The sequence below is a fragment of the Pseudomonas sp. 273 genome (assembly GCF_029201425.1).
Lineage (GTDB): Bacteria > Pseudomonadota > Gammaproteobacteria > Pseudomonadales > Pseudomonadaceae > Pseudomonas > Pseudomonas delhiensis.
In genome coordinates, this window is record NZ_CP116775.1 from 6485247 (window position 1) to 6542917 (window position 57671).

44 protein-coding genes and 4 pseudogenes (2 of these 48 cut by a window edge) are annotated in these 57671 nt (G+C 68.5%); 17 read left to right on the forward strand and 31 right to left on the reverse strand.

Features of this window, described 5'->3' with window-relative positions; genetic code table 11:
• Positions 1 to 2177: the 3' portion of a DNA helicase II gene (gene uvrD / locus PKO50_RS29730; RefSeq protein ID WP_275628022.1), read on the forward strand. It extends 4 nt beyond the left edge of the window; 2177 of the gene's 2181 nt are visible here — the last part of the coding sequence; the start codon falls outside the window, past its left edge; it ends in the stop codon at positions 2175 to 2177.
• Between the two features lie 13 nt (positions 2178 to 2190).
• Here uvrD and PKO50_RS29735 read toward each other — a convergent pair whose 3' ends face one another.
• Positions 2191 to 4083, reverse strand: coding sequence for a sulfatase-like hydrolase/transferase (locus PKO50_RS29735; protein ID WP_275628023.1), 1893 nt, complete (start codon positions 4081 to 4083; stop codon positions 2191 to 2193).
• Positions 4084 to 4101: 18 nt separating this feature from the next.
• On the opposite strand from PKO50_RS29735, the gene PKO50_RS29740 reads away from it, so the two are divergent.
• On the forward strand, positions 4102 to 4899 hold the full coding sequence (locus PKO50_RS29740) for a 2OG-Fe(II) oxygenase (RefSeq protein ID WP_109935006.1): 798 nt from the start codon (positions 4102 to 4104) through the stop codon (positions 4897 to 4899).
• Here PKO50_RS29740 and PKO50_RS29745 read toward each other — a convergent pair.
• From PKO50_RS29745 to PKO50_RS29775, 7 genes are all read right to left on the reverse strand, one after another.
• Positions 4893 to 6023, reverse strand: a complete 1131-nt coding sequence (locus PKO50_RS29745; RefSeq protein ID WP_109935007.1) for an acyltransferase — start codon at positions 6021 to 6023, stop codon at positions 4893 to 4895. The two genes, PKO50_RS29740 and PKO50_RS29745, sit on opposite strands and share 7 nt — an antisense overlap.
• A 69-nt stretch (positions 6024 to 6092) precedes the next feature.
• Entirely contained in the window at positions 6093 to 7700 is a 1608-nt protein-coding gene (locus PKO50_RS29750; protein WP_275628024.1) for a hypothetical protein, read from the reverse strand.
• Between the two features lie 103 nt (positions 7701 to 7803).
• Positions 7804 to 9471 (reverse strand): hypothetical protein, encoded by a 1668-nt coding sequence (locus tag PKO50_RS29755; RefSeq protein ID WP_275628025.1) that lies wholly within the window; start codon positions 9469 to 9471, stop codon positions 7804 to 7806.
• Complete coding sequence (locus PKO50_RS29760; protein ID WP_275628026.1) at positions 9461 to 10636, reverse strand: acyltransferase; 1176 nt, start codon at positions 10634 to 10636, stop codon at positions 9461 to 9463. Before PKO50_RS29760 ends, PKO50_RS29755 begins: the two co-directional genes overlap by 11 nt.
• Entirely contained in the window at positions 10620 to 11630 is a 1011-nt protein-coding gene (locus PKO50_RS29765; RefSeq protein WP_275628027.1) for a glycosyltransferase family A protein, read from the reverse strand. The genes PKO50_RS29760 and PKO50_RS29765 overlap by 17 nt, the downstream gene beginning before the upstream one ends.
• Positions 11627 to 12550 (reverse strand): glycosyltransferase, encoded by a 924-nt coding sequence (locus tag PKO50_RS29770; protein WP_275628028.1) that lies wholly within the window; start codon positions 12548 to 12550, stop codon positions 11627 to 11629. The genes PKO50_RS29765 and PKO50_RS29770 overlap by 4 nt, the downstream gene beginning before the upstream one ends.
• Before the next feature lie 13 nt (positions 12551 to 12563).
• The gene (locus PKO50_RS29775) at positions 12564 to 13223 is read right to left on the reverse strand and encodes a sulfotransferase family protein (protein ID WP_256595904.1); all 660 of its coding nucleotides are present in this window, start codon (positions 13221 to 13223) and stop codon (positions 12564 to 12566) included.
• A gap of 200 nt (positions 13224 to 13423) precedes the next feature.
• Here PKO50_RS29775 and PKO50_RS29780 point away from each other — a divergent pair, with 200 nt between their 5' ends.
• The 3 genes from PKO50_RS29780 (at position 13424) to PKO50_RS29790 (ending at position 16284) form a co-directional block, all read left to right on the forward strand.
• Positions 13424 to 14179 (forward strand): ABC transporter permease, encoded by a 756-nt coding sequence (locus tag PKO50_RS29780; RefSeq protein ID WP_074978273.1) that lies wholly within the window; start codon positions 13424 to 13426, stop codon positions 14177 to 14179.
• Positions 14180 to 14187: 8 nt separating this feature from the next.
• Positions 14188 to 14949, forward strand: coding sequence for an ABC transporter ATP-binding protein (locus PKO50_RS29785; protein ID WP_109935013.1), 762 nt, complete (start codon positions 14188 to 14190; stop codon positions 14947 to 14949).
• 69 nt (positions 14950 to 15018) lie between these two features.
• Entirely contained in the window at positions 15019 to 16284 is a 1266-nt protein-coding gene (locus PKO50_RS29790) for a hypothetical protein (protein WP_146219620.1), read from the forward strand.
• Positions 16285 to 16310: 26 nt separating this feature from the next.
• Here PKO50_RS29790 and PKO50_RS29795 read toward each other — a convergent pair whose 3' ends face one another.
• Positions 16311 to 18068, reverse strand: a complete 1758-nt coding sequence (locus PKO50_RS29795) for a cation:proton antiporter (protein ID WP_109935015.1) — start codon at positions 18066 to 18068, stop codon at positions 16311 to 16313.
• Positions 18069 to 18316: 248 nt separating this feature from the next.
• Here PKO50_RS29795 and PKO50_RS29800 point away from each other — a divergent pair, with 248 nt between their 5' ends.
• From PKO50_RS29800 to PKO50_RS29810, 3 genes are all read left to right on the forward strand, one after another.
• Positions 18317 to 19180: a Tim44 domain-containing protein gene (locus PKO50_RS29800; protein ID WP_089393937.1), complete on the forward strand. Its 864-nt coding sequence runs from the start codon at positions 18317 to 18319 to the stop codon at positions 19178 to 19180.
• Positions 19181 to 19716: 536 nt separating this feature from the next.
• Positions 19717 to 20118, forward strand: coding sequence for an SMI1/KNR4 family protein (locus PKO50_RS29805; RefSeq protein WP_074980597.1), 402 nt, complete (start codon positions 19717 to 19719; stop codon positions 20116 to 20118).
• Between the two features lie 104 nt (positions 20119 to 20222).
• Positions 20223 to 20435 (forward strand): YgdI/YgdR family lipoprotein, encoded by a 213-nt coding sequence (locus PKO50_RS29810; RefSeq protein ID WP_109935318.1) that lies wholly within the window; start codon positions 20223 to 20225, stop codon positions 20433 to 20435.
• Between the two features lie 7 nt (positions 20436 to 20442).
• Here PKO50_RS29810 and PKO50_RS29815 read toward each other — a convergent pair whose 3' ends face one another.
• Entirely contained in the window at positions 20443 to 21105 is a 663-nt protein-coding gene (locus tag PKO50_RS29815) for a GntR family transcriptional regulator (protein WP_109935317.1), read from the reverse strand.
• Between the two features lie 223 nt (positions 21106 to 21328).
• On the opposite strand from PKO50_RS29815, the gene PKO50_RS29820 reads away from it, so the two are divergent.
• From PKO50_RS29820 to ybaL, 5 genes and pseudogenes are all read left to right on the forward strand, one after another.
• Positions 21329 to 22723: an aspartate aminotransferase family protein gene (locus PKO50_RS29820; protein WP_109935316.1), complete on the forward strand. Its 1395-nt coding sequence runs from the start codon at positions 21329 to 21331 to the stop codon at positions 22721 to 22723.
• Between the two features lie 133 nt (positions 22724 to 22856).
• Positions 22857 to 24238: pseudogene (locus PKO50_RS29825) on the forward strand (glutamine synthetase family protein).
• A 191-nt stretch (positions 24239 to 24429) separates the two neighbouring features.
• Positions 24430 to 25187: pseudogene (locus PKO50_RS29830) on the forward strand (SDR family oxidoreductase).
• A 141-nt stretch (positions 25188 to 25328) separates the two neighbouring features.
• On the forward strand, positions 25329 to 25832 hold the full coding sequence (locus PKO50_RS29835) for an acyl-CoA thioesterase (RefSeq protein WP_089393931.1): 504 nt from the start codon (positions 25329 to 25331) through the stop codon (positions 25830 to 25832).
• A 182-nt stretch (positions 25833 to 26014) separates the two neighbouring features.
• Positions 26015 to 27709: a YbaL family putative K(+) efflux transporter gene (gene ybaL, locus PKO50_RS29840; protein ID WP_109935314.1), complete on the forward strand. Its 1695-nt coding sequence runs from the start codon at positions 26015 to 26017 to the stop codon at positions 27707 to 27709.
• Positions 27710 to 27768: 59 nt separating this feature from the next.
• Here the strand turns inward: ybaL and pdxY are convergent, their stop codons facing one another.
• On the reverse strand, positions 27769 to 28638 hold the full coding sequence (pdxY, locus tag PKO50_RS29845) for a pyridoxal kinase PdxY (protein ID WP_109935312.1): 870 nt from the start codon (positions 28636 to 28638) through the stop codon (positions 27769 to 27771).
• A gap of 124 nt (positions 28639 to 28762) precedes the next feature.
• Between pdxY and PKO50_RS29850 the strand changes: the two genes are divergently transcribed.
• Complete coding sequence (locus PKO50_RS29850; RefSeq protein WP_275628029.1) at positions 28763 to 29224, forward strand: DUF3301 domain-containing protein; 462 nt, start codon at positions 28763 to 28765, stop codon at positions 29222 to 29224.
• 1 nt (position 29225) lies between these two features.
• On the opposite strand, the gene PKO50_RS29855 is transcribed toward PKO50_RS29850, so the two are convergent.
• Positions 29226 to 30104, reverse strand: coding sequence for an alpha/beta hydrolase (locus PKO50_RS29855; RefSeq protein WP_109935310.1), 879 nt, complete (start codon positions 30102 to 30104; stop codon positions 29226 to 29228).
• A 103-nt stretch (positions 30105 to 30207) separates the two neighbouring features.
• Between PKO50_RS29855 and PKO50_RS29860 the strand changes: the two genes are divergently transcribed.
• Both PKO50_RS29860 and PKO50_RS29865 read left to right on the forward strand, forming a co-directional pair.
• Entirely contained in the window at positions 30208 to 31965 is a 1758-nt protein-coding gene (locus PKO50_RS29860; protein WP_109935309.1) for an ATP-binding protein, read from the forward strand.
• Positions 31962 to 33296, forward strand: a complete 1335-nt coding sequence (locus PKO50_RS29865; RefSeq protein ID WP_275628030.1) for a sigma-54 dependent transcriptional regulator — start codon at positions 31962 to 31964, stop codon at positions 33294 to 33296. Before PKO50_RS29860 ends, PKO50_RS29865 begins: the two co-directional genes overlap by 4 nt.
• A gap of 439 nt (positions 33297 to 33735) precedes the next feature.
• On the opposite strand, the gene PKO50_RS29870 is transcribed toward PKO50_RS29865, so the two are convergent.
• From PKO50_RS29870 to PKO50_RS29960, 19 genes and pseudogenes are all read right to left on the reverse strand, one after another.
• Positions 33736 to 35079 carry an APC family permease gene (locus PKO50_RS29870; protein WP_275628031.1) on the reverse strand — a complete coding sequence of 448 codons (1344 nt, stop codon included), beginning with the start codon at positions 35077 to 35079 and terminating at the stop codon, positions 33736 to 33738.
• A gap of 81 nt (positions 35080 to 35160) precedes the next feature.
• Positions 35161 to 35904 carry an N-formylglutamate amidohydrolase gene (locus tag PKO50_RS29875; protein ID WP_275628032.1) on the reverse strand — a complete coding sequence of 248 codons (744 nt, stop codon included), beginning with the start codon at positions 35902 to 35904 and terminating at the stop codon, positions 35161 to 35163.
• On the reverse strand, positions 35888 to 37219 hold the full coding sequence (locus PKO50_RS29880) for a glutamine synthetase family protein (RefSeq protein WP_109935305.1): 1332 nt from the start codon (positions 37217 to 37219) through the stop codon (positions 35888 to 35890). The genes PKO50_RS29875 and PKO50_RS29880 overlap by 17 nt, the downstream gene beginning before the upstream one ends.
• A 14-nt stretch (positions 37220 to 37233) precedes the next feature.
• A complete protein-coding gene (locus PKO50_RS29885; RefSeq protein WP_089393921.1) occupies positions 37234 to 37875 on the reverse strand; it encodes an isochorismatase family cysteine hydrolase in 642 nt (213 codons plus the stop codon).
• Positions 37876 to 37877: 2 nt separating this feature from the next.
• Positions 37878 to 38735 (reverse strand): MurR/RpiR family transcriptional regulator, encoded by an 858-nt coding sequence (locus tag PKO50_RS29890; RefSeq protein ID WP_109935303.1) that lies wholly within the window; start codon positions 38733 to 38735, stop codon positions 37878 to 37880.
• 536 nt (positions 38736 to 39271) lie between these two features.
• Positions 39272 to 39472: a hypothetical protein gene (locus PKO50_RS29895; RefSeq protein ID WP_275628033.1), complete on the reverse strand. Its 201-nt coding sequence runs from the start codon at positions 39470 to 39472 to the stop codon at positions 39272 to 39274.
• Positions 39473 to 39591: 119 nt separating this feature from the next.
• Positions 39592 to 40527, reverse strand: coding sequence for a LysR family transcriptional regulator (locus PKO50_RS29900; protein ID WP_275628034.1), 936 nt, complete (start codon positions 40525 to 40527; stop codon positions 39592 to 39594).
• A gap of 424 nt (positions 40528 to 40951) precedes the next feature.
• Positions 40952 to 41656: an NAD(P)H-dependent oxidoreductase gene (locus PKO50_RS29905; RefSeq protein WP_275628035.1), complete on the reverse strand. Its 705-nt coding sequence runs from the start codon at positions 41654 to 41656 to the stop codon at positions 40952 to 40954.
• Between the two features lie 191 nt (positions 41657 to 41847).
• The gene (locus tag PKO50_RS29910) at positions 41848 to 43266 is read right to left on the reverse strand and encodes an aldehyde dehydrogenase family protein (protein WP_275628036.1); all 1419 of its coding nucleotides are present in this window, start codon (positions 43264 to 43266) and stop codon (positions 41848 to 41850) included.
• Complete coding sequence (locus tag PKO50_RS29915) at positions 43259 to 44449, reverse strand: pyridoxal phosphate-dependent aminotransferase (RefSeq protein ID WP_275628037.1); 1191 nt, start codon at positions 44447 to 44449, stop codon at positions 43259 to 43261. The genes PKO50_RS29910 and PKO50_RS29915 overlap by 8 nt, the downstream gene beginning before the upstream one ends.
• Before the next feature lie 57 nt (positions 44450 to 44506).
• Positions 44507 to 46194, reverse strand: a pseudogene (locus PKO50_RS29920) (5-guanidino-2-oxopentanoate decarboxylase).
• Between the two features lie 145 nt (positions 46195 to 46339).
• Entirely contained in the window at positions 46340 to 48430 is a 2091-nt protein-coding gene (locus PKO50_RS29925) for an acetate--CoA ligase family protein (RefSeq protein ID WP_275628038.1), read from the reverse strand.
• A gap of 11 nt (positions 48431 to 48441) precedes the next feature.
• On the reverse strand, positions 48442 to 49602 hold the full coding sequence (locus PKO50_RS29930; RefSeq protein WP_275628039.1) for an acyl-CoA dehydrogenase family protein: 1161 nt from the start codon (positions 49600 to 49602) through the stop codon (positions 48442 to 48444).
• A gap of 16 nt (positions 49603 to 49618) precedes the next feature.
• Complete coding sequence (locus PKO50_RS29935; protein ID WP_275628040.1) at positions 49619 to 50407, reverse strand: enoyl-CoA hydratase-related protein; 789 nt, start codon at positions 50405 to 50407, stop codon at positions 49619 to 49621.
• 316 nt (positions 50408 to 50723) lie between these two features.
• Complete coding sequence (locus tag PKO50_RS29940) at positions 50724 to 52127, reverse strand: amino acid permease (protein ID WP_275628041.1); 1404 nt, start codon at positions 52125 to 52127, stop codon at positions 50724 to 50726.
• 405 nt (positions 52128 to 52532) lie between these two features.
• On the reverse strand, positions 52533 to 54734 hold the full coding sequence (locus PKO50_RS29945) for an ATP-binding protein (protein ID WP_275628042.1): 2202 nt from the start codon (positions 54732 to 54734) through the stop codon (positions 52533 to 52535).
• Positions 54731 to 55498 carry a transporter substrate-binding domain-containing protein gene (locus tag PKO50_RS29950; RefSeq protein ID WP_275628043.1) on the reverse strand — a complete coding sequence of 256 codons (768 nt, stop codon included), beginning with the start codon at positions 55496 to 55498 and terminating at the stop codon, positions 54731 to 54733. Before PKO50_RS29950 ends, PKO50_RS29945 begins: the two co-directional genes overlap by 4 nt.
• Positions 55499 to 55500: 2 nt before the next feature.
• A complete protein-coding gene (locus PKO50_RS29955; protein WP_275628044.1) occupies positions 55501 to 56241 on the reverse strand; it encodes a response regulator in 741 nt (246 codons plus the stop codon).
• Positions 56242 to 56351: 110 nt separating this feature from the next.
• Positions 56352 to 56999, reverse strand: a complete 648-nt coding sequence (locus PKO50_RS29960) for a TetR family transcriptional regulator C-terminal domain-containing protein (RefSeq protein ID WP_089393906.1) — start codon at positions 56997 to 56999, stop codon at positions 56352 to 56354.
• Positions 57000 to 57156: 157 nt separating this feature from the next.
• Here PKO50_RS29960 and PKO50_RS29965 point away from each other — a divergent pair.
• A pseudogene (locus tag PKO50_RS29965) lies at positions 57157 to 57671 on the forward strand (polyamine ABC transporter substrate-binding protein); it runs 588 nt beyond the window's last position.

A 57671-nucleotide genomic window follows, 5' to 3' on the forward strand; every position in this document is an offset into this window, starting at 1 on the left:
ACGACGACCTCTCCCTCCTGCTCAACTCCCTCAACGACCCGCAGCGCCAGGCCGTGGCCGCGCCGCTGGGGCACCAGCGCGTGCTCGCCGGTGCCGGCTCGGGCAAGACCCGCGTGCTGGTGCACCGCATCGCCTGGCTGATCCAGGTGGAGCACGCCTCGCCCCACAGCATCCTGGCGGTGACCTTCACCAACAAGGCGGCGGCGGAGATGCGCGCGCGCATCGAGCAGTTGCTGGGCATCAACCCGGCGGGCATGTGGGTCGGCACCTTCCACGGCCTGGCCCACCGCCTGCTGCGCGCCCACTGGCGCGAGGCCGGGCTGCCCGAGGGCTTCCAGATCCTCGACAGCGACGACCAGCTGCGCCTGGTCAAGCGCGTGGTCCGCGAGCTGGGCCTGGACGAGCAGCGCTGGCCGCCGCGCCAGGCGCAGTGGTTCATCAACGCGCAGAAGGACGAGGGCAACCGCCCGCAGAACATCCAGGCCAGCGGCGACCTCTACCTGGCCACCATGGTCAGCGTCTACCAGGCCTACGAAGAGGCCTGCGCCCGCGCCGGCGTGGTCGACTTCGCCGAACTGCTGCTGCGCTCGCTGGACCTGTGGCGCAACGACCCCGGCCTGCTGGCGCACTACCAGCGGCGCTTCCGGCACATCCTGGTGGACGAGTTCCAGGACACCAACGCCGTGCAGTACGCCTGGCTGCGCCTGCTCGCCCGCGGCGGCGAGAGCCTGATGGTGGTGGGCGACGACGACCAGTCGATCTACGGCTGGCGCGGCGCCAAGATCGAGAACATCCAGCAGTTCGCCGACGACTTCACCGGCACCGAGGACATCCGCCTGGAGCAGAACTACCGCTCCACCGGCACCATCCTCAAGGCCGCCAACGCCCTGATCGCCAACAACCACGGGCGCCTGGGCAAGGAACTGTGGACCGACGGGGTGGATGGCGAGCCCATCACCCTCTACGCCGGCTTCAACGAGCACGACGAGGCCCGCTACATCGTCGAGACCATCGAGGACGCCCTGCGCAAGGACGGCCTGAAGCGCAGCGAGATCGCCATCCTCTACCGCTCAAACGCGCAATCCCGCGTACTGGAGGAAGCCCTGCTGCGGGAGAAGATCCCCTACCGCATCTACGGCGGCCAGCGCTTCTTCGAACGCGCCGAGATCAAGAACGCCCTGGCCTACCTGCGGCTGATCCGCCTGCGCGACGACGACGCCGCGCTGGAGCGGGTGGTCAACATCCCGCCGCGCGGCGTCGGCGAGAAGACCGTCGAGGCCATCCGCAACGCCGCGCGCCTGAACGGCACCTCCATGTGGCGCGCGATCAACGACGTGATCGCCGCCAAGGCCGTGACCGGCCGCGCCGCCAGCGCGCTCAACGGCTTCCTCGAGACCGTCGACCTGCTGGCCCAGCGGGTCGAGGGCATGCCGCTGCACCAGATGACCCAGACGGTCATCGAGCAGTCCGGGCTGATCAGCTACCACAAGGAAGAGAAGGGCGAGAAAGGCCAGGCCCGGGTGGAGAACCTGGAAGAACTGGTCAGCGCCGCCCGCGCCTTCGAGACCCCCGAGGACGAGGACATCCCGCCGCTGGTGGCCTTCCTCGACCACACCGCGCTGGAGGCCGGCGACACCCAGGCCGACGCCTTCGAGGACAGCGTGCAGCTGATGACCCTGCACAGCGCCAAGGGCCTGGAGTTCCCCCTGGTGTTCCTGGCCGGCATGGAAGAAGGCCTGTTCCCCCACAAGATGAGCCTGGAAGAGCCCGGCCGCCTGGAAGAGGAACGCCGCCTGGCCTACGTCGGCATCACCCGCGCCATGCAGCGCCTGGTGCTGACCTACGCCGAGACCCGCCGCCTGTACGGCAGCGAGACCTACAACAAGGTCTCGCGCTTCGTCCGCGAAATCCCGCCGAGCCTGATCCAGGAAGTGCGCCTGTCCAACTCGGTGAGCCGGCCGCTGTCCGGCAACCAGCGCAGCGGCAGCCTGTTCAGCGGCGCCGGCGTCCCCGAAACCCCCTTCGCCCTGGGCCAGACGGTACGCCACCCGCTGTTCGGCGAAGGCGTGATCCTCAACTTCGAAGGCTCCGGCGCCCAGGCCCGGGTGCAGGTGAACTTCGACAGCGAAGGCAGCAAGTGGCTGATGCTCGGCTATGCCAAGCTGGAGGCGGTGTAGGCCTCCAGCGCTCTCAGCGTTTGGGGCAGAGCGTCGACTGCATGTCCGCCAGGCTGTAGCCCTCCTGTTGCGGCAACAGGAACTTGCCGACCAGTAGCGGCCGGCCGATGCGCCCGGCGAAGCGCGCCCCGCCCTTGCCGTCGCTGCCGACATAGGTCGGATTGGCCAGTGGCGCGGCGCTGCCGGGCCGGCTGAGCAACTGTTCGCTGTGCATCACCGCCTTGCCGTTGAGGTACAGGGTGAAGCGGCTGGCGCCCGGGCCCGGGAAGGGGAATCCGGAGGGCGGGTTGATGGTGAAGCTGGCCACCAGCGTGTTGCACGAGCGCTCCAGCGCCAGCGGCTCGCTGTCGACCTGCACCTGCCCATGGCGCATGTGCAGGCGCCCCTGCTCCAGCCACAGACGCCACACACCGTCCTGCTCGACCAGCACCTGGCGCTCGTCGCCCGGCGCCTTGCCCAGCCCCAAGCCTAGCGAATAGGAGTCGAACACCGGTGCACGCTGGAAGTCGCGGCCGCTCAGGTAACCCGCACCAGCAGCGGTCGGCGGGTGCCAGTCCAGCGGCACCGGACGCACGCGTCGCTCCCAGTCGCGGATGCGCGCCGAAGCCTGCCCCGCGGTGAACGCCGGCATGCCGCTCTGGACTAGCGGCCCCTGGCCGACCGGCCCGCTGACCGGGGCATTCAGCACCTTGCCGTAGATGTCGCGGTAGAACAGGCCCTGGCCGGGAACGTGGCCGGCGTAGATCATGCCGAACTGCATCAGGTCGGCGCCCCAGTACAGGTCCTTGAACGGCGGCAAGGGACGTTCCTTGGCCAGCGGCGCCGAGAGGTCGCGACCGGTGAGGCCGGCGACCGGGTGTCCCCCGGCCATGCCCACCAGGGTCGGGTAGATGTCGGTGATGTGGGTCACCGAGTCGATGTCCCGGTCGTTGTGGTGGCCTGGCCAGAAGATCATCAACGGCGTGCGCACGCCGCCTTCGAGGTAGGTCGCCTTGGTCCCGGAGAGCGGGTAGTTGCTGTCCCGGTTATGGTTGGGGCTGCCATTGTCGCTGCTGAACACCACGATGGTGCGCTCGGCCTGGCCGCTTTCCCGCAGCGCGTCGAGCACCCGTCCGACGTTGTGGTCGAGCTGTTCGAGCAGGGCCAGATAGTTGCCCTCGGGAGTGTCCGGCCAGCGCTTGCGGAAACTCTCGGACGGCTGGATCGGCGTATGCGGGGCCAACAGCCACAAGTTGATGAACCAGGGCTTCTGTTCCGTGGCGCCGGCGCGGATCAGCTCCACCGCGCGGTCGGTGAGCAGATCGTCGAGGTGCCCCTGGACCTGCCGCGGCGCCTCGTCGTTGCGCTGCAGCCAGGGGTTGATGTAGGTCGGTCGACGCGCCACCAGGCGGCCCTGGGCATCGGGCCCTTGCAGGACGAAGTGGTTGAGCATTCCGTACCAGTCGTCGAAGCCCTGGTGGTTGGGACGGATTTGCGGGTATTCGAGCGCCTCGCCCAGGTGCCACTTGCCCAGGTGGTGGGTGCTGTAGCCCAGCCACGCCAATGCCTTGGGCAGCGTCACCAGATCCGGCGACAGGCCCAGGCCGTCGGGCTCGAAGCCGATGCTCACCGGGGCCCGGCCGGTGATCAACGCGGCCCGGCTCACCGAACAGGTGCTGTCGGTGTAGTGCTGGCGGAAGCGGATCGACTGGCGGCTGAGCTGGTCGATGGTGGGCGTGCGGGCCTTGCCGTCGCCCCAGGAGCCAATGTCGTTCACCCCCAGGTCATCGGAGAGGATGAACAGGATGTTGGGCCGCTGCGACAATTCGGCAGCATTGCCCTGCAACGAACCGAACAGCAGAATGGAGCCCACCAGCAGGACCCGGGCCAGCAGCGCCGGAGCCGACTGCCGAAGATGACGGAACATGAGCAGGATTCCTGAACAATGATAAAGAGTCTCTTCCGAACGCACGGGGAGCCGAAAAGCACTCCCTGCGAGAACGGCCTTCTACTGGACTATGCCGGCCTGGAACAACGGGTCGCCGAGCAGGCGCCACGCTACCAGTCCAACAGTCCCTTTGCGCACATCGTCATCGACGACTTTCTCCCGGCCTCCACCATTTCCCGCCTTCTCGCCGAATACCCCGCCGACCAGCAGAGCCCGATCTGGAACGACGCCTCGCACCGTGACAAGAGCAGTGGCGAATACGTCCAGCAGCTCAAGCGCAACGTCCGTGACGTGCTGCGCATGCCCCCCAGCTACCGCCAACTGTTCTGGGAACTGAACTCCCAGCCCTTCCTCGCCTACCTGGCGCAGCTCACCGGCATCGGCAACCTGATTCCCGACCCCAACCTGCGCGGCGCCGGCATCCACCAGATCGCCCGCGGCGGCTTCCTCAAGGTGCACACCGACTTCTGCACCCACCGCGACTTCGGCCTCGACCGGCGCCTGAACGTGCTCATCTACCTCAACGACGACTGGCAGGCAGCCTACGGCGGCGAGCTGGAGCTCTGGGACGCGCAGATGCAGGGACCGCCGACCCGCGTCCTGCCGATCCTCAACCGCTGCGTGGTGTTCAGCACCACCGATACCTCCCTGCACGGCCACCCCCGCCCCCTCACCTGTCCCGAGGGCGTCTACCGCCGTTCCCTGGCCCTGTACTACTACACCAACGGCCGGCCGGAAGGCGAAGCCACACCGGGCTTCGCCACCCACTGGCGCGACACCCCGGACGGCTACTGAAGCAACGCGCCGGCGCTGCCTCGCGGTTCCGCCGGGGCAGTGCCGGCGTAGCGCCGCTTCAGGCGCAGGAACGGCCGCTCCAGCAGGTAGAACGACAGGCTGGCCAGCAGCAGTGTCAGCAGCGAACCCGGGCCCAGGATGGTCCAGGGCGAAGCGCCGCCGTCGCGCATGAACACGTAGATCGGGAAATGCCACAGGTAGAGCCCGTAGGAAATCCGCCCCAGCCAGGTCAGGCCAGGCAGGCTGAGCAGGCGCTCGACCCAGCCGCCGCGGTTGCAGAGCACGTTGAGCACCAGGCACGCCGCGCTGAGCTCGACCCCAGCCAGCATCCAGTAGTACAGGCGCATGTCCACCCAGTAATGCGCCCGGCTGGCGACCCCCGCCAGGTACAGCACCGCCACTACCGCCAGCACGCCGAGCAGGCGCCCGGCCCAGGGCCGGCGTAGCGCCTGCAGCAGCCCGAAGCTCTCGGCCAGGCCCAGGGCACAACCGACCATCAGCGCATCCAGGCGGGTGTCCAGGCCGTTGTACAAGCGATCCGCCTCCGCGCCCTGCCAGGCCAGCAGCACACGCCAGCCCCAGGACGCCAGCGCCAGGCCCAGGGCCACCAGCACCAGCCGGCGCGCACCGCCGAGGTAGCGCAGCAGCCCCAGCAGAAGCAGCGGCCAGAACAGGTAGAACTGCTCCTCCATCGCCAGCGACCAGGTATGCCCCAGCCCTTCCACCGGATTCAGCGAAAAGGCCCGCGCCCAGTTGCTGGTGTAGCTGGCCGCCAGCGCCACGCTTTGCAGGTAGCGTTCGAGCACCTTGCCGTCGAAATTCCACAGGCAGTAGCCGAGGAACACCAGCAGCAACAGGCTGAACGCCGGCAATAGGCGCAGGCAGCGGCGCAGGTAGAAGCGGCGCAGGCTGATGCCGCCGCTGTCGCGGTACTCCTCGACCAGCAGCAGGCTGATCAGGAAACCGCTCAGCACGAAGAACAGGTCCACCCCGATCATGCCGCCGGTCAGGGCGGCGGGCCAGGCGTGGAACACCATCACCGTCAGCACGGCGCAACCACGCAACCCGTCCAGGCCCGGCATGTGGGCCGGGCGCGGAGCTGTGTGGCGATCAGTGATATTCATCGGCGCAGAACCCGCGCCGGCCCAAGGCCGGCAATCCAGCGCCCCGTACCTGCCGCAGGCAGGGAAACATCAGCGGCAATAGGTCTGCACACGAGGCTCACCGAACACGTAGCCATCGAACAGCTTGCGGCCCGCTGTTAGCGAGTAAGTGTCGAGTACCGTTCGGCCCAGCAGCGCCACCCCGGTCACCTTCTGCTCGCCATCCACGAAGAATACATAGCGGTAATGCTTGCCACCGGCGCTTCCCAGCTTGCCCTGGACCTGCGAGGCCTGGTGAGCGGCGTCTACCTGCCTGGCGTCCAGTTGCTCCACCGGGCAGGGCGTGGCCTGAAGCCCTGCGATGGGCTGGCCGATGCTGTTGGCCGGGAAGGCGGAGGCCGCGCTGAAGATGGAGACCCCGGCCTGGCGCGCATTGCCGAAGTAGCGACGCATTTCGTCGGCGCTGGCGAACGGGAACAGCCGCGCCGGCGCCTGCGGGTCATCGATCCCCATCTGCAGCCCCAGGGCCAGCACGGCCTTGGCGTGAGGAGCCAGGGAAATCGGATCCGGATCGTGGAAGTACAGGGCGCGCTGCTGTTGCCCGGTCAACAGCGCGGCAACCAGCAGGAACAGCACCCGGGCCGCGGCCTGTGCCTTGAAACGCAGTTGCCAACGCGCCACCACCAGGATCAGCAAGGCGCTCCACATGCTCAGCGCCGGCGTGGTGTAGCGGCTGGAGGCCGCCAGTTCGATGTTGAACAGCGAACGGCCGAAGGCAGTGGCGCCCGCGGTACAGAAGATGAACAGCACGTAGGCCAGCAGCCCCAGGGCGAACGGCGAACGTCGCAACGGCGACACCAGCAGGTAGAGGCTCAGCAGCACCGCGCCGAGCCCGGCGGCGACGGCCACCTGGATGTTGCCGAAGACCCAGTAGAAGGGATTGCCCAGGTAGGCCAGCGCATAGGCGATGACCTTGAACGGATGATTAACCAGCAGGCTGGGGCCGAACTTGCGTCCGGGCGTTTCCTCGTAGCCGAAGAAAAACAGCCCGATCGCCAGGGCCGCGACTACAACGACCAGCGCCGTACGGCGCCAGGAGCGCGTGGTGATGGCGGTGAGCAGGACCAGGATCGGCAGGGCGAAGATGCCATTGGCCATCGAGAAGGCGCTGCAGAACCCCAGGACCAGGCTGGCCAGCGCCCAGCCGGCGTTGCCGCCATGCTCGACGCTGCGCCCATGGGCGTAGAAGCACAACAGAGGGAACAGGTAGACCAGGTAGAACTGGCTCTGGAACTCCCAGGTGATGTTCTGCCACTGCATCCACGCCAGGCTGGTCATGCTCAGGCAGGCCAGCAGCAGCATCCGAACGTCCGGGCTGGCCGTGCCGAGGATGCGCAGGGCATAGCGGTACAGCGTCCAGCATATCGCCAGCATCAGCGCTATGTTCAGCGGAATGAGCAGCAGATTGCGGCCGCCGAAGTAGTGCATGTCCAGCCAGAAGAAGATCTTCGAGAAGAAGATTCTGTGGTCGTAATGCTGGTGCCACCAGGCCCAGGGATCGGTGAGCGACCTCAGGTAGAAGTTGACGATGCCTTCCCAGCTGTCGCTGAGGGGCACCGGCGAATAGTTCAGCCAGGCGCCGTAGACTGTCGAGGCGAGGAACCACAGCGCGGCCAGGACCGCCAGCCAATGGAACACGCGGGAAGTCACTCTGTTCGCAGATTGCACCGTGTCATCCGTTTTCTTGTTGTACAGACTGCCGATCAAAGCAGGGTCCTCCGGCCGACGGGCCGTCTTGGAGTCAGAAGGTCTCAAGGCACTTGGCCGAAGCGAATTCGCCGGCCCCGACGAGAAACGCCTGGAACAGGCTCGGCGGACGCCGCTCGAGGGTCAGCCAGGGCAGGTTGTCTATCACGCCCAACCCAACCACGCGCCCGCTGTCGTCGCCCAGCGCCAGGTAATCGAAGCGGCGCGCCTGCGCCTCGGGCAGCGTGCCGCTGACCCGCAGGATCCCGCCGCTGGCGCTGCTCCACGCCTCTGCGCGCGCGTCCCGCACCTCGCAGGGCCGGCCTGGCAGTTGCCCGATATCGCGTCCGAGCAACGCCGCCAGAGCAGAAAGATCCGAATGCGGATCGTCGAAAATGGAAATCCTGGCGGCACGGGCACGCTGGAATTGTTCCCGCGCCTCACCGGCGCCGAGCTGGCCCAAGGGCTTCTCGCTTTCGCCCAACTGATAAGACAACAGTGCGGCCTGCCGGGCCTTGTCGGGCACTGCCCAGTAGTCGATACGCAGCGTATTGAACTGACCCGCTAGCAGCACCAGGAACACCGCGAGAAAAGCCAGTGCCGGTACCCAGCGCGACAAGCGCCAGGCATCCGGCAACAAGCGCAGCGACAACAGCAGCAATGCCGCCCACATGAGCAACGCCGGGGTGGTATAGCGGCTGACCAGGGCCGTGTCGTAACCCATGAAGCTACGCCCCAGGCTGGTCAAGCCGGCGCTGATCACCACGTAACCGACGAAGCCCAGCAGTGCCAGGCAGAAGGGGTCGCGGCGGCTGCGCAGGCAATTCACCAGCAAGGCCGCAAACAGCGCCAGGCCCAGGTAGCCCATCGTCATTGCGAGGGGCACCTTGCCGTCCACAGCCACTGCCGGGGCCCCACCGAGGTAACAAGCCATGTAGTTGACGAAGGGCAGCGTATGCTCGACCAGGATCCGCAGGCCCAGATCGGTGGCAGGCCCTTTCACGTAGTCGGAGAAATACAGCCCCCACACCAATACAGCGGTGAGCAGACAGATGGCGAAGCGCCGGCCGGGCCCCCAGCGCAACAGGCTGAAGACGGCCATCACCGGCAGGCAGAACAACCCGCTGATCATGCTGAAGGTAGCCAGGACGCCCAGGGCGAGAGCCCCCCAGAAAGCCCTCCAGCCCTGCTCGGCGCGCGCCAGCCAGTAAAGCGCCAGCAACGGCAGTGCGAAGGCAGCGATGAACTGGTTCTGGAAAGGTGATGCGGCGTTATCGTGCTGCAGCCATGAGAAGCACATCAACGCCAAGGTGCAGTACAGCAACCAGCGTCCCTGCACCGAGTATCCGGGGAACAGCCGGCGCGAAAAGGCCACCAGCGTCGCCCAGGCCAGCCCCAGCAGCAGGAAATTCAGCACAACCAGAATGACGGCGCGGCCGGCGAAGTAACGCAGGTCCAGCCAGAAGAACAGCTTGGAAAGAAGAATCCGGTGCTCGTTATGCTGGCGCCACCAGGCCTGGAAGGACTCCGAGTCCAGGTAGAAGCCTATGTAGCCGGTCCAGGAGTCCAGGTAGGGGATGGGCGAATAGTGCACCCAGGCGAAATAGGCCAATGACAGCAGGAACGCCAAGGCAGCAGTTCCCGCCAGCAGGCAAGAAACGCCCAGCAGAGGCAGGGCCCGCTCGCGATTATCCGGCAGCATGGCGGCTGCATCAGCGCGCATCCGTTGCGCCCTCCATCGCCACCGGCTTGCTGGCGAAGACCGGCAGGCGGGCCTTCAGGTTGAGGAATGGCCGCTCGATGCAGCGGTAGCAGGCGAAGGACAGCAGCCAGATGAGCGGCAGGCTCCCCACCAGGGCCAGCCAGTGCAGTGGCTGCAAGGGCGTGGCCATTTGCTGGGTGGCCAGGCGTACCCAGTACAGCAGGTAGAACTGCACGGGGACATGCACCAGGTAGAGGGAGTAGGAGATCTTGCCGATATGCTCCAGCAACGGGTTGAGCAACAGCGACCTGACGCCGCCGCGCAGATGCAGGCTGCACAGCAGCAGGCAGCCCCAGAGCAGGGCCTCCAGGTTGTGATACATGGGCAGGCGGTCCACGGCCGGGCGCTGCCCGACTTCACCGTACCAGGCCAGCAACGCCAGCAATGCTGCCAGCGCCACGCTGCCGACGAGCCCGGCCACGCCGCGGCGCCCGAACCATCGCACCGACCATCCGCTGTTGTACAGCCAGGCGAAGAACGCCCCCGCGAGGAAGGCGCCCCCTCGGCCGAACAACGAGTCAGCGATGCTCCAGTGCCCGGGAGCCGCCAGCCACTGCCGATCGCTGAGCAGATACAGGTGCGCCGCGGCCCAGGCCAGCAAGGCCAGAGCCACCACCCAGCGACCCAGCCGCCAGCGCAGCAGCAGCATGGTCCAGGGCAGCAGCAGATAGAACTGGATCTCGGTGCACAGCGACCACCAGGGCACGCTGAAGGGAAACAGGCCGAAGCCGACCGGGATGAAGAACAGCGCCTTCAGGGCATCCGCGCTACCAGTGAAGAGCCAGGCGACCAGGATAGCCAAGTAGTACAGCGGCAGGATACGCAAGGCGCGCGCCCAGTAGAAACGCCGGATGTCGATGTCCCGGCGCTGCCGCAGCGCTTCCAGGAACGGCAGGCTGAGCAGGAAGCCGCTGAGCACGAAGAACAGCGTGACACCGGTATTGCCGGCGGCGATTATCTTCATCCACGCCGGCGCCGCAGCGCCCAGGCCGTGATCGCCACGGTCGCCGAAAAGGATGCCGAAATAGTGGAAGCCGATGACCAGCAGGACCGCCCAACCGCGTAGCGACTCCAGTTCCGGCAGGTAGTGCGCAGGCCGGCGCAGCCCCTCAATGGTCTGCGACATGGCCCCGGGCCTGCAGCGATTCGCGCTTGATCTGCTCGTCGGCGAAGGGATCGCGCCCATCGTTGGCGAAGCGCTGGAAGCGCTTCTGCGCCCATTCGGCGGACAGCTCCAGGAAGCGCGTCGCCGGCCACTTGAACTGCCCCAGCAGCAAGGGTTCCAGGGTCGGGGAATGGTAGGGCTGGCCACGAATCGCCAGGTACTCCTCCTGCTGGCGCTGGAGGATCTGTTCGCGGCGGCCGGATTCGGAGGTGGTCACTCCACCATGCAACTGATGGAAGGAACCCTCCCCGGCCAGCACCACCAGCTGGGTAGCGGGAAGCATCGCCAGGCGCCGGTAGATGTCCAGGTTCAGCATGCCGCCGCCGGGGCACTGGAAGCGCTCGTCGGCCTGGCCGATCTCGCGGAAGCATTCGGCGCTCGCGAACAGGCAGTTGCACTCCATGAACGGCTGCAAGGCCCCACGCGCGTTGCCGGGGCTCCAGCAGGCGATGTCGAACAGGCCATAGCCGTTGCGCGGCCAGTCCACCGACTGCAGCAGGTTTATCTCGCTGGCTTCCGAATAGCCGTTGGTCAGGTGGAACTGCTGGTCGTGCTCGCCCAGGTGGAAGCCCGGCACCGCCACCAGCGCCTGCTCGCTCATGCGGAAGGCCATCAGGGCATGCTTGATCACCCCCGGGGTGACCATGCGTGCCCCGTCGATCAGCAGCCCGATATAGCGCCCCCGGGCCTGGGCGAAGGCGAAATTGATCGCCGCCGCCGGCGATACCCCCGGCTCGTCCCGCAGGAAGTAGCGGAAGTCGCCCGGCAACTCCGCGATGGCCTGGGCATCCAGGGTGCGCGCGGAGCGGTTCTCCACCACTATCACTTCGTAGTCGGCGGCATCGGCATCCTGCTGGTAGTCGCTGGCCAGGCTGCGCAAGGTGTTCAGCGCCTGGCGCTGCATGTCGTAGGCGATGACGATGATCGATAGCAGGGGCTGGCGTTGCTCGCTCATTGCGGCCGTACCTGGGTCAGCGAATGTTCGAGGAAACGCAGCACGTGCGGGTGCGGCGAACCCAGCAGGATCGGCCGCACGCTCGGCGGCGAACGGTCGTCGCCGCGAATCTCGCGGTCCTGGTCGTCTAGTTGCTTGTAGACCCGCTCGCGCTCTTCCCTCAGGGTGCCGGTGGTCACGCCGCCGTGGAACTGGTGGAAGGAGCCTTCGCTGTAGAGCAGGTAGAAAGGCGTATCTGGCATCTCGAGGAGGCGCTTGTACAGGTCGAGGTTGGCGTTGCCGCCGCCGAAGTCGTTGTAGCGCGGGTTCACCCCGCCGAGCTGGCGCCACTTGCGCCGCGACATGGCGATGAAGTTGCTCTCGTAGTTGGCCTGGAAGAAGCCGCCCCGGCATGAACCGCTGAGTACGGCGATGTCGAACAGCCGATAGCCGTTCTCCGGCCAGTTGATCTGCCGCAGCAGGCCCGCCTCGACCTCCTCGTTGTAGCCCTCGTTCACCGCCACCTGCTGCAGCTTGTGGCCGATGTGGTAGCCAGGAGCGGAGACTGCCGCATGGGGCTCCAGGCGGAAGGCATCGAGAGCGCCCTTGATCACTCCTGGGGTCACCATGCGCGCGCCGTCGATCATGATCGCCATGTGGCTGCCGCGGGCCACCGAGGCACCGAAGTTGATCGCATGCACAGGCGTGCGTTCGGTCTCCTGGCGGTGGTAGTAGCGGACGTTGCCGCCCTGCGCCAGGGCCCGTGTGGCCCCTAGCAGGCGGTCCGAGTGGTTCTCCACCACTATGACTTCGTAGTCGCTCTCGCGAACGCCGCGCTGATAGCGCACGCTCAGCGAATGCAGGGTCCGTTCGGCCTGGTCGGGCATCTTGTAGACGATCAGGACGATCGACAGCTTGGGTCTGCGCAGCAATGACAGCATGGGAACTCCGGCCTCAGCGGGCGATGGCCTGAAGTTGCCGGTAGATCTTGTCGATCTGCGCGGGCAAGGCTTCGGCCTGCTGCGTCACATGATGGCGCAGTTCGGCGCTGAAGAACCGCTCCTCGGGCAAGCGCTGCAGTGCCAGCTCATCAAGCACCCCGTTGAGCTTGCGGTGCAGCACCGCTTCGTCCTCGTCGAAGCACAGCACCGGGAAGGCGGCCTGCCGGTGCAGGTCCAGCAGACGCTGGTTGTAGGCCGCCCAGATGGCGAAGGCGCGCTCGCGCGGCATGCCGCCGCGGGCATCCAGGGACTGCGCCACGGCCTGCGGGTGGCGGAAGATGCCAACATAGCCCAGGGAAGGCAGCAGCTGCTGCCAGCCCTCGATCACCAGGACCGCCCGCGGGTCCTTGAACCCCCAGCGCGGCACCTCGCGGTAATCGTCGATCAGCGCCCGGGCTTCGGCGAACTCGGCATCACTCCAGCGGATCGGCACGTCGGGCGGGTTATCCCAGGCGAAGCCACGAGCCGCCAGGACGCGATCGTGGAAGCCGACGATGTCGAGGTTCTCGCGGTTGCCCTTGAGGTTGTGCGGGTTCCAGGTGCTGTGCTTGCCCAGCTCGAGGCCGGCCTGCTGCAGCGAACCGGTCAGGAAACTGGTGCCGCTACGATGCATTCCGACCACCATCAGGGTAGTGGCGGGCAGCTGCGGGGCCGTTTCACCCTTTGATTTGAACAAGGCTTGAATGAACCGCATCCTGAGCTCTTTTTGTTGGTTTTTTGTTAATTCGGCAGGGATCGCACGAAAATCGCGAGGCTTTTCTGGAACCGCATTGTGGTTAAATGGATACCCCATTTCAATCCAATAAAAAAGAAATGAAGTACAGGGATATCGTCCTCTACGGCGTCTACACCGATCTGCGTACCGAGGTGGCCCGGCGCTTCCTGGGGTTCCTCTGGTGGATCATCGAACCGGTGATGTACATGGGGGCTTTCTACATCGTCTTCGGCCTCGCCCTGCGCCAGAACACCCCCGGCTACGTCCCGATGCTACTGTCGGGCATGGTGGTCTGGAAATGGTTCGACGGCTCAGTCCGACTGGCCAGCAACGCCCTCTCGGCGAATGCCGGGATCATCCAGCAGATCTACGTGCCCAAGTACGTGTTCGCGCTGATCCCCATCCTCAGCAACACCTTCAAGTTCCTGATCATCCTCGGCCTGCTGATCGTCGCCCTGCTCGCCAGCGGCCATGTGCCGAGCGTGCACTGGCTGGGACTGTTACCGGTGATGCTGGTGCAGTTGTTTCTTATCGTCTCAATCGGCTTCCTGCTCGCCGCCATCCTGCCCCTCGCACCCGACTTAAAGCAGGTTGTGGATAATGTGCTGATGCTGATGATGTTCCTCTCTGGCGTGTTCTTCAGCGTCGACCACCTGCCCGAGAAGATGAAGCTGTTCTTCAACCTCAACCCGATGGCGCCGGTGATCACCGCGTACCGGGACATGCTCCTGCACAACGCCTGGCCATCCTGGGCCAGCCTGGCCTACGTGATACTGGTTTCGTTGCCGATCTTCGCGGTCGCGTGCGGCTTGCTGCACTACTATGACCGTAAATACGCCAAGCTGATGCTGTGAGGCCAGTAGTGAAGAACGATGTCATCCTCACCGCCGATCGCATAAGCCTCTGCTATCGCCAGCGCACCGGCGTGCTGCGTTACGAAAAATTCTGGGCGCTCCAGGACGTGTCCTTCGAACTCCACGAGGGCGAGACCCTGGGCCTGATCGGCGGCAATGGCGCCGGCAAGAGCACCCTGCTGCGGGTCATCGCCGGCATAGTCGAGCCCAACCACGGCCGCATCCAGCGCCACAAGCGCCTGGTGGCCAGCCTGCTGGCCCTGAACGTGGGCTTCAAGACCGACCTGTCCGGGCGCGACAACGCCATCATCGGCGGCCTGTTGCTAGGCCTGTCCGCCCGGCAGGTCCGTACTCGCCTCGATGAAATCCGCGAATTCAGCGGCCTGGAGAACTTCTTCGAACAGCCGGTGGCCAGCTATTCCACCGGCATGCGCGCCCGCCTGGGCTTTTCCGTGGCCATGCACGCGGACCCGGACATCCTGCTGATCGACGAGGTGCTCGGGGTCGGCGACCAGACCTTCAAGGATCGTTCGCAGCAGGCGATGCAGGAGAAGATCCGCTCGAACAAGACGGTGGTCCTGGTCTCCCACAGCCTCGACGCGGTGAGCAAGCTGTGCGACCGGGTGCTATGGATCGAGAAAGGCAAATCGATCGACTGCGGCGCGACCGACGAGGTGCTCGGGCATTACGACCGGGTGATCAAGGAAGTGGTACGTGAACAACGCAAGGCCCAGCGAGAGGCATTGATGGCCAAGGCCGATCCGGCGTAACGCGGAGCGGCCGATCAAGGGGGCACATTGATAATGACAACAACAAGAAAAGTCCTGGTCGTTCTCGGTATGCACCGTAGCGGCACCAGTGCGATTACCAAGGGATTGGAACTGCTCGGCGTGGAGCTGGGCAACAACCTGATGCCGGCAGCGAAGGGCAACAACGAGCGCGGCTTCTTCGAAGACCTGGATATCCACAACTTCAACCAGCAGCTCATCAGCGAAGTCCTGGACAACGACTGGGACAGGCTCGAGCCCCTGCAACTGGACAGGCTGGGGGCCGAACACAGGTCCGCAGCGCAGCGCCTGCTGGCGGAAAAGCTGCCCGAACGCCGCCCCTTCGCCTTCAAGGATCCCCGGGTCAGCCTGCTGCAGCCCTTGTGGGAATCGGTATTCGACAGCCTCGCCATCGATCATCGCTACCTGATCTGCGTGCGCAACCCGCTGAGCGTTGCCGGCTCGCTGTTCAAGCGTGACAGGCTCCACCCGCTGAAGGCCCAGTTGCTGTGGTGCCATTACATGCTGGCCGCCTTGCGGCATACCCAGGGCAAGCCCCGTGTCTTCGTGGATTTCGACTTGCTGTTCGAAGAGCCGCTCAACGAACTCGAGCGAATCGCGAAAGCCTTCGAACTACCTCAGCCTGACCGGGCGGCGGCAGACGTGCGCGCTTATGCCACCGACTTCCTGGCGCCGGCCCTGCGCCACAACCACAGCCACGATGAGCAACTCGAAGACCCGCGCCAGGCGTTGGCGCTGACCAGAGACCTGTTTCGGCTCCTGAAGCGCCAGGCCGATGCCTGCTGCGCGGATGAAATCGACGACGGGCAGCTGCGGGAACTGGAGAGCCGCTACGAGGAGCTGCTGCCGATTCGCCAGGACCTGGATCGAATCTACAGCGACCGGGACCGGCTCGAGACGCACCTGCTCATGATCAGCAACGATCACTTCAACCTGCTCGAGAACACCGACGGAATCTCCCGCCCGGTGTCGCTGGACGCATGGCGGGAGTACTACGCGAAGGAACTGCGCAAGGATCTCATACAGGCCCGCCGCGAAGAGGCCCATCACCGGCAGCTCCTGCAACACGAATGCTGGCGGCTGGAGGATCAGCTGAAAATCGCCCAGTCGCAGAAAGAAAGCGTGCAACTGGAGTTGCAGCGCATCTACATGAGCAACTCCTGGCGCCTCACCGAGGCGTTGCGTGCTCTCAGGCGCGCCCTGGTGACAACGCCCCTGAAGCTGCTGCGCGGCGAGGTGAAGATCAACCCTGGCAAGCCGCAGGCAACGGACCTGGACCGGCTAGGCTACGAAACCGACGCCGAAGCCGGTCGCTGACAATCCACCGCCCCCACCGGGCGGGCTCAATGCCCGCCCTTGCCCTGCTCCAGGGTTTCCAGCAGGGCGATCTGCATCCGCGAGTGCAGGCGGATGAACCAGCGCCAGCCCACCGCCAGCGCCAGCGCGGCCACCAGGCCCACCACCACCAGCAGCTCGCCCGGCGGCAGGATGCTCGAGCTGAGCGCCGCCAGCAGCAGCATCATGCCGCCCAGGGACAGCAGCGGGATCATCTCGGCGATCACCCGGCGCACCCGCGCGGTGTGGCGCCCGGCGCTCTCGGCCTTCACGCCCATCTCCGCCAGCAGCATGGCCAGGGCCTTGAGCTTGCGGTAGGCGGCGATCAGGAAGGGCAGCGACAGCAACAGCGCGGCGCCCCAGATCAGCGCCTTGTGCAGCGCCTCGTGCTCGACCCAGTTGGCCAGCCACTCGGCGATCCGCCCGGCGAAGAACGCCAGGCCGAAGAAGATGGCGATCACCAGCACCAGGTTCACCCCAACCTGCAGCAGGATGCGCCGGATCATCCCGGCCAGCACCGCCTTGTCGCCGCGCGGACGGATGCTGCGCAGCCATTCGCCGTACAGGCCGAACACCCGCACCATGGGCGAAGGCAGGGTGCGCCCCAGGTACAGCGCCAGGGGGTCGGCGGAGCGGATCAGGTAGGGCGTCAGCAGCGTGGTGATGGCCGACACCCCGACCACCACCGGGTAGAGGAAGTCGCTGGTCACCCCCAGGCTCATGCCCAGGGCGGCGATGATGAAGGAGAACTCGCCGATCTGCGACAGGCCCATGCCCACGCGCATCGAGGTGCGCCCGTCGTTGCCGGCGATGAAGGCGCCGGTGCCGCAGGACACCAGCTTGCCGAGCACCACCACCAGGGTGATGACCAGGATGGGCGCGGCGTAGTCCACCAGCACCCGCGGGTCGATGGTCAGGCCGATGGCGACGAAGAAGATGGCGCTGAACATGTCGCGCACCGGCTCCATCAGCCGCTCGATCTGCAGCAGCTGGCGCGACTCGGCCATGATCGCGCCGATCAGGAAGGCGCCCAGCACCACGCTGTATTCCAGCTTGATCACCAGCAGGCAGAAGCCGAAGCACAGGCCGAGCACCGTCACCAGCAGCATCTCGTTGCTCTCGAACTTCGCCACGTAGGCCAGCAGGCGCGGCACCAGCAGGATGCCGACGACCAGCGCCACCACCATGAACAGGCTCAGCTTGCCCACCGTGGAGGCCACCTGGTCGGCCTCCACCGTGCCGCTCACGGCGATGCCGGAGAACAGCGCGATGATGCCGATGCCGAGGATGTCCTCGATGATCAGCACGCCGAAGATCAGCTGGGCGAAGCGCTCGTTCTTCAGCTTCAGGTCGCCCAGCACCTTGATGATGATGGTGGTCGAGGACATCGCCAGGATGGCGCCGAGGAACAGCGAGTCCATGGTGTTCCAGTCGAACAGCCGGCCGATCTCGAAGCCGGCCCAGATCATCAGGGTGATCTCCAGGAAGGCGGCGATGAAGGCCGTGGCGCCGACCTGGAACAGCTTGCGCAAGCTGAACTCCAGGCCCAGGCAGAACATCAGGAAGATCACTCCCAGTTCGGCGAGGGTCTTGATGGTCTGCTCGTCGTGGACCAGGGCGAAGGGCGGCGTGTGCGGGCCGATGATCACCCCGGCGATGATGTAGCCGAGCACCACCGGCTGCTTGAAGCGGTGGCAGAGGATGGTGACGAAGCCGGCGATCAGCATGATCACCGCGAGGTCCTGGATGAAGTCGATGGCGTGCATGGCGGCGGTCCTCGCGCGATGAGACAGTGGGGGATCGCGCGACCAGCGGCCCCGCTAGGCCGCCAGACTATCAAACGGCCAGCGTCTTCGAGGCCGCTGAAAAACCCGGTAACAGACGTTCCCGCTGGCGCCGCCCGCTGCGCCCGGATGACGCAGGGGCAATAGCCGGAAACAAAATCCGGCTGGCCGCTGGCGGCCAGGCTCGGCAACATGGCGCGCGTCGTATTCCAACCAAGAGAATGACCCCGATGAAGCGCTTTCTCAGCCTTGCCATGGCCTTCTGTGTCGCCGTGACGCTCAGCCTCGACGTCAATGCCGCCAAACGGTTCGGCGGCGGCAAGAGCATGGGCTCGGCGCCCAGCCACCAGACCCGCCAGGCGCAGCCGAACACCGCCCCGAACACCCCCAACGCCGCCGCCCCCGCAGCCGGTGCGGCCGCAGGCGCCGCCGCGGCCGGCGGTGCGTCGCGCTGGCTCGGCCCGCTGGCCGGCATCGCCGCCGGCGGCCTGCTGGCCTCCATGTTCATGGGCGACGGCTTCCAGGGCATGCAGTTCCTCGACATCCTGATCATCGCCCTGATCGCCTTCGTCGTCTTCCGCTTCATCGCCGCCCGTCGCCGCCAGCAGGCGCAGCCGGCCATGGCCGGGCACGCCCCGCTGCAACGCGAGATGCCGGCCGCCCAGCCGTCGCCGTTCGGCGCCACCGCCCGTGCGGCCGCCGCCGCCCCGGTGATCAACGCACCGAGCTGGTTCGACGAGCAGCGCTTCGTCGGTGCCGCCCGCGAGCACTTCCTGTCCCTGCAGCAGCACTGGGACGCCAACGAGATGGACAAGATCGCCGAGTTCGTCACCCCGCAGATGCTGCAGTGGCTGAAGCAGGAACGCGCCGAACTGGGCGACGGCTACCAGTCCACCTACATCGACAACCTGCAGGTGCAGCTGGAAGGCGTCGACGACCAGGCCGACAAGACCATCGCCACCCTGACCTTCAGTGGCCTGTCCAAGACCTCGCGCTTCGACCAGGGCGAAACCTTCAGCGAAAGCTGGCGCATGGAGCGCGCCCAGGGCCAGGACCAGCCCTGGCTGCTGGCAGGTATCCGCCAGAACGGCTGATAGCTTCTGCCGTAGCGCTGTCCGCTTAAGCAAGACAGAACGCCGTTTCCCTTCCGGGAAACGGCGTTTTCGTTCCTGGCCGGTATGCACTGGCCCTGTGGGAGCGAGACAGCCATCCGTGCCAGGGTGTCCGGCGCGGCCGGTGAGTCCAATCGCGGACGAAGTCCGCCCCTACGCCCCCACCGCTGTCCCACCTGTAGGAGCGCGCCCTGCGCGCGATTCGCGGGCAGGGCCCGCTCCTACGACCGTGCGTCCTGGAACCGTGGGAACGGACTTTGTCCGCGATTTGGCGGATAACGCCGTAGGCGTTATGCGCCCTACGGGTTTCCAGCGAAACCTCCGAGCGCACCGGAACACCCCTCTCCCCCAGGGAGAGGGCTGGGGTGAGGGTACGGAACCACCCCCGCCCCCACGGCCACCGGCCTCCTCCCAACCCAACCCCTTCCACTCGTCCGCCAGACACCCCCAACGTGAACTTGCGCCCAGGGCCGGCTACTACTGTATAAAGCGCGCCAGTCAATCGAGAGGCCCCTGCCGTGGAAGATGTCATCGACCAATTGCGTGAACTCAACGAGCCCGTCCCTGTCCCCCTGGAGCTGCCGGACGAGGAACTGCTGGTGGAGATCGAGGAAGAGCTGCTGATCGGCCTTCCGTCGGAATTCCGCGAGTTCCTCCTCAAGGTCAGCGACGTCATCTACGGCCGCCTGGAGCCGGTCACGGTAACCGACCCGCACTCCCACACCTACCTGCCGGAGGTGGCCGCGGTGGCCTGGGCGATGGGCCTGCCGCGCGAGCTGATACCGCTCTGCGCCGATGGTGACGACTACTATGCGGTGGCCCAGGACGGCGAGGTGGTGCTCTGGGCGGACGGCGAACTGACCGAAGAAACCTGGGACTCGGTGTGGACCTGGGCACGCGACGTATGGTTGGACACCTGAGCCCGGACCACTGAATTTCCAAGCGGAGCGGTTGTCACAGTGGCTACCGAGCGTGTACCCAAACCTTCTGCCAAGGCCGGTCCACGATGTCCCTTGGAGACTCTATGAAGCTGAAATACCTACTCCTCAGCGCGCTGCTGCTCGGCCTGGCCGGCTGTGCCGACAAGGCCGTGGTGACGCTGAACGACGGCAGCGAGGTCCTGGTCAAGGACCACGCCGATTTCGACAAGTACCACGACTACTATGAATTCGAACAACTAGACGGGCAGACCATCCTCATCCGCAAGGAAAACGTCCGCTACATCAAGACCGAGTGACGCGCCCTCAGCGCGTCACGCTCACTCCCGACTCCAGCGCCAGCAGATTCAGCAGGTACTGGCCGAAGTAGGCCAGGTCCTGTTCGATGGCCGCCCGCGCGGCGCGGGCATCGCCCCGCCAGATCGCGTCCAGGGCGTGTTCGTGGAAGTCGTTCAGGCGCAGCGACAGGTCGGCGCCGGTGAACAGCCGGTTGAAGAAGGGCCCGACCTGCAGCCAGAGCGCCTCGATCATGCGCAGCAGCGTGGGGTTGCCGCAGGCGTGGTAGAGCGTCAGGTGGAAGCGGCTGTTGTGCTCCAGGTAGGCCTGGACGTCGCGCCGCTGCACGGCCTGCGCCATGGCCCGGGTGCAGTCCTCCAGGACCTCGATGTCCGCCCCCTGCAGGCGCGGTACCCCATCCTCGACGGCGAGCCCCTCCAGTGACTGGCGAATCTGCAGTATCTGCAGGAAGCGCTCGCGGGTCATCAGCGGCACCCGCAGCGAGCGCTGCGGCTCGCCCTCCAGGGCACCCTCGGCGACCAGCCGCTGCAGCGCGGCGCGCACCGGCATCGGGCTGGTGCCCCATTCGTCGGCCAGGTCGCGGATCTTCAACCGCTCGCCGGGCTGGAAGCGCCCGCTGAGCAGGGCCTGGCGCAGGTTCTGGTACAGCTGTTGCTGGAGGTTCTCGGCCATGGCGTCACTCCGCGCGGGCCGGGGGCGCCGGCAGTTGGGCGAAGGTCAGGCTGCATTCGTGCGTCATTTCGAATCGTCCTCGTCGGGGCCCCTTGCCAGGGCCGCACATTTTTGTGATCACAAATACTGTTGCGTCGAAGATTAACAGGCGTCACCCAGCATGTATTGACTTTTTTGTGATCACAAACGGAAGATGTGCAAAAAAACAAACGAGGTGTGCAAGATGACCGCCAGCGGAATCGCCCAACAGGCCGTGGATGTATTCACCGCCCGCGAACGCCAACGCTTCCTGGAGCAGAACCCGAAATCCGTGGCCCTGGCCGAGCGCGCGCGCAACTCGCTGTACGCCGGCGTGCCGATGCACTGGATGGCCGACTGGTCCACCCCCTGCCCGCTGTTCGTCGAGCGCGCCAAGGGCGCCCGCTTCTACGACGTTGACGGCCACGAGTACGTGGACTTCTGCCTGGGCGACACCGGCACCATGTTCGGCCATTCCCCCGACCCGGTCGCCAGGGCGCTGGCCGAGCAGGCCAACAACGGCCTGACCACCATGCTCCCGGGTGAGGACGCCGTGGTCTGCGGCGAACTGCTGGCCGCGCGCTTCGGCCTGCCGTTCTGGCAGGTCACCGCCACCGCCACCGACTCCAACCGCTACGTGCTGCGCTGGGCCCGCGCCATCACCGGGCGCAAGACCCTGCTGGTGTTCGACGGCTGCTACCACGGCACCGTCGACGACGTCATGGTGCGCTACCGCGACGGCCAGACCGTGCCGCGTTCCGGGCTGGTCGGCCAGGCCTACGACCTGACCCAGTACAGCCGCTCCATCCCCTTCAACGACGTCGAGGCTCTGGAAGCCGCGCTGGCCCGGGGCGACGTCTGCGCCCTGCTGTGCGAGCCGGCGATGACCAACATCGGCATGGTCCTGCCCGATCCGGGCTTCCTGCAGAAGTGCCGGGAGCTGACGCGCAAGTACGGCGCGCTGCTGGTCATCGACGAAACCCACACCATCTCCACCGGCATCGGCGGCTGCACGAAGCTGTGGAACCTCGACCCGGACTTCTTCGTGGTCGGCAAGCCGATCGCCGGCGGCGTGCCCTGCGGCATCTTCGGCTGCAGCGCGGAAATGGCCGAGAAGATGCTCGCCTCGCGGCAGAAGGCCCAGGAAGACAGCCATGGCCACGGCCACAGCGGCATGGGCACCACCCTCTCGGCCAACGCCCTGGCCATGCACTGCATGCGCGCCAACCTGGAACAGGTGATGACCCAGGCCGCCTACGACCACATGCTGCCGCTGGCCAGGCGCCTGGCCGACGGCTTCCGCCGGCTGATCGCCAGGCACGGCCTGAAATGGTCGGTGACCGAACTGGGCGCGCGCAGCGAATTCCAGTTCTGCCCGGTATCGCCGCGCACCGGCGCCGAGGCCGAGGCCGCCTTCCACGACGAACTGCAGATGGCCCTGCACCTGTACCTGATCAACCGCGGCATCCTGATCACGCCGTTCCACAACATGGCCCTGTGCTGCCCGGACACCACCGAGGCCGACGTCGACCGCCTGATCGACACCCTGGATGCGGGCATCACGGAGCTGCTGGCGATTCCCGGGGCTCGCGAGGCCTGAACGCCACACCACTCCCTGCAGGAGCGAGCTTGCTCGCGAACGCTCTTCCGAAACGTCGCCGCGAGAACGGTTCGCGAGCAAGCTCGCTCCTACACAAAGAACACCCGGCGCGCCGCGCCAACCGAGGACCACCATGCAATTCGCCGATCGAAAGGAAGCCGAAGCCTTCCTCGCCGCCCACCCCGAGGTGCGCAGCATCGAGCTGTTCATCATCGACGCCAACGGCATCCCCCGCGGCAAGCTGCTGCACCGCGACGAGCTGCTGGCCATCTACGACAACGGCCGGCCGCTGCCCAGCTCGATCCTCGCCCTCACCGTGCAGGGCGAGGACGTCGAGGGCACCGGGCTGGTCTGGGAAGTGGCCGATGCCGACTGCTGGACCTACCCGCTGCCCGGCAGCCTGACCCTGCAACCCTGGCGCAGCTCGCCCACCGGCCAGCTGCAGGTCAGCATGCACCCCACCCAGGGCCTGCCGGCCACCCCGGCCGACCCGCGCCAGGCGCTGGTGCGGGTGGTCGAGCGGCTCAAGGCCGATGGCTTCCACCCGGTGATGGCGGTGGAGCTGGAGTTCTACCTGCTGGACAAGCAGCGCGACGCCCAGGGCCGCCCGCAGCCGGCGGTGCAGATGAACGGCGTACGCCCGCAGGCGCCGCAGGTCTATGGCGTGTACGAGCTGGAACAGGTGCAGCCCTTCCTCGACGACCTCTACGCCGCCTGCGAGGCCCAGGGCCTGCCGGTGCGCACCGCCATCTCCGAATACGCCCCCGGCCAGCTCGAGCTGACCCTGGAACACCGCTTCGACGTGCTCCAGGCCATCGACGAAGGCGTGCGCTACAAGCGCCTGGTCAAGGGTGTGGCCAACAGGCACGGGCTGCAGGCCTGCTTCATGGCCAAGCCGTTCGGCGATCGCGCGGGCTCCGGCATGCACCTGCACGTCAGCCTGGCCGATGCCGAGGGCAACAACCTCTACGCCAGCGAGCTTTCCGACCTTGAAGGCCCGCAGGGCACGCCGCTGCTGCGCCAGTCCATCGGCGGCATGATGGCCACCCTGCTCGACTCGCTGGCCATCTTCTGCCCCAACGCCAACTCCTTCCGCCGCTTCCAGGCCAACAGCTACGCGCCGCTGGCCAAGAGCTGGGGGTGAACAACCGTACCGTGTCCTTCCGCGTGCCCGGCGGGCCGGCGCAAAGCCGGCACATCGAGCACCGCATCTGCGGCGCCGACGCCAACCCCTACCTGGCCGCCGCGGCGATTCTCGCCGGTATCCACAAGGGCATCCGCGAGCAGCTCGACCCCGGCGCGGCCATCGAGGGCAACGGCTACGAGCAGGCCCGCGAGTTCCTGCCCACCGACTGGCTCACCGCGCTGCGCGCCCTGGAAGCCTCCGGCTGGGCCCGCGAGGCGCTGGGCGAGGAGTTCCTCAAGGTGTTCCTGGCCATCAAGTGGGAGGAGTACCGGCAGTTCATGGGCGAAGTCGGCGAACAGGACTGGCGCTGGTACCTGCACCACGCCTGAACCGCGACCATCAGTCGCCTGCGAAAGCTCCAGCGGGATTTACGAAAAAATTACCCTGGCAAAGCGAAGATTCTGGTCTTTTCTTGGTCAGTAGAGACAGAGGGCCGCCCGTGCGGCCCTCTTCCTTGCGGCGTGCCGCCACTGCCTGACGGCGCGCCGTTTCCCTATCAGGCAGGGAGATCACTCAGTCAATGAGCACACCCGTTGTTCTGATCACCGGGGCCGCTGGCGGCCTCGGCAAGGCCATCGCCAAGCGCTTCGCCCAGAGCCACTGGCGCATCGCCGCCACCGACGTCGACAAGAGCGGGCTGCATGCGCTCAACGCCCAGGTGCCGCTGGATGCCAGCGCCGTGGCCGACCTGCGCCGGGCGGACAACTGCCAGAGCCTGGTGGCGGACATCCTCGCCCGCACCGGGCGCCTGGACGCGCTGATCAACGCCGCCGGCGTCTGGCGCGAAGGCCCGGTGGAAAGCTTCAACGAGGACGACTTCGACCTGGTCCTGGGGGTCAACCTCAAGGCCGCGTTCTACATGTGCCAGGCCGCCACGCCCTACCTCAAGGAGAACCGCGGCTGCATCGTGAACATCTCCAGCGACTCCGGGCGCCAGGCCTACCGCGGCTCGGGGCCTACTGCGCGAGCAAGGCGGCGCTGACCATGCTCACCCGCACCCTGGCCCTGGAGCTGGCCAGCGATGGCGTGCGCGTCAACGCCATCTCCCCGGCCGACATCGCCACGCCCATGCTCGACTACCAGGCCGAGCGCTACGGCCAGGGCAACCCGGCCGCCTACAAGATCGCCCTGCTGCGGGATTATCCACAGGGCAAGGAAGCGCGCTTCATCCGCCCGGAAGAAGTCGCCGACCTGGTCTGGTACCTCTGCGGCCCGCAATCCGAGGCCATCACCGGCGCCGACCTGGCCATCGACTTCGGCCTCTCCGCCGGCCGCTGAGCCGCGCCGCGCGCCAATCGCCCGGCGATTGGCGCGCGCCCCTGTTCGCCGGGGCCAATGGGGGGTATAGAAAAGAGTGTGTCGCAAGGCCAGGCGCAGTGCGTCCAGTCTTGGTCCCCCCACCCGCCCTGCGAGAGCGATATGGAACCCGGCAACCACCAACTCAGCATGACCGTCCTGATGACCCCGGACATGGCCAACTTCTCCGGCAACGTCCACGGCGGCACCCTGCTCAAGTACCTCGACGAGGTCGCCTACGCCTGCGCCAGCCGCTACGCCGGCCACTACGTGGTGACCCTGTCGGTCGACCAGGTGATCTTCCGCGAGCCGATCCACGTCGGCGAGCTGGTGACCTTCCTCGCCTCGGTCAACTACACCGGCCGCACCTCCATGGAGATCGGCGTGAAGGTGGTCACCGAGAACATCCGCGAGAAATCCGTGCGCCACACCAACAGCTGCTTCTTCACCATGGTGGCGCTGGACGACGAGCGCAAACCCACCTCCGTGCCGCCGCTGCAGCCGGCCACCCGGGAGGAGCGCCGGCGCTTCGCCCAGGCCCAGCAGCGCCGTCAGCTGCGCCAGGAGCTGGAGCAGCGTTACCAGGCAATTCGTGAAGAATGGGACAAGGATGCCGACATTTCTTGACAAGATTTCTCAAGTGCCACTGAAAAAGTCCGGCGCGTCAACGAGTTAACCTTGAGCGTCGGCAAGGCCGAAAGCCTTGCCAGCGCCTAGACTTGCCCAATCCGCGGGTTTGCCCCCGTGATCCACCTTCGAGCCGCCGCCCGCCCGGGGCGCTGGCTCCCTGCGTGCCCGGAGCCCAGACCATGCACCACACACCGCTACTGACCACCCTCGCCGTCGGCTTCGTGCTGGCCTTCATCCTCGGCGCCCTGGCCAACCGCCTGCGCATCTCGCCGCTGGTCGGCTACCTGCTGGCCGGCGTGCTGGCCGGGCCCTTCACCCCCGGCTACGTCGCCGACCAGGCGCTGTCGACGGAAATCGCCGAACTGGGGGTGATCCTGCTGATGTTCGGCGTCGGCCTGCATTTCTCGCTGAAGGACCTGCTCTCGGTGAAGGCCATCGCCATCCCCGGCGCGGTGGTGCAGATCGGCGTGGCCACCCTGCTCGGCATGGGCCTGGCCTGGATGATGGGCTGGCCGCTGGGCGGCGGCCTGGTGTTCGGCCTGGCGCTGTCGGTGGCCAGTACCGTGGTGCTGCTGCGCGCCCTGGAGCAGCGCCAGTTGATCGACACCAAGCGCGGGCGCATCGCCATCGGCTGGCTGATCGTCGAGGACCTGGCCATGGTCCTCACCCTGGTGCTGCTGCCGGCGCTGGCCGGCACCCTCGGCGGCAAGGCCGAGGACGGCGCCAGCGGCGGCATCCTGCTGCCGATCCTGCTGACCCTGGGCAAGGTGGTGGCCTTCGTCGCGGTGATGATCCTCGGCGGCCGCCGCGTGGTGCCCTGGGCCCTGGAGAAGATCGCCGCGACCGGCTCGCGCGAGCTGTTCACCCTCGCCGTGCTGGCCATCGCCCTGGGCATCGCCACCGGCTCGGCGGTGGTGTTCGGCGTGTCCTTCGCCCTCGGCGCCTTCTTCGCCGGGATGATCCTCAACGAATCCGAACTCAGCCACGAGGCGGCGGAAAACTCGCTGCCCCTGCGCGACGCCTTCGCCGTGCTGTTCTTCGTCTCGGTGGGCATGCTGTTCAACCCGGCGATCCTGATCCACGAGCCGCTGCCGGTGCTGGCCACCTTCCTGGTCATCGTGTTCGGCAAGTCGGTGGCCGCCTACGTCATCGTGCGCTTGTTCGGCCACCCCAACAGCACCGCGCTGACCATCGCCGCGAGCCTGGCGCAGATCGGCGAGTTCTCCTTCATCCTGGTCGGCCTGGGCGTGACCCTCGAGCTGCTGCCCGAGCAGGGCCGCGACCTGGTGCTGGCCGGCGCCATCCTGTCGATCCTGGTCAACCCGCTGCTGTTCATCGCCATCGAGCGCCTGCAGGCGCGCAAGGAAGCCGCCCAGCCCAGCGAAGCCCAGGCGCAGGACGAAGACCTGCCGCCGCCGGTGCGCGAGCACGAGCACGCCATCCTCATCGGCCACGGCCGCGTCGGCGAACTGGTCAGCGCGCGCCTGCAGAAGGACGGCACGCCTCTGGTGGTGATCGAGGACAAGCGCGAGAAAGCCGCCGAACTGCGCGAGCGCGGCCTGAGCGTGGTGGTCGGCAACGCCGCCAACCCGGAGGTGCTGGCCCTGGCCAACATCACCACGGCGCGCTGGCTGCTGATCGCCATCCCCAACGGCTTCGAGGCCGGGCAGATCGCCAGCCGCGCACGGGCGGCCAACCCCGAGCTGGACATCATCGCCCGCGCGCACTTCGACGCCGAGGTGGAGTACCTGGAGCAGAACGGCGCCAACCTGGTGATCATGGGCGAACGCGAGATCGCCCAGGGCATGTACCAGCGCGTCGAACAGCACGACACCCCGGCGCCGCAGCCGGATGGGCTGCCGCAGTCGGCTTGAATCCGCGGCGGGTGCCGGTCGCTACTGGCGCCGCCTGGAGGATAGCGGCTGACGCACCCTCAGATCGCCTTCGCCTCGAACCGCACCCGCGGGTGCGCAATGCGGTCCTGGGCGCGCACCAGTTCCAGCTCGTAGCTGCCGCAGTGCTGGGTTTCCAGCAGCACCTCGTGCACCGCCGCGGCGGTGAACTCGAAGGCCGTGCAGGGCGCTTCGCCCAGCAGCAGGCGGGCCAGGAACAGGCCGGAGGTCAGGTCGCCGACGCCCACCGGCTGGCGCGGGAAGGCCAGCAGCGGGCGGCGCAGGTGCCAGCTGCCCTCGGCGCTGACCAGCAGCATCTCGAAGGCGTCCGACGGCTTGCCCGGGTAGTTCAGGTGCTTCACCAGCACCGCCTTCGGGCCGCGCGCCAGCAAGCTGCGGGCCATGTCCACGCAGTCCTCCAGGGAGCGCGGGCTGCGCTGGCAGAAACTGTCCAGCTCCAGCTGGTTGGGGCACAGGTAATCGGCCACCGCGGCGGCCTCCTGGAGCAGGAACTCGCCGACCTCCGGCGCCACGATGCAGCCCTTGTCCGGGTGGCCCATCACCGGGTCGCACAGGTAGATGGCCCGCGGGTTGGCCTCGCGGATGCGCGCCAGCGCCTCGAGGATGGCGCGGCCCTGGGCGGCGCTGCCCAGGTAGCCGGACAGCACGGCGTCGCAGTTGCCCAGCTCGCCGATGGCGGCGATGCCTTCCACCAGCGCCGGAATCTGCTCCGGCGGCAGCACCTGGCCGGTCCAGTGGCCATACTGGGTATGGTTGGAGAACTGCACGGTGTTCAGCGGCCAGACGTTCACCCCGACGCGGCGCATCGGGAACACGGCGGCGCTGTTGCCGGCATGGCCGAAGACGACATGGGACTGGATGGCGAGGACGTGGGGGGTACGCGACGACATGGCGAATTCCTGCAACTGGATGTGTCAGTATGGGGCGCAATTCACCACCTGGGAACCAGCGGCTCTCGCCGCTTTCCTACAGACTCGGTAAGCTGAAGCGCCTCTTCCCGAGCGGAGCCTTGAAGTGACCTTGGGCAACCTTTTCGTATTCCTCCTGCTGGCCACGGCCGCCGCCTGGTGGTGGCGCGCCCACGGCATCCGCGAGCGCGCCCTGCAGCTGGCGCGCCAGCACTGCGCGCGGCAGGGGGTGGAGCTGCTCGACGAGAACGTCGCCCTGCGTCGCCTGCGCCTGCGCCGCGGCGCCAACGGCATGCTCTGCCTGGCCCGGGAATACGGCTTCGAGTTCACCGCCAGCGGCCAGGACCGCTACAACGGCAGCATCACCATGCTCGGCCAGCGCCCCGGCCCCATCGAGCTGGAGCCCTTCCGCTTCCACCCCGAGCCCCACGAGGTGCGCGCGGTGGTGGAAATCGCCCAGGCCCTGCCGGCCCCCGAGCCGGAAGCCGCGCCGCCGCGGCACAAGGCCGAGGTGGTGCGGCTGGACGAATGGCGCCGCAACCACTCGAGCAAGAAGGTCGGCGACTGACCTATTCGTGGCCGAGCAGGAAGCGCGCCACCCGCTCGGCGCTGTCCTGGGGATATTCCTGCATGAAGCAGTGCCCGCCGGCGACGTTCTGCCCGCCGACGTGGGTGTTCTGCGCGCACCAGCGGGCCACCGCCTTGGGCACGAAGGGGTAGGTCCGCTCGCCGAACAGCACCAGGGTCGGCGTGCCCACCTTCGCCAGCGACGGCCACAGGCGCTTGGGGAAGGAACTGAAGATCTCCGCCTCGCGGCTCGGCCGGCACTTCAGCTCAACGCCGCCGTCCACCGCCTTGATGGCGTTCTCCACGTAGGCCCATAGCGCCTCGTCGGTCCAGCCCCGGAAGATGCCGCGGCCGTGCAGGCCGGCGTAGGCGGCGGCACGGTCCGGCCACTGGCTGCGCCGGGCCCTGGCCTTCTGCACCATGGTCCGCCGCTCGTGCAGGCCGAGCACCTCGGACAGCGCCATCACGCCGATCATCGCCGGGGTGAAGAGCACCGGGTCGAGCAGCACCGCGCGCTCGAACAGTTGCGGATGGCGGGCGAGGATCAGGCTGCTGAGCACCCCGCCGAAGCTGTGCCCGCAGGCATGGCGCGGCACTTCGCCGTAGGCCGCGCGGCCGGCCTCGAAGGCCTCCACGGCCATCTCGGCGTTGCGGTTCCAGCCGTGGAAGCGCCCGCCGTGGTCGCTGTCGCCGTGGCCCTGGACGTCGCACAGCCAGAGGTCGAAGTCCCGCGCCAGGTGCTTGAGCATTGGCTCGTAGGCACGCCCGCAAAAGCCGTTGCCATGCAGGAAGTGCAGCAGTGGCTTGCCGCTGGGTTCGCTGCGCCAGCCACGCAGGGTGAAGCCGGCGGAACAGGGATGGGACCAGGCGATCAGCTGCATCGGACGTTCTCCTCGAAGGTCGCGCAGTGTAGCGACCCGCAGTCGCGCCGGACCAGTGCCCGGACGTGCTATGGTCGCGCTCCGCCCACCCGCCCCGAGCACCATGACCTTCAACCGTCCCCTGCGCCTGATCCTCGCCAGCCTGCTGGTGCTGGCCGGCCTGCTGCTGTCGGTGTACTGGGCGGGCGAGAAGGCGCGGCACCGTTCGCTGCTCGCCGAGGCCGAGGCGGCCCACGAGCAGCTGGGGCTGTACGTCAGTTCCCTGCGCACCCTGCTGGAGCGCTACCGCAGCCTGCCGGCGGTGCTGGCCCTGGACCCGGAGCTGCGCCAGGCCCTGGCCGGCCCGGTGCAGGGCGATGCGCAGCGGGCGCTGAACCTCAAGCTGGAGCGCATCAACGCCGCCGCGCGCTCCTCCACCCTGGAGCTGCTCGACCGCGACGGCCTGGCCGTGGCCGCCAGCAACTGGCGCCTGCCGACCAGCTACGTCGGCCACAACTACGCCTTCCGCCCCTACTTCCGCCAGACCATCGCCCAGGGCACCGGGCGCTTCTACGCGGTGGGCGTGACCACCGGCATCCCCGGCTACTTCCTGGCCAACGCGGTGCGCGACGAGGCCGGGCGCTTCCTCGGCGCCATCGTGGTCAAGCTGGAGTTCCCCGACCTGGAACAGCAGTGGAGCCAGACCCCCGACCTGGTGCTGGTCAGCGACACCAAGGGCATCGTCTTCCTCGCCAACCACCCCGGCTGGCGCTACCGCGAGCTGCAGCCGCTGGACACCTTCGCCCGCCTGGAGCTGGCGCAGACCCGCCAGTACGACCGCCAGCCGCTGACCCCGCTGCAACACCGCACCCTGCAGCCGCTGGGCGAGGACAGCCGCCTGGTGCGCGTCGGCGCCAGGGGCGACGAGACCGACTACCTCTGGCAGTCCCTGAGCCTGCCCGACGACGACTGGACCCTGCACCTGCTGCGCGACGCCCGCGGCGTGCAGAGCGACGTCGCCACCGCGCGCCTGGCCGCCGCCGGGGCCTGGCTGGCCCTGGTGTTCCTGGCCATGCTGCTGCAGCAGCGCTGGCGCATCGCCCGCCTGCGCCAGCGCAGCCGCGAGGAACTGGAGCGCCTGGTGGAGCAGCGCACCGCCGACCTGCGCACCGCCCAGGACGGCCTGGTGCAGGCCGCCAAGCTGGCGGCCCTGGGGCAGATGTCGGCGGCCCTGGCCCACGAGATCAACCAGCCGCTGACCGCCCAGCGCATGCACCTGGCCAGCGTGCGCCTGCTGCTGGACGCCGGGCGCAACGACGAGGCCCGCGCCGCGCTGGCGCGCCTGGACGAGCTGCTGGAACGCATGGCCGCGCTGACCGGCCACCTGAAGACCTTCGCCCGCAAGACCCCCGGCGGCCTGCGCGAACGCATCGAGCTGGGCCACGTGCTGGAACAGGCCCTGCAATTGCTGACGCCGCGCATCCGCGCCGAGCAGGTGGAGATCAGCCAGGTGCTCAGCGTGCCGGCCTGGGTGCTGGGCGACGCCATCCGCCTGGAGCAGGTGCTGGTCAACCTGCTGCGCAACGCCCTGGACGCGGTGGCCGGCGCCGAGCGCCCGCGCATCGAGGTGACGCTGCGCCACGAGGGCGAGCAGTGGAGCCTGGAAATCGCCGACAACGGCCCGGGGATCGCCGGCGAACACCTGGGCAACGTCTTCGACCCCTTCTTCACCACCAAGCCGGTGGGCGAGGGACTCGGCCTGGGACTGGCGGTATCCTACGGCATCGTCCACGAACTCGGCGGCCGCCTGGAGGCCGCCAACCGTCCCGAGGGCGGCGCGCTGTTCCGCCTGGCGCTGCCCGCCGCGAGCGAAGAGACATGACCGAACACGTGATTTTCGTCGATGACGAAGCCGCCATCCGCGAGGCCGTGCAGCAGTGGCTGCAGCTCTCCGGCTTCGAGGTGCGCCTGTGCAAGAGCGCCGAGGAGTGCCTGAGGAACCTGGAGCGCGGCTTCGCCGGCGTGGTGATCAGCGACGTGCGCATGCCCGGCACGGACGGCCTGGCCCTGCTCGAACGCCTGCAGCAGCTGGACCGCGACCTGCCGGTGATCATGGTCACCGGCCACGGCGACGTGCCCATGGCGGTGCAGGCCATGCGCGACGGCGCCTACGACTTCATCGAGAAGCCCTTCACCCCCGAGCGCCTGCTGGACAGCCTGCGCCGCGCCCTGGAGAAGCGCCGCCTGGTGCTGGAGAACCGCCAGTTGCGCGAGCAGGCGACGCTCAAGGACCAGGTGGCCTCGCGCCTGCTCGGCGTATCCAAGCCCATGGAAGCCCTGCGCCGCCAGGTCATGGCCCTGGCCGACACCCCGGTGAACGTGCTGATCCGCGGCGACACCGGCAGCGGCAAGGAACTGGTCGCCCGCTGCCTGCACGACTTCGGCCCGCGCGCCGGCAAGCCCTTCGTCGCGCTGAACTGCGCGGCCATCCCCGAGCAACTGTTCGAAAGCGAGCTGTTCGGCCATGAAAGCGGCGCCTTCACCGGCGCCCAGGGCAAGCGCATCGGCAAGCTGGAGCACGCCAACGGCGGCAGCCTGTTCCTCGACGAGATCGAGAGCATGCCGCTGGCCCAGCAGGTCAAGCTGCTGCGCGTGCTGCAGGAGCAGCAGCTGGAGCGCCTGGGCTCGAACCAGAGCATCCGCGTCGACCTGCGGGTGATAGCCGCGACCAAGCCCGACCTGCTGGAGGAAGCCCGCGCCGGGCGCTTCCGCGAGGACCTGGTGTACCGCCTGAACGTCGCCGAGCTGCGCCTGCCGCCGCTGCGCGAAAGGCGCGAGGACATCCCCCTGCTGTTCGAGCACTTCGCCCGGCTGGCCAGCGAAAAGCTCGGCCGCGAGGCGCCGCCGCTGTCCACCGCCGAGCTGGCGCGGCTGCTGGCCCACGACTGGCCGGGCAACGTGCGCGAGCTGGCCAACGCCGCCGAGCGCCACGTGCTCGGCCTGGACCGCGAGGCGCAACTGGCCGCCCCCGCCGGCAGCGGCCTGTTCGAACGCATGGAGGCCTACGAGGCCGAGTGCATCCGCCAGGCCCTGAGCCAGTGCAAGGGCGACATCAAGGCGGTGATGGAACTGCTCGGCCTGCCACGCCGCACCCTCAACGAGAAGATGCAGCGGCACGGGTTGAGCCGCGGGGAATTCCTCGGCGAAGGCTGACGACCACCGCGCCGCCCCGAAACCGTAGGAGCGGACTCCGTCCGCGATTTCGCGCGCAGGGCGCGCGCCTGCAGGAGCACGATGTGGTGGCGCGGCGTAGGAGCGGATCTCATCCGCGAATCGCGCCTATACCTCCGGCTATCGCGGACAAGGTCCGCTCCTACAGGATAAACACCGTGCCCCACGGAAACCTGTAGGAGCGGGCCCTGCCCGCGAAATCGCGCGCAGGGCGCGCTCCTACATGGGTACGGTGTGGTGGCGGATCTCATCCGCGAATCGCGCCGGAACGTCCGGCTATCGCGGACGGAGTCCGCTCCTACAAGGCTGGAGACACGCCGCCGCAGTGAGGCGGCGGATAACCGCGAACGGTTATCCGCCCTACGCGCCCTGACGCTCTTGTAGGGCGAATGAAGCGGAACGCTTCATCCGCCGTTGCCGGTCACAGCCCCGTGGCCAGCTCGCCGGCCTTGCCGCGCTTGTGCAGCACCGCCAGGTACACCAGGCCCACGGCGATCCAGGCCAGGCCCAGGTACTGGGCGTCGGCGCTCATGCTGACCAGCACGTAGCCGATGATCGCCAGCCCCACCAGCGGGCACAGCAGGTGGCGCAGCACCTTGCCGCTCTTCTGGCGGATGAAGTAGTGGTTGATCACCGCCAGGTGCAGCAGGCAGAAGCCGGTGAGCGCGCCGAAGTTGACCAGCGAGGTGAGCACGTCCGGGGCGTCGAGGAAGGCCACGCCGATGCCCAGCGACAGCACCGCCACCAGGTACAGGCTGACGTGCGGGGTCTGGTAGCGCGTGTGCACCTTGGCCAGCACCCGCGGCAGGCGGCCGTCGCGGGCCATCGAGTAGAGCAGGCGCGAGACCGCCGCCTGCGAGGTGATCGACACGGTCACGCCCCAGGCCAGCGCGGTGGCCACCGCGGTCAGGGTGGATAGCCACTTGCCGCCGGCGGCCTCGGCGATCTCGTAGAAGGCGGTGTCGGCGGACTGGAAGGTCATGCCGGCGGCGAGGTCGGTGGCCAGCCAGGTCTGCAGGACGAAGATGCCGCCCATGACGAACAGCGCGATCAGCGAGGCGCGGCCGATCTGCTTGGCCGGGTCGCCCTTCACCTCTTCGGCGAGGGTGGAAATGGCGTCGAAGCCCAGGAACGACAGCACCGCGATGGACACCGCCTTCATCACCAGGCCGAGGTCGAAATGCTCCGGCTGGTACAGCGGCGCCAGGGTCAGCCGGCCATTGCCCATGCCGCCCTCCAGGGCGTGGTAGCCGACCGCCAGGAAGATCGCCAGGACGATCATCTCGGCGATCAGGAACAGCAGGTTGAAGCGCGCGGCGAAGGTGATGCCGCGCAGGTTCACCAGGGTCGCCGAGACCAGGAAGGCGAGCATCCAGGCCAGCTTGGGCACCTGCGGGAACAGGTGGTTGAGCGCCAGCGCGCTGAACACGTAGAGCAGCGGCGGGATCAGCAGGTAGTCCAGCAGCAGCACCCAGCCGGCGAGGAAGCCGACGTGCGGGTGGATGCCGCGCTGGGCGTAGGAGTACACCGAGCCGGCGATGGGGAAGGCGCGGGCCATGGCGCCGTAGCTCAGGGCGGTGAACAGCATCGCCAGCATGCCCACCAGGTAGGCCATGGGCACCATGCCCTGGGAGTCGGCGTGGACCCAGCCGTACACGCCGAAGGGCGCGATGGGGATCATGAAGATCATCCCGTAGATGACCAGGTCGCTGAGGGAAAGACTGCGGCGGAGCTGTTGCTGGTAGCCAAACTGTTCGATGGCCATGGGGGAGTCCTCTCGATTCGGCAGCTTTGTCGTTGTTGTCTGTCTGCGCCGCGAGCGCGACGGCGTTTCTTGTTCTGGGGCTTACAGCCAGGGCGCCAGGCGCTCGGCCCAGGCCTGGATGGCGGCGGCCTCGCGCAGGCCGTCGTTGCGGATTTCCAGGAGCACGGCGTCGATGCCGCGCTCGTCACCGTGCACCGGCACGGTCATGTCCTCGGCCGGGTCGATGTCGTAGGGCTGGTTGGCGCCGATCTCGCCGCCGCCTTCGCGCAGGCCATCGACGATCCGCTGCGCGTAGCCTTCGGCGCGGCCGTACAGCACGCCGGCGACCCATGGCCGGGGCACGCCGCGGTAGCTCGGGGTGAAGCTGTGCACGCCGACGATGCGCGTCGGCTGCCCGGCCGCCTGGCGCTGGTCGATCAACTCGGCCAGGGCGCGGTGGAAGGGTTCGAACAGGCGCGCCTGGCGTTCCCGGCGGTTCGCCTCGCTCAGCCCGAGGTTGCCCGGGATGGGGTAGACCTCGCTGTGCCCGGGGATGCTGTCCGGCGCGGCCAGCGGGCGGTTCAGGTCGATCAGCAGGCGCGAGTAGCCGGCCGCCAGCAGCGGCGCGTCGAGGCGCTCGGCCAGCGCCTCGGCCAGGGCCAGCGCGCCTATGTCCCAGGCGATGTGCTCCTGCGCCGCGGCGTCGTCCAGGCCGAGTTGCGCCAGTTCCGCCGGGATGTAGCGGCTGGCGTGCTCGCAGACCAGCAGCACCGGGCTCCTGCCCTGCGGGTTGAGCAGGCGGAACGGCGCTTCGCGGTAGAGCCCGCTTTCAGTAGAGGCTGGCATAGCGTTGGCACACCTGGTCGTCGGTGAGGTCGCGGGTCAGCGCCAGCTCCTGGCGCTTCATGGCGAAGTAGGTCTGCAGCAGCGCCGGCGGCAGCTGCGCGCAGAGCGCGTGGTCGTCCATCAGCAGTTGCAGGGCCTGCTCCAGCGAGCCGGGCAGCGCCTGGATGCCGAGGGCCTGGCGCTCGGCGGCGTCGAGCGAGTCCGGGTCGACGTCGGCCACCGCGCGCAGCGGCAAGCGTTCCTCCAGGCCGAGGCGGCCGGCGATCAGCACCGCGGCCATGGCCAGGTGGGGCGAGGCGGTGGCGTCCATCGGCCGGAACTCCAGGTTGAACTGGCGCGCCAGCGGCTTGCCGCCGAGGCTCACCACCGGGCAGATGCGCAGCGCCGCCTCGCGGTTGCGCAGGCCCAGGCAGGCGTATGCGGCGCTCCAGTGGTGCGGTTTCAGGCGCAGGTAGGAAACGGCCGTTGGCGCGGTCAGCGCGCACAGCGCCGGCAGGTGGCGCAGCACGCCGGCGGCCCAGTGGCGCGCGGTCTCGGAGAGGTTGTTCGGCTGCGCGGCGTCATAGAACAGCGGCGTGCCGTCGAGGCTCTGCAGGCTCAGGTGCAGGTGCACGCCGTTGGTGACTTCGCCGGGCGCGCGCAGCGGCGAGAAGCAGGTGCCCAGGTCCATCTGCCGGGCGATCTCGCGGACCACCTCGCGCACGTTCACCGCGCGGTCGGCGGCGGCCACGCCCTGGGTCGGGCGGCAGGTCACCTCGTACTGGCGGCGGCCATATTCGGGCAGGAACATCTCCGGCTCGGCGCCGGCCTGCTCCAGGGCGGCCATCAGCCAGCCGGGGAAGTTGCCGGCGGCGCGCTGGGCCTGCAGCGAGAAGGCGCCGCCCGGCCCCTCGGGCAGGCCCAGCAGGGTGAATTCGTGTTCGAAGGCGGCGGTGACCTGCAGGCCCAGCTCGCGGTAGCGGGCGATCTCCTCGCGCAGCAGGGTGCGCGGGCACACCGGCCAGGGCGTGCCGTCGGTCTCCACCAGGTCGCCGTGGTAGTAGTCCAGCGGCGGCGCCAGCGGGTCCGGGCCCTGTTCCAGGTACAGGTGCGCCTGGGGGTCGGGCAGCAGGCGCAGGTCGCCGTGGCTGCCCCAGGGGTTGTCGTCGGCGATGATGTCCTGCGGCGTCAGCGCGCTGTTCGCCGGCACCCAGCCGCAGCCGCTGGCCAGTTGCTCGGCGACCGCGGCGGCCGGCAGCGAACGGCCGCGGGTAACGCCGGCCAGGTCGGTGGTGACGAAGCTGCTCAGGTGCAGCGGCCCGGTGGGATGGCTCATGGCGTGCTCCGCGGTCAGGCGAGGTCGGCGATGCGGGCCAGCACCGCGTCGGTGTCGGCGATCCAGCAGTAGCCCTTGATGGCCTCCAGGCAGGCCTGGTGGCGCTCGGCGGTGTGGGTGGCGCAGGCGTCCTCGACCAGGGTCACCAGGTAGCCGCGGTCGGCGGCGTCGCGCACGGCCATGTCCACGCACTGGTCGGTGACCACGCCGCAGACGATCAGGTGGCGCACGCCGAGGTTGCGCAGCACGTAGTCGATGGCGGTGGAGTTGAAGACGCCGGACGAGGTCTTGGGCAGGACGATTTCGTTCTCGGCCGGCGCCAGCGCGTCTATCACCTGGGCGTCGGGGTGGCCCTTGGGCAGGTGCATGTCCGACAGCTTGTGGTCCAGGGAGCGGTCGCGGCCATCGGCGGTGAGGCTCTCGATGATGGTGTGCAGCACGTTCTGCCCGGCGCCGCGCATGGCCGCCAGCAGGCGCTGCTGGTTGGGGATCACCTGGTTCTGCACGCGCTCGTAGAAGTAGCGGGCCTTGCCGGCGTCGACGTGGGCGTCGCGGCCGGGGATGACCCAGGCGTTCTGCATGTCGACGAACAGGATGGCGGTCTCGCCGCGGCGGTACGGCAGGTCGCGGGGCGAGTGGTGGGGCAGGCTGAACATGGTCACTCCTCGAGCAGGTGGGCGTTGAAGGCGGCGCGCAGTTGGTCGATGCCCTCCAGGCGCTCGTCGAGCTGGGCGTCGCTGCGCGCCACCAGGCTGGCGATGAGCGCCTCGACCTGGGCCATGGCCGGCACCAGCGAGTCGAAGGGCGAGGTGGATTCCACCGGCGCGCTGACGATCAGGTCGGCCAGTTCGCGCAGCGGCGAGGCATAGATGTCGGTGAACAGCACCACCCGCGCGCCGCGGGCCTTGGCGGTCTGGGCGACGAGCTGGGCCTGGGCCTGGTAGCGGCGGTAGTCGAACAGCACCAGCAGCGACTGGCGGTCCATGTCGTGCAGCAGGTCGGGCAGCGCCATGCCGTCGTCCAGCCACAGGCAGCCGCCGCGCAGCAGGCGCAGGTGGGTCACCAGGTAGCCGGCGAGGAAGCGGCTGAAGCGGCCGCCATGGCAATACAGGCGCAGGCGCGGGTCGAGCAGCCAGTCGCCGAGCAGGCGGATGTCGTCGGCGCGGGTCAGGTTCAGGGTGTGCTGCAGCTTGTCCGAGGCGTCGGCCAGGTAGCTCGACCAGGGATCGTCGTGCTCCATGCGTTCGCGGCGTTCGGCGAGCAGGGTGCGCGGCGAGCGCAGGCGGTCGTCCACCTCGATCAGCAGGGCATCCTGGAACTCGCCGTAGCCGGCAAAGCCGAGCTTCTTCACCAGGCGCAGGATGGTCGGGTCGCTGACCCCGGCCTGCCGCGCCAGGCGCGCCATGGGGCCCAGGCCCAGGCGCGGGTAGTCGTCGAGAAGGGCACGCAGCACCTTGCGCTCGGCCGGCGTCAGGGCGACGTCCGGTGCGGCCAGGCGGTCTTTGAGGCTGGACATGGCAGCTCCCTTGGCGGTTATGCCTGGTCTTGTAGTGAATATTTCAAATCATTGCAAATACTTTATTTATGTTCGATTCACTACATTTTCCGCGCACAGGCATCCGCCCGCTCTATACCGGGCAGCGGCACGGGCGCTTCGGCAGTCGGGATTTGTTCCGGGCAAAAAAACGGCCGCTGAGTGCAGCGGCCGGAAAGAAGACGTCGATTGGAGCAATCGGATATCGGCGTCGGGAAGCAGCGCCAGTCGGCGTTGGAGGAACCGGCTGGCGTGAGGGGGCGGAAGATTCGCAGTCACCGCACCCTCGGGTGACACATCAGGCTGATCGTGTCGGGCCTGCCGGGGAAACCGGCAGATAAAGACAAGTATATTGACCTAACTATTGCGGATAAAGCGCGAAGACGGCGAAAGACTTTTTCAAAAAATGAAAGAATCACCGCCCCCGCCGGGATAAAAAAACGCCGCATCTCGTATGCGGCGCAAGGCATTGGGAATACCGGCTCACGCTCCGGGCTTCCCGGGGAAGGGAACGCCGATCAGGAATCGGCGTTGGACTGGGCAGCGGCCTTGCCGGCGGTACGCTCGGCGTCGGAGGCCTGCTGGGCAGCGGCGATGGCGGCCTCGTTGGCTTTCACCATCTTGTCGGTCATCAGTCGGGACTCTTCGGCGAAGCTCAGTTGCACGAAGGACAGCGAGCAAAGGGACAGCAGGGCAGCAACAACAAGTTTACGGGACATGATTTTCGAACCTTTGATTGGCCCCGCTCGTTGGGGGCGATGCAAAGGTTACGACTCGGTGACAGACGGAAAAATAGCTGGCTCACCAACAGACCATTGCCTAAAAAGCAACAATCCCGTCAGGCCCAGTGGGACGGATCGCTCAGCACCTGCTCGTCGGCATCGAAGGCCTTGGGCAGTTCTTCCTTGAGGAATTCCACCCAGGTGCGGATCTTCGCGTCGAGGAAACGCCGCGACGGGTAGAGGGCGAAGATCTGCCGTACGTGCAGGCTGCGCTCGGGCAGCACGCGCACCAGTTCGCCCTGGCTCAGCGCCGGCGCGGCCACGTAGCTGGGCAGCAGGCAGATGCCCATGCCGGCGCGGGCCGCCCCGGCCAGGGCCTCGGCGACGTTGACCATGAAGGTGTCGCGCGGGCGGATCACGCTCGCCTCGTTGTCTTCCTCGAAGGCCCAGCCCTCCGGGAAGGTCGGGTCCTGCAGGCGCAGGCAGCGGTGCTCGCGCAGGTCGTCGATGCCGCGCGGCGTGCCGCGTTCGGCCAGGTAGCCGGGGCTGGCGCAGAGCACGCTGTAGATGGTGCCGAGGGTCTGGGCGACGTATTCGGAGTCGGGCAGTTCGCGGTCGCGGGTGATGACCACGTCCTGGCCTTCTTCGAGGATGTCCGGCTGGCGCTGGGCCAGGGTCAGCTCGATGTAGACCTCGGGGTACCCCTGGCAGTAGCGCGAGATCAGCGGGATCAGGTGCTGCTGGCCGAGCCCGGTCAGCGAGTGCACCCGCAGCCGGCCGCGCGGGCTCAGGTGCGCGCCGTTGGCCTCGGCCTCGGCCTCGTCGACGTCCACCAGGATCGCCCGGCAGCGCTGCAGGTAGCGCTCGCCGGTCTCGGTCAGCGCCAGGCGCCGGGTGGTGCGGTGCAGCAGGCGCGCCTGCAGGTAGGCTTCCAGGTCCGAGACCACGCGGGAGACCTGGGCGGTCGACAGGCCCAGGGCGTTGGCCGCAGCGGTGAAGCTGCCGGCATCGACCACGCGGGCGAAGACCCGCATCGCATGTAAAGTGTCCACTGTTGCCCCGTCTGCAAAACTGAATCGCAGTATAGGGTCATTTTCCCCGGACAGTTGCCGGGTATAGTGGCAACCAGGTCGCTGCAGCAGCGACGGGCCCAACCGGCCCGTCGTATGGCACCCGGCACACCAGCCGGTCGCCAACACTCCCCCGCGCATACCAGGCTGCAGCGGCTGCCCTTTTCCTCCAGAGGCGCACGTCTTGATTGATGTGCGCCTTTTTTCGTTCCGGGATGCGGGCTGGTTGGGGCCGTAGGGCGTATAACCGTTCGCGGTTATACGCCGCTACACCCATCCCATGCCCGGCTCATTGGCCGAGATCGGAGTGCTCGGGACAGGTGACCCAAGGCCGAGTCGCGGTGATGGGTATCGCTTCGCTCAACACCATCCTACGACGGTGCGCCACGGCATCGAGGGGCGCCGCTCAGCGCGGCAGCGGGTAGAGGCGCTCGTCGAACTGCTCCAGGCGGGGGAATTCCAGGGGCCGGTCCTGATCCAGGCGCTGCAGGCGGTCCTGGTACTGGCGCAGGAAGTCCTGGCGCGCATCGTTGCTGATGTAGGGCACGTGCCAGGCCACGAACGGCGGCAGCACGGTCATGCCGGTGTAGGCCAGGGTGCCGCGCAGGATCGGCCGCAGCATGTCTTCCAGCGGGCCGTGGATGGCGCCTTCGCCGAACATGTGCTCGCGCCCGCCGAGGGTCACGCTCACCAGGGCCTTCTTGCCGGCCAGGCCGCCCTGGTCGTAGAAGCGCTTGCCGCCGTAGCAGATGCCCGAGACCAGCACGCGGTCGAACCAGCCCTTGAGGATGGCAGGGGCGGAGAACCAGTAGACCGGGAAGTTGAAGATCACCAGGTCGGCCCAGAGCAGCTTGTCCAGCTCGGCCTGGATGTCCGCGGCGATGGTGCCGGCCTTGGCGCCTTCGCGCTGCTCCAGGGCGTAGACCAGGTAGTCCGGGTTGGCGCGGGCGCCGAAGTCGGCGGCGCTGGCCACCGGGTTCCAGTGCATCGCGTACAGGTCCGAGACCTGCACTTCGTGGCCCTGGCCCTGCAGGGTTTCCTCGGCCAGCTTGTACAGCGCGGTGCTGAAGGACTGGGGTTCGTTGTGGGCGTGGACGATCAGTACGTTCATGTGGATTCCTTGATGGTCGGGCATCGGCGCTGGGCTCGGCACCCTCTCCCCCAGCCCCTGGCTGCGCGCCCCGCTCCGAAGGGAGAGGGGAGCTATCCGTGCCAGCGCGAAACGTCACCGCCGCGCTGGACTGCTCTTGCCCCCTCTCCCGCTTGCGGGAGAGGGCTGGGGAGAGGGCGCTCTTCAGGCTCTCAGAGTTGGATGGCCTTGTGCTCGACGAACTCGGCCAGGCCTTCCTCGCCCCATTCGCGGCCGTTGCCGGACTGCTTGTAGCCGCCGAAGGGCGCGCGGTAGTTGAACGCACCGCCGTTGACGAAGCATTGGCCGGCGCGCATGTGCCGGGCCAGGCGCAGGCCATCCTCGCGGTCGCCCGCCCAGACCGCGCTGGACAAGCCGAAGGGCGAGTCGTTGGCGATGGCCAGGGCTTCGGCCTCGTCGGCATAGGGAATCAGGCACAGCACCGGGCCGAAGATTTCCTCGCGGGCGATGCGCATCGAATTGTTCACGCCGGCGAACAGCGTCGGTTGCACGTAGTGGCCGCGCTCCAGGCCGAACGGCCGCTCCGCGCCGCCGCAGAGCAGGCGGGCGCCCTCCTCCTGGCCGACGCGGATGTAGTCCAGCACCGTGCGGCGCTGGCCGGCCGAGCACATCGGGCCGAGGAAGCTGTCCGCCTCCAGCGGGTCGCCCAGCTTCAGCGCCTCGGCCTCGGCGCGGGCGATCTCCAGCGCCTCGGCGTAGCGGCTGGCGGGCAGCAGCATGCGCGTCAGCGCGGTGCAGGTCTGCCCGGAGTTGATCATCACGTCCTGCACGCCGTGGCGCACGGCGGCGGCCAGGTCGGCATCGGCGGTGATCAGGAACGGCGACTTGCCGCCCAGCTCCAGGCACACGCGCTTGACCGTCGGCGCCGCCGCCTCGGAGACCTTGATGCCGGCGCCGGTGGAGCCGGTGAAGGAGACCATGTCCACTTGCGGATGCCGCGCCAGCGCCTCGCCAACCTTCGAGCCGGGGCCGCTGACCAGGTTGAACACCCCGGCCGGCAGGCCGATGGCGTCGATCATCTCGGCCAGCAGGAAGGCGTGCAGCGGGGTGTCCTGGCTGGGCTTGACCACCACCGTGCAGCCGGCGGCCAGGGCCGGGGCGAGCTTGCCGATCAACTGGTGCAGCGGGTAGTTCCAGGGGTTGATGAAGGCGCACACGCCCACCGCTTCCCTGACCACCAGCGAGTTGCCGACCTCGCGCACCTCGTCCATGTGCGCGGCCAGCGGGATGTAGCTTTCCAGGCCCTCGATCGGTCCGTCGACCTGGACCATGCGGCACCACTGCACCGGCATGCCCAGCTCGGCGGTGATCAGCGCGGCCATCTCGTCGGCGCGGGCCCTGAGCTGTCCGGCCAGGGCGCGTAGGTAGCCGGCGCGCACGCTGGAGGGCGTCCGCGACCAGGCCGGGAAGGCACGCCGCGCGGCTTCCACCGCGCGGTTCACGTCGGCTTCGGCGCCCAGCGGCACGCGGCCGATGGTTTCTTCGGTGGCCGGGTTCTGCACCTCGGCCAGGCCCTGCCCTTGCGGCGCCACCCAGGCGCCGTCGATGTAGAGCTGCAGGCGGTCATGCATAGCGTTTCTCCTTCAGCAGTTCGGCGGCGCACAGGGCGATGCGCCGGCAGGCCTCGCGCAGCGGCTCGGCGCCGAGCACCAGGCCCAGGCGGATATGCCCGGCGGCGCTGGGGCCGAAGGCCTCGCCGGCCAGCACCGAGACGCCGTGGCGGTCCAGCAGCAGGTCGGCGAAGGCCTGGGCGGACAGGCCGGTGGGGCGGATGTCGACCATCACGAACATGCCGCCGTCCGGGCGCAGGGCGCGCAGGCCGACGCAACCATCCAGGCAGTCGAGGACCAGGTCGCGGCGCTGGCGGTAGGCCTCGCGCATGGCTTCCAGTTCCGGCAGCCGGGCTTCCAGCGCGGTGCAGGCGGCGTCCTGGATGAAGTCCGGCGAGCCGTAGAGCATGCACAGGGCGAGGTTCTCCAGGTGGCCGCAGAGTTCGCGCGGGCCGACCACCCAGCCCACCCGCCAGCCGGTCATGGCGTGGGACTTGGACAGGCTGTTGAGGGTCGCGGTGCGCTCGGCCATGCCCGGCAGGCTGGCCGGGCTGATGTGCTCGCCGTCGAACACCAGCTCGCTGTAGACCTCGTCGGAAATCATCCACAGGTCGTGCTCGATGCACAGCACCGCCAGGGCTTCCCAGGTGGCGCGCGGCAGGCTGGCGCCGGAGGGGTTGTGCGGGCTGTTCAGGGCGATGGCGCGGGTGCGCGGGGTGACGAGTGCCGCCACGTCCCCGGGCTGCACGCGGAAGCCGTTTTCCGAACGCACGGGCACCGGCACCACCTTGGCCCCGCAGGCGCCGAACACCGCCTCGTAGGTCACGTACATGGGCTCGGCGACTATCACCTCGTCGCCCGGGTCGAGCAGGCACTGGGCCACGGCGTAGAGCGCACACTGCGCGCCGGCCAGCACCACCACGGCGTCCGCGTCCACCGCCTGGCCGCTGCGCTGGCTGTGGCGGCGGGCGATGGCCTCGCGCAGGTTGCGCTTGCCGCGCACGTCGGAATAGTGGGTGTGGCCGGCCAGCAGGCTGTCGATGGCCGACTGCACGATGGGCGCCGGGGTGTCGAAGTCGGGGTCGCCCACCGACAGCAGCAGGATGTCGTCGCCCTGTTCCATGCGCGCCAGGGCGCGGTAGTGGATGTCCCAGGCGGCGGCGCCGTCGCCGGCGATGCGTTGGGTGAGGTTGGAGTAGCGCATGGGAAGTGTCCTTCAATGCACCAGGGCCCGCGTGGGCCCCGGCGGGTACGACGGAGCCTACTGGGCGCAGGCGTGTTTCAGTTCGACCAGGGTCACGCCGGGGTGGGCGAAGCCGGCGCGCAGGTCGCGCTCCAGCTCGTCCAGGCTCTGCGGCTGGCGCACTTCGCAGCCGTAGGCGCGGCCGAGCAGGGCGAAGTCCGGGTTGCGCGGCAGCACGCCGATGGGCTCTATGTCCAGGCCGAGCATGTCGTCGCGTATCTGCCCGAGGGCATCGTTGTTCCACAGCAGCACCACCAGCGGGCTGTCCAGCTCCTCGGTGGCGGTGGCCAGTTCCTGGGCGGTGTAGAGGAAGCCGCCGTCGCCCACCAGTACCAGGCCGGGGCGCTCCGGCGCGCCGAACTTGGCGCCGATGCCGGCCGGCACGCCGTAGCCGAGGGTGCCGTAGCCGGTGGGGTGCAGCCAGCCGCGGGGGGCGCGGCTGGGGTACAGGTAGTTGGCGGTGTAGGCCAGCTGGGTCATGTCGCTGGCGATGAAGGCATTGGCCGGCAGCGCCTTGGCGATACGTTCGAGGATCGCCTTGTGGATAAGCTGCAGCGGCGCGTGGCTGGCTTCCAGTTGCTGGCGAAGTTGGGCCACGCGCTCGATGGCGCTGCCGGCGTCACGCTTGGCGGCCGGCAGCGCGGCCAGCAGCGCCTCGGCGGTGGCCTTCGCGTCGCCGAGCAGGGCCACGGCGCTGGGGTAGAAGTCGTTGAACTTGCGCGAATCGACGTCGACGCGGATCACCTCGCCGGTCAGCGGCAGGCGCTCGCGCCAGAAGTCGGTGTCGGCCATCTCGGTGCCGATGGCGAGGACCAGGTCGGCCTCGGCGATCATGTCCCAGCCGGCCTGGGTGCACAGGGTGGCGCCGGCGGCCAGTGGGGTTTCCGGGGCCAGCAGGCCCTTGCCGGCGACGCTGGTGAACAGCGGCGCGGCCAGGCGTTCACTGAGCGCGGCCAGGGCCTGCGCGGCATGCAGCGCGCCGCCGCCGGCGATAATCATCGGCCGCTTGGCCGCGGTGAGTTTATCCACAGCCTGGTGCAGCGCGTCGGCGCAGGGCTGGCCGCGGCCGGCGCGGCGCACCACTTCGCCGGTCCAGTCACGGGCGATGGGCGCGGCCAGCACGTCCAGCGGCACCGAGATGTGCACCGGGCGCGGGCGCTCGCTGTCGAACACCGCGTAGGCGCGGGCGATCAGCTCGGGCAGGTCTTCCGGGGTCAGGGCCACGGCCGAGAACGCGGTGATCGGCGCGGTCATGGCGCGCTGGTCCTGGGTCTCGTGCAGGCAGCCCCAGCCCTTGCCCAGGCTGGCGGTGTGGTTGACGCTGGAAATCACCAGCAGCGGGATGGAGTCGGCGTAGGCCTGGCCGATGGCGGTGGCGGCGTTGGTCACCCCCGGGCCGGTGATGATGAAGGCCACGCCGGGCTTGCCGCTGACCCGCGCATAACCGTCGGCCATGAAGCCGGCGCCCTGCTCGTGGCGGGTGAGCACGTGGCGGATGCCGCTGCCGGGCAGGCCGCGGTAGAGCTCCAGGGTGTGCACGCCGGGGATGCCGAACACGGTGTCGACGCCGTAGTTGGCCAGCAGGCGGACCAGGGCCTGGCCGCCGGTGAGGGTCTTCGATTGTTGCATGGGCAAATCCTCGTCCTGTCCGGCGACTCGCGGAGTCGCCATTCGCGCCGCAGCGCTTTTGCCCCCTCTCCCTTCAGGGAGAGGGCTGGGGAGAGGGGCTCTTGTCGGCGGCATCGGAGTCTCCGCCTACCACCCTCTCCCCAGCCCCTCTCCCGCAAGCGGGAGAGGGGAGCGTTCGGGTTCATCCTTCGGCATCCGGTGCTTGCCGGATGCCCTTGAAGCTCAGTCGCCCAGCCGCACCAGCGCATCCACCGCCACGGCGCCTTCGGCGTTCACCAGCAGCGGGTTCACGTCCAGCTCCAGCAGGCTGTCGGCGTGCTCGCAGGCGTAGTCGGCCACCGCGCGGATGGCGTCCACCAGCTTGTCCATGTCCACTGCCGGGCGGCCGCGGAAGCCGCTGAGCAACGGCGCGCTGCGCAGGCCCAGGAGGGCGTCGCGGATGGCCGCGTCGGTGGTCGGCAGCAGCAGGCTGCGGCTGTCCTTGAGCAGCTCGACGAGGATGCCGCCGGCGCCGAGCACCAGGGCCAGGCCGAAGCCGACCTCGCGCTTGATGCCGACGATCAGCTCGGCCAGCGGCGGGCTGGCCATGCGCTCCAGCAGCACCTGCTCGAACTTCACCTGGGGCGCGTGCCTGGCCAGGCTCTCGCGCATGTCGAACAGCGCCGCCTCCAGGGCCGCCTCGTTGCGCAGGTTGAGCGCCACGCCACCGGCCTCGGTCTTGTGCGGCAGCTCGGCGCTGACCGCCTTGAGCACCAGCGGGTAGCCCAGGTCGGCGGCGGCCTCGCGGGCCTGGCCGGGGGTGCTGAGCACGGCCGCCGGCAGCGGCAGGCCGAAGGGCTTGAGCGCCTGCTTGGAAGCCCATTCGTCGAGCAGCCGGCCCTCGCCTTCGATGGCTTGTGGGCACAGCGGCACCAGCGCCGCTTCACCACGGGCCAGCAGCGCGTCGCGGCGCTGGCGGTAGTGGGCGATGCGGCCCCAGGCGGCCAGGCCGTCCTCCACGCCCTGCAGCGCCGCCACGCCGTGGCCGTGCAGCAGTTCGCGGGCATGGGCCGGCAGCAGTTCGGGCAGCGCCGAGGCGATGAAGCCGACCTTGCCGTGGCGCTTCAGCGCGGCGCAGTACAGTTCCAGCAGCAGGTCGCACTGCGGGCGCTCGCCGGTTTCCTCGCCGGGGTAATCGAGCACCAGCAGCGCGGCGTCGGCGGGCGTGCGCAGGGCGCTGTCGAGCATCTTCTCCAGCGCCGGGCCGTCGCCCCAGATGGCGGTGGTGAAGTCCAGCGGGTTGGCGATGTTGGCGTAGTCCGGCAGCACCTGGGCCAGCTCGGCGCGCTGCGCCTCGACCAGCTTGGGCAGCGGCAGGCCGTTGCGCTCGGCGTAGTCGGCGATCAGCCCGGCGTCGCCGCCGGAGCAGGCCAGCGCGGCCAGGCTCGGGCCGGCCGGCAGGTTGCCGCAGGCGGCGGCCTTGAGGGTTTCGATGAAGCTCACCGGGCCGCTCACGCGGATCACCCCGAGGCGGTCGAAGAGTGCGTCGTAGAGCGCGTCGGAGCCGGCCAGCGAGCTGGTGTGGCTGAGCGCCAGTTCCGCGCCTATCTGCGACACGCCGGTCTTCAGGGCGATCACCGGGATGCCTTTCTGCAGCGCCTTGTAGGCGGCGCGGGCGAAGCCGGGAACGTTCTTCAGGCCTTCCAGGTGCAGGCCGATGGCGGTGACGCGCGGCTCGTCGAGCAGTACGTCCATCAGCTCGGCCACGCCCAGCTGCGCCTGGTTACCCACCGAGGCCATGTAGGCGACGGGCAGCGAGCGGTCGCTCATCGACAGGTTGTAGGCGAAGTTGCCGCTCTGGGTCAGCACCGCCACGCCCTTCTCGACGATGTGCCCGCCATGGGCCACCGGCCACAGGGCCGCACCGTGCAGGTAGTCGAGCAGGCCGTAGCAGTTCGGCCCGAGCAGGGCCATGTCGCCGGCCACGTCGAGCAGACGCTGCTGCAGGGCCTGGCCTTCGGCGCCGGTCTCGGCGAAGCCGGAGGCGTAGCAGATGGCGCCGCCGGCGCCCTTGGCGGCCAGTTCGGCGACGGCCTGCAAGGTCAGGTCGCGGTTGGTGGCGACGAAGACCGCGTCGGGGCCTTCGGGCAGTTCGGCGATGCTGCGCACGCAGGGCACGCCTTCGAGCTGGTCGTATTGCGGGTTGACCAGCCACATCGGCCCGGCGAAGCCGCCCTCGGCGCAGCGCTTGAGCGCGCGGGCCATGCTGCGGCCGCCGATGAAGGCCAGGTGGCGCGGGGCCAGCAGGCGCTTGAGATTGTCACGTTGGCTCATGGGATCACCGATCAGCGCAGCAGCGGCCGCAGCAGTTCGCGGGAGATGATGTGGCGCTGGATTTCCGAGGTGCCTTCCCAGATGCGCTCGATGCGCGCGTTGCGCCAGATGCGTTCCACCGGGCCCTCGTCCATCAGGCCCATGCCGCCGAAGATCTGCACGGTCTCGTCGGCGACCTTGCCCAGCACTTCGCTGGCGAACAGCTTGGCCATGCCGGCCTCGCCGTCGGTCATGCTGCCCTGGTCCATCTTCCACGCGGTGTGCAGGGTCATCAGCTCGGCGGCGCGGATCTGCGTGGCCATGTCGGCCAGCTTGAAGGAAATGCCCTGGTAGCTGCCGATGGCCTGGCCGAACTGCTTGCGGTCGGCCGACCATTGCAGGGCCAGGTCCATGGCGCGCTGGGCCTGGCCGACGCAGTTGGCGGCGACCATCACACGGCCAGCGGTGAGCCAGGCGTTGGCCACTTCCCAGCCCTTGCCCACTTCGCCGAGGACCTTGGCGGCCGGCACGCGGCAGTCGTCGAAGAAGATCTCGTAGGTGTGGTAGCCCTTGTTGCTGACGCAGCGCGGGCCGCGGCGCACGGTCATGCCCGGGGTGCCCTTGTCGACCAGGAAGGCGGTCACGGCGTTGCGCTTCCTGCCGTTGTGCTCGTAGGTGTCGGTGACGGCGAAGACGATGGCGAAGTCGGCGTGCCCGGCGTGGCTGATGAAGTGCTTGGCGCCGTTGATGACGAAGTCGTCGCCCTCGCGCACGGCGCGGGTCTTGATCGAGTTGGCGTCGGAGCCGGCGCCCGGCTCGGTGAGGGCGAAGCAGTCGATCTTCTCGCCCTGCACCACCGGCAGCAGGTAGTCCTGGACCTGCTGGCCCTTGCAGGCCATGAGGATCTTCGAGGGCCGTGCGACGAACACGTGCAGCGCCCAGGAGACCTTGGACAGCTCGCGCTCCACCAGCGCCTGGGACAGGTAGTCGAGGCCGCCGCCACCGACTTCCTCGGGCATGTTGAAGGCGTAGAAGCCGGCGGCGATGGCCTTGCCGCGGATCTGCGCGGCCAGCTCCGGGGACACGGCGTCGGCGCGGTCGACTTCTTCCTCGTGGGGCAGCAGTTCCTTCTCGACGAAGGCCTTGACCGCCTCGACGAGCATTTCCTGTTCCTGGGTCAGCTTGAAATCCATGGAATCACCTCGCCGCTCAACGGCCTTGGAATTGGGGGGAACGTTTCTCGGCCACGGCGCGCAGGGCCTCGGCGGCATCCTCGCTGCGCCCGCAGAGCAGCCCGGCGGCCTGCTCGGCTTCCAGTTGCTGGGCCAGGGTGCGGTTGGCGCCGTCGCGGATCAGGCGCTTGGTCTGGGCGAAGGCGAAGGTCGGGCCGGCGGCCAGGCGCGCGGCGAACTCGCCGACACTGGCCAGCAGTCGCTCGTCGGCGACCACTTCGCCGACCAGGCCGGCAGCCAGGGCGCGTTCGGCATTCCACAGCTCGTCGAGGAACAGCAGGCGCTTGGCCGCCTCGCTGCCGATCAGCCGCGGCAGGTGCCAGCTGGCGCCAGCGTCCGGGCAGTAGGCCATGCCGGTGTAGCCGGCCTTGAAGCGCGCGCTGGCGCCGGCGACGCGGAAGTCGCAGCACAGCGTCAGGTCCATCCCGGCGCCGACGGCGGTGCCGTTGACGGCGGCGATGGTCGGCTTGTCCAGGCCGTGCAGGCGACGCATCAGGGCATGGGCGGTCTCGGTCCAGCCGTAGGTTTCCAGTTCGCCGCGGGCCTCGGCCTCGGCCCATTCGGCGAGGTCGGCGCCGGCGCAGAAGCTGCGGCCCTCGCCGGTCAGCACGATGACGCGCACGGCCGGGTCGGCCTCGAAGGCGTCGAGCAGGGCGTGCAGGTTCTTCAGCGTCGGGATGTCCAGCGCGTTGCGCTGTTCGGGGCGGTTCAGGGTGATCCAGGCGATGCCGTCCTGGACCCGGCTGAGCGGGGATGCGTGAGTCATGCTGGCCTCGTTGTTGTTGTCGCATGAGGGCGGTGTTGGCCACCATACTAAACAAGTGTTCAACAAGACGGCAATGCACCCGAATGGGGAGCTTGTAACGCCCCGCCGGACGGCGGGAAGGCCGCGTGGTGCGGGGGCTGTGGGGATTTGACGAGGGTTTGCGGCGGGCGTTGTTACAATTTCGAACAAACGGCCCTGCGGGCCTTCGCGGACGGAGTCCGCTCCTACGTCCGTGCTTCCCTGGAACCGTAGGAGCGGACTCTGTCCGCGAAAAACAAGAAGCCCCGCAGGGCGGGGCTTCTTGTGTGCAGAAGGCTCAGCCGACGCTGGGCACCGCCTCGCTGGCCAGCTGCGGGCGCTTGCGCTTGAGCACGTAGTAGGCCAGGTAGCACGCGGCGATGAAGCCGAAGCCCCAGTACAGCGACGGGCGCTGGGTCGGGTCCATGGCCAGGAACACGAACAGCGAGCAGCAGATCGCTATGCAGGCCAGGGGGATCAGCGGGAACAGCGGCGCGGCGTACTTCAGGTCCTTGACGCTGCCCCCTTTGGCCATGTGCTCGCGGCGGAAGCGGTACTGGGCGTAGGCGATGACGATCCAGGTCACGGTGCCGGCCATCCCGCTCACCGCCATCAGCACCATGAACAGGGTGTCGGCGGCGACCACGCTGGTCAGCAGCGAGAGCAGGGCGAAGGCCAGGCTGATCAGCAGCGCGTACAGCGGCACGCCGCGGGCGCTGAGCTTCGACAGGCCCTTGGGGGCCATGCCGGTCTTGGACATGGCCCAGAGAATGCGGGTGGAAGCGTACAGGCCGGAGTTGCCCACCGAGAGGATGGCGGTGAGGATGACGAAGTTCATCAGGTCCGCCGCGTAGGGGATGCCGACCATGTCGAACACCTGCACGAAGGGGCTCTCCACCAGCCCGGCCTTCTGCCAGGGGATGATGGCGGCCAGCACGAGGACCGCCAGGACGTAGAAGATCAGCACGCGGAACACCACGTTGCGCACGGCGCGGGGGATGCTCTTCTCCGGCTGGTCGGTCTCGCCGGCGGCCACGCCCATGATCTCGCAGCCCTGGAAGGCGTAGACCACCGTCATCATCACCGCGAACACCGCCGACAGGCCGTTGGGGAACAGGCTGTCGCCGACCAGGTTGTCCAGCCCCGGCGCCGGCGCGCCGTCGTTCAGGTGGATACCGCCGAAGATCACCAGCACGCCGACGATGATGAAGGCGAGGATGGCCGCCACCTTGATGCCGGCGAACCAGTACTCGGCCTCGCCGAAGGCGCGGGTGGCCAGGGCGTTGAGGGAGAACAGCACGACCACGAAGAAGCCCGACCAGATCCAGATCGGCACCTCGGGGAACCAGCGCGTCATCAGCATGCCGGCGGCGGTGAATTCCAGGCCGACGGTGGAGGCCCAGCTCATCCAGTACACCCAGCCGATCATGAACCCGGTGGCCGGGCCGATGAAGCGCGTGGCGTGGGCCTGGAAGGAGCCGGAGACAGGCATCTGCACCGACAGCTCGCCCAGGCAGACCATCACCAGGTACATCAGCAGGCCGGCCACCAGGTAGGCCAGCACGGCCCCGGCCGGGCCGCCCTGGTTGATGGTGACGCCGGCGCCCATGAACAGGCCGGTGCCGATCACCCCGCCGAGGGACAGCATGAAAATGTGGCGGCTCTTGAGCGCGCGGGAGAGCTGGAGCTTCGAATCAGACATGGCGCACCCCCGGCAGACGGCGGGCGCGGCACAGCGGAACTCTACGTTGGATCATTGTTGTTATCTCCAATCAGTCAGAGGCCGTGGCTCGGGCACGGATACCGCCGGATTATTCGAAGGGGATGTAAGGTCGCGTTGAACGGCGGGATCGAAGATGTAAAAAGCTGTAAGGAATTTGTAGCGGGCTAGTCCCCACGCCCTCGGGACAACGTCCGGCTGACTCCGAAACATCCAAGCCTGCCGAACGGCCCCTCTCCCTTCAGGGAGAGGGGACTGTCCGTGCCTGCTGGATGCGCGTGCCTCCCTGCTGGGTCTGCGCATTCTGTGCTTTTCGTAGGAGCGAGCTTGCTCGCGAACCGCATGGCACCGCAGCCGCCGGGGATCCGTTCGCGAGCAAGCTCGCTCCTACAGGAGGTGCGTCCTGGCGGCGCTGAGTTGCGTGTCGAGTCTTTCGCTCCAGGCTTGCAGCGGCTCGCCGGCCTGGGCCGCTGCTTCCAGGCCGTGCAGGCATTCGCCCAGGCCGCGCAGGCCCATGGAGTGGCAGCTGCCCGCCAGGCGGTGGGCCAGGCCGGCGGCCTCGCTGGCGTCGCCGGCGCGGATGGCTTCGTGCAGCAGCGGCAGCTGTTGCGCCAGCAGGTCGCGCAGCACGCCCAGCAGTTCGTTCACCCGGTGTTCGCCCAGCAGTTCGCGGTGGGTCGCCAGCACCTGCGCGTCGATCGCCCCGTCCGTTGCCGGCTCGGGCGCAGGCGCGTGCAGGTTGGCCAGGGCGCGGCGCAGATCGTCCAGGCGCAGCGGCTTGGCCAGCACGCCTTGCATGCCGGCGTCGAAGTAGCGGCGCACCAGGGCCGGTTGCACGCTGGCGGTGAAGGCGAGGATCGGCGTCTCGCGGTTGCGGCCGTCGGCCTGGGCGCGGATCGCCTGGCACAGCTCGATGCCGCCGAGGCCCGGCAGATGCATGTCCAGCAGGATCAGGTCGAAGGCCTGTTCGCGGCAGGCGGCCAGGGCCGGGTCGGCGTCCTCGGCCAGGCGTACCCGGTGGCCGTCGCGCTCCAGCAGGCCCTGGGCCACTTCGCGGTTGAGCGGCACGTCTTCCACCAGCAGCACGCTCAGGGCACGCTCGCTGCGCGGCGCCGCCCGCGGTTCCGCCATGGGGGCCAGCGCGGCTTGCAGCTCGACCTCGAACCAGAAGGTGCTGCCCTCGCCTTCCACGCTGCGCACGCCAATGCGGCCGCCCATGGCCTCCACCAGGCGCTTGCTGATGGCCAGGCCCAGGCCGCTGCCGCCGTAGCGCCGGGTGACGTCCTCGCTGGCCTGGGTGAAGCGTTCGAAGATGCGCGCCTGCACCGCCGCGGGAATGCCGATGCCGTCGTCGACCACGGCGAAGCGCAGGCGCTGGGCCTCGCCCCGTTGCGCCAGCAGCGTCACTTCCAGGCGCACCTCGCCCTCCTCGGTGAACTTCACCGCGTTGGCCACCAGGTTGCTCAGGACCTGGCGGAGGAACTGCCCGGCGCCGCGGCAACGGCGGCGCACGGCCGCGTCCAGGCGCAAGGAGAGCACTGTGGCATTGGCTGCCGCGCGCGGCTCCAGCAGCGTCAGCACCTCGTCGAGCAGTTCGCCGAGGTCGAAGTCCACCGGCTCCGGCAGGCTGGCGCCGTCCTCCAGCTTGGCGAAGTGCAGCACTTCGTTGAGCACCGCCAGCAAGCCTTCGCCGGCCTTGTGCAGGGCGTGCAGGCGCTTGCGCTCCAGCTCGCCCAGGGGCGCGTCGCGCAGCAGCTCGGCCATGCCGAGGATGCCGTTGAGCGGGGTGCGGATTTCGTGGCTCATGGTGGCCAGGAAGCGGCTCTTCGCCTCGTTGGCCGCCTCGGCCTCGTCCTTGGCCCGGCGCAGGCTGGCGGTGCGCCGCTCGACCTGGCGCTGCAGTTCGTCGCGTTCCTCGCGCAGGGCCTGGCGCATGTCGTCGAGGGCGTGGGCCACGGTGTCCAGCTCGTCGTCCTCGGCGCGGATGCGCTTGTCCAGCCGCAGCGGCTGCTGCAGGTCGCCGCCGGCCATGCGCCCGGCGAACTCGGCCATGCGCTCCAGGTGGCGCGTCACCAGCTTGTGGAACAGCCAGCTCAGGGCCACCGCCAGGCCGCAGAGGAACAGGCCCATCCACAGCAGGTTGCTCAGCCCGCCGAGCCACAGGCGGCGGTAGATGGCGCCCAGGTCGATGGCCACGGCCAGCTCGCCGAGGGCCCGCGATTCGCCGTCCGGCGGCTGGTAGCTGAGCGGGAAGTGCTCGACGCGCAGCGGGCCGGGGGCCTGGATGTCGCCCTGGACAAGGTTGAAGTCGGCGCTGGCCAGGCTGGCCCAGGCGATGTCGGGGAAGTCCACCAGGCCGTGCAGCTGTACGTTGAGCTGGGCCTGGTTGAGGTCCCACAGGCTGCGCTCGAAGCTGGCCAGGTAGCCGCTGCGGATCAGCTCCAGGCGGGTCTCGATGTCGCGCATCTCGCGGCGGTATTCCAGGTACAGCTGCACGGCGCCGGCCAGCAGGGTGAAGCACAGGCTGAAGGCCAGCACCCGCAGCAACAGGCGCCGCGCCAGCGGGCCGGGGGCGCGCAGGGCCCTCACGGCTGCGCCCCGGCGGCGAGCATGGCGCGGTAGTCGCGCTCGCTTTCGTCCAGCCAGCGCGCCAGGCTGCCGTCGGCCTGCAGGCGGCGCAGCTCGGCGTCTATCTCGCCCAGGCGGGCCTGCAGCGGCGAATGCCGCGACACCGCCAGGCGCAGGTAGTCGACGGTGATCGGCCGCGGCGCGTCCACGATGTCCGCGCCGCCCGGCAGGCGCTCGACGAACAGCCGCCCGGTGCGCCGCTCGTAGGGGATGAAGTCGATGCGCTGGCGGATCAGCTTGCCGAAGTTCTGCCGGCTGTCGGAGACGTACTCGATGTTGTCGTGGCTGGCGACGAAGCGGTCGAACCCGGCGCCGTAGCTCTCGCCGAAGAGCAACCCGCCGCGGTAGCGGGAGAGGTCGTCCAGGCCCTGGAAGCGCACCGGCTTGCGGCGGTTGTAGAACAGCGCCACTTCCTCGCGCAGCACCGGCGCCTCGGCGAAGGCCAGGCCCTGGTCGCGCTGCTCGGTGCGGTAGGCCAGCACCACGTCGACGCGCCCGGCGGCGGCGTCCAGCAGGCAGCGTTTCCAGTTGCCCAGCACCACCACCTGCACCTCGTAGCCGAGCCCGCCGAGCACGCTCTTCACCACCTGCGGCGCCAGCCCGCGCACTTCGTGGCCGTCGCTCCAGGACACCGGCGGGTACACCGGATAGTCGCAGTAACGTACGCGCTCGGCGGCCGGCGCCAAACCACACAGCGCCAGGGCGAGCAGGGCCAGCCAGCGCATGCTCAGGCGTCGCTGGGGGCGGCGGTGAACAGGTAGCCGGCGCCGTGGATGGTGATGATCAGTTCGGGTTCGGCCGGGTCGTCGCGCAGCTTGCGGCGCAGGCGGCCGACCAGCACGTCGATGGAGCGGTCGTTGGGCAGCCACTCGCGGTTGCGGATCTGGTCCATCAGCTGGTCGCGGCTCAAGGTGTGGCCGCTGTTGCGCAGGAACACGCTGAGCAGCTGGAACTCGCCGTGGGTCAGCGGGGTTTCGCTGCCGTCGCGGTCGACCAGGCGCCGGCGGTCGGCGTCCAGGCGCCAGTGGGCGAAGCGCTTGAGCGGCTGGCGCGCCGGCGTCGCCGCGGCCGGGGCGCGGGCGTGGCGCACGCGGCGGATCAGGTTCTTCGCCCGCGACACCAGCTCGCGCGGGTTCGGCGGCTTGATCACGTAGTCGTCGGCGCCGCATTCCAGGCCGACGATGCGGTCGATGTCGTCGTTGCGCCCGGTGATGAGGATGATGCCCACCTCCGAGCGCACCCGCAGTTCGCGGGTCAGGGTCAGGCCGTCCTTGCCGGGCAGGCGGATGTCCAGCAGCACCAGGTCGAACGGCGGGCCGCCCTGCTCGGCGTCGGCCAGGCTGGCCTCGGCCTGTTCGGCGGTGCTGGCGCAGGCCACCTCGTAGCCCTCGCCGACGAGGTAGGACTGGAGGAGTTCGCGGATCAGCGGATCGTCGTCGACGATCAGTACACGGGGAGCCATCGCCAATACCCTGCTGCGGCCGCCGGCGAGGTCGCGGCGGATTTCTTATTAGAGGATGGACGCCCGTGGGAAATTTCCCAGGGGCCGGCGCAGAGTAGCGATTGCTGAACGGCCGATCAACAGTCCGCCGGCCGGCGGCTGAAGCGCTGCCGCCCGCCGGCCTGCAGGCCGTCGACCCAGGCCTCGCAGACCTGGACGCCCTGCTCGGGGGTGAAGGTGTTGGGGTTCAGCCCGGATTCCAGCCACAGCCCGTCGAGCATGGCCGACAGGGCGATGGCGGCGAGGTCGGCGTCGAAGTCGGCCCAGCCCTCCTCCTCGGCCAGCTGGTCCAGCGCCTGGGCCAGCAGGGCGCGGTACTCGCCGTAGGAATGGTCGTGGGCGCGGTTGATCGCCTCGGCGGTCTTCACCGCGCCCCAGAACGCCAGCCAGGCGTCGAGCAGCTGCGGGTCGAGCAGTTCGGCGCTGAACGAGGCGCGGAAGAACGCCGAGAGGCGCGCGCGGGCATCCGGCGCGGCCTGGTCGATGGCCTCGCGCAGCAGCTGCATGACGCGCCCGGTGACCGTCAGGTAGGCCTCGGCGACCAGCTCGTCCTTGCCCGCGTAATGGTGGTTGATCAGCCCCACCGAAACCCCGGCCTCGGCGCAGATCTTGCGGATGGACGCGCCCTGGAAGCCGTGCTGCTTCAGGCACGCCAGGGTGGCCTCGATCAGCAGCGCCTTGCGCTGCTCGGGTTCCAGCCGGGAAAAGCGCACTGCCTGGTTCATCGCCTGCCGCTCCTGTGTCCGAGGCCGCCAATCTGAACGAATGTGCAACAGCATACCAGCCCCACCCACCCATTCGGGGAATGGCCCGGCGAAGGCCGGCGGCGGACAGTGGCCACAGCCGACACGACCCTCGAAAACAACCACAGGTGGGAGTGACATGTACAAACCCTTCGCAGCGATCCTGGGCACGGCCCTGGCGCTGAGCCCCTTGCTCGGCCAGGCCGCGGACGCCAACGGCGCCAACACGCTGAGGCTGTACAACTGGTCCGACTACATCGGCGAGCACACCATCGCCGACTTCGAGAAGGCCACCGGGATCAAGGTGGTCTACGACACCTACGACTCCTACGAGACGGTGCAGGGCAAGCTGTTGCCCGGCCGCTCCGGCTACGACCTGGTGGTGCTCAACGCCGCGCTGGTGCCGCCGCTGCTCAAGGCCGGGGTGTTCCAGCCGCTGGACAAGAGCCGGCTGCCCAGCTGGAACAATCTCGACCCCGAGGTGCTCAAGCACCTGGACCACTATGACCCGGGCGTGCAGTACTCGGCGCCCTATACCTGGGGCAGCAACGGCATCACCTACAACATCGACAAGATCAAGCAGCGCATGCCCGACGCGCCCATCGGCTCGCTGGCGATGCTGTTCGATCCCAAGGTGGTGTCGAAATTCGCCGA

Excerpts from the sequence above, each read along its gene's own strand:
- PKO50_RS29735 (WP_275628023.1), bottom strand. The coding sequence starts at position 4,083 with ATGTTCCGTCATCTTCGGCAGTCGGCTCCGGCGCTGCTGGCCCGGGTC.
- PKO50_RS29740 (WP_109935006.1), top strand. The coding sequence starts at position 4,102 with ATGATAAAGAGTCTCTTCCGAACGCACGGGGAGCCGAAAAGCACTCCC.
- PKO50_RS29745 (WP_109935007.1), bottom strand. The coding sequence starts at position 6,023 with ATGAATATCACTGATCGCCACACAGCTCCGCGCCCGGCCCACATGCCG.
- PKO50_RS29755 (WP_275628025.1), bottom strand. The coding sequence starts at position 9,471 with ATGCGCGCTGATGCAGCCGCCATGCTGCCGGATAATCGCGAGCGGGCC.
- PKO50_RS29760 (WP_275628026.1), bottom strand. The coding sequence starts at position 10,636 with ATGTCGCAGACCATTGAGGGGCTGCGCCGGCCTGCGCACTACCTGCCG.
- PKO50_RS29765 (WP_275628027.1), bottom strand. The coding sequence starts at position 11,630 with ATGAGCGAGCAACGCCAGCCCCTGCTATCGATCATCGTCATCGCCTAC.
- PKO50_RS29770 (WP_275628028.1), bottom strand. The coding sequence starts at position 12,550 with ATGCTGTCATTGCTGCGCAGACCCAAGCTGTCGATCGTCCTGATCGTC.
- PKO50_RS29775 (WP_256595904.1), bottom strand. The coding sequence starts at position 13,223 with ATGCATCGTAGCGGCACCAGTTTCCTGACCGGTTCGCTGCAGCAGGCC.
- PKO50_RS29780 (WP_074978273.1), top strand. The coding sequence starts at position 13,424 with ATGAAGTACAGGGATATCGTCCTCTACGGCGTCTACACCGATCTGCGT.
- PKO50_RS29790 (WP_146219620.1), top strand. The coding sequence starts at position 15,019 with ATGCACCGTAGCGGCACCAGTGCGATTACCAAGGGATTGGAACTGCTC.
- PKO50_RS29795 (WP_109935015.1), bottom strand. The coding sequence starts at position 18,068 with ATGCACGCCATCGACTTCATCCAGGACCTCGCGGTGATCATGCTGATC.
- PKO50_RS29800 (WP_089393937.1), top strand. The coding sequence starts at position 18,317 with ATGAAGCGCTTTCTCAGCCTTGCCATGGCCTTCTGTGTCGCCGTGACG.
- PKO50_RS29810 (WP_109935318.1), top strand. The coding sequence starts at position 20,223 with ATGAAGCTGAAATACCTACTCCTCAGCGCGCTGCTGCTCGGCCTGGCC.
- PKO50_RS29815 (WP_109935317.1), bottom strand. The coding sequence starts at position 21,105 with ATGGCCGAGAACCTCCAGCAACAGCTGTACCAGAACCTGCGCCAGGCC.
- PKO50_RS29820 (WP_109935316.1), top strand. The coding sequence starts at position 21,329 with ATGACCGCCAGCGGAATCGCCCAACAGGCCGTGGATGTATTCACCGCC.
- PKO50_RS29835 (WP_089393931.1), top strand. The coding sequence starts at position 25,329 with ATGGAACCCGGCAACCACCAACTCAGCATGACCGTCCTGATGACCCCG.
- ybaL (WP_109935314.1), top strand. The coding sequence starts at position 26,015 with ATGCACCACACACCGCTACTGACCACCCTCGCCGTCGGCTTCGTGCTG.
- pdxY (WP_109935312.1), bottom strand. The coding sequence starts at position 28,638 with ATGTCGTCGCGTACCCCCCACGTCCTCGCCATCCAGTCCCATGTCGTC.
- PKO50_RS29855 (WP_109935310.1), bottom strand. The coding sequence starts at position 30,104 with ATGCAGCTGATCGCCTGGTCCCATCCCTGTTCCGCCGGCTTCACCCTG.
- PKO50_RS29860 (WP_109935309.1), top strand. The coding sequence starts at position 30,208 with ATGACCTTCAACCGTCCCCTGCGCCTGATCCTCGCCAGCCTGCTGGTG.
- PKO50_RS29865 (WP_275628030.1), top strand. The coding sequence starts at position 31,962 with ATGACCGAACACGTGATTTTCGTCGATGACGAAGCCGCCATCCGCGAG.
- PKO50_RS29870 (WP_275628031.1), bottom strand. The coding sequence starts at position 35,079 with ATGGCCATCGAACAGTTTGGCTACCAGCAACAGCTCCGCCGCAGTCTT.
- PKO50_RS29875 (WP_275628032.1), bottom strand. The coding sequence starts at position 35,904 with ATGCCAGCCTCTACTGAAAGCGGGCTCTACCGCGAAGCGCCGTTCCGC.
- PKO50_RS29880 (WP_109935305.1), bottom strand. The coding sequence starts at position 37,219 with ATGAGCCATCCCACCGGGCCGCTGCACCTGAGCAGCTTCGTCACCACC.
- PKO50_RS29885 (WP_089393921.1), bottom strand. The coding sequence starts at position 37,875 with ATGTTCAGCCTGCCCCACCACTCGCCCCGCGACCTGCCGTACCGCCGC.
- PKO50_RS29890 (WP_109935303.1), bottom strand. The coding sequence starts at position 38,735 with ATGTCCAGCCTCAAAGACCGCCTGGCCGCACCGGACGTCGCCCTGACG.
- PKO50_RS29895 (WP_275628033.1), bottom strand. The coding sequence starts at position 39,472 with ATGTCCCGTAAACTTGTTGTTGCTGCCCTGCTGTCCCTTTGCTCGCTG.
- PKO50_RS29905 (WP_275628035.1), bottom strand. The coding sequence starts at position 41,656 with ATGAACGTACTGATCGTCCACGCCCACAACGAACCCCAGTCCTTCAGC.
- PKO50_RS29910 (WP_275628036.1), bottom strand. The coding sequence starts at position 43,266 with ATGCATGACCGCCTGCAGCTCTACATCGACGGCGCCTGGGTGGCGCCG.
- PKO50_RS29915 (WP_275628037.1), bottom strand. The coding sequence starts at position 44,449 with ATGCGCTACTCCAACCTCACCCAACGCATCGCCGGCGACGGCGCCGCC.
- PKO50_RS29925 (WP_275628038.1), bottom strand. The coding sequence starts at position 48,430 with ATGAGCCAACGTGACAATCTCAAGCGCCTGCTGGCCCCGCGCCACCTG.
- PKO50_RS29930 (WP_275628039.1), bottom strand. The coding sequence starts at position 49,602 with ATGGATTTCAAGCTGACCCAGGAACAGGAAATGCTCGTCGAGGCGGTC.
- PKO50_RS29935 (WP_275628040.1), bottom strand. The coding sequence starts at position 50,407 with ATGACTCACGCATCCCCGCTCAGCCGGGTCCAGGACGGCATCGCCTGG.
- PKO50_RS29940 (WP_275628041.1), bottom strand. The coding sequence starts at position 52,127 with ATGTCTGATTCGAAGCTCCAGCTCTCCCGCGCGCTCAAGAGCCGCCAC.
- PKO50_RS29950 (WP_275628043.1), bottom strand. The coding sequence starts at position 55,498 with ATGCGCTGGCTGGCCCTGCTCGCCCTGGCGCTGTGTGGTTTGGCGCCG.
- PKO50_RS29960 (WP_089393906.1), bottom strand. The coding sequence starts at position 56,999 with ATGAACCAGGCAGTGCGCTTTTCCCGGCTGGAACCCGAGCAGCGCAAG.